Origin of the sequence: Streptomyces tibetensis, assembly GCF_040647715.1 — a bacterium.
In the GTDB taxonomy this organism is placed as follows: domain Bacteria; phylum Actinomycetota; class Actinomycetes; order Streptomycetales; family Streptomycetaceae; genus Streptomyces; species Streptomyces tibetensis_A.
On record NZ_JBEZCR010000006.1, the window covers coordinates 397,721 to 453,801 of the forward strand.

Consider the following 56,081-nt stretch of genomic DNA (forward strand, 5'->3'; position numbering starts at 1 on the left):
CACGACGGGCCGGACACCGGCGGCGACGGCGTCGAAGGCCTCTTCCCAGGTGGCCTCGCACAGCTCCCCGTCGCGGCGCACGAGCGGCGTGCGCAGCCGGTCGGGGTCGGAGTCGACCGCGCCGAAGGAGGCGCCCTTGGGGCAGATGAACCCCCGGCTGAACACGTCGTCGCGGTCCCCGCGGGCATGGGTGACGCGCGTGCCCTCGATGGTGAGTGTCAGGCCGCAGGTGGCCTCGCACAGGGGGCAGATACGCAGGGCGGTGCGGGACAAGGGTCCTCCCGGGGCGGCGGCTACGGTGACGCGCTGACGCGCCCGAGCATACCGACCGGTATGAACGGCGGGGAGGCCCTGAAGAGGTCGGTTTCTGCCGAGGCCCGGTCGCTCGGCTTCAGTTGAAGGCCCGGTCGCTCGGTTTCAGCCGAAGACCCGGACGCTCGGCTTCAGCCGAAGACCCGGGCGCTCGGCTTCAGTCGAGGACCCGGGCGAGATAGGCCCGCAGCATCTCCCGCGCCTCGTGGATGATCCGCTGGTCCCCCTCCGGTGCGACCCGGAACGCCAGGTGCACGAGGGTGTCCGCGGTCTCGACCGCTATGAGGAAGACCCTCCGCAGATCGTCGTCGGGTTCGCGGTCGAGATAGCCGGAGAGGAGGTCGGTGAGGCGGTCGGCGACGCGGTGGTTGGGTTCGGCCTGGCGGGCGCCGACCGGGATCTGGTTGCCGAAGTCGACGAGGGAGAAGCCGGGCGCGGTGCGCTTCATGTCCAGGTACTCGTCGAGCACGGCGTCCATGGCCGTGCGCCAGTCGCCGTCCTCGCCGGCGTCCCGCAGGCGCCGCGTGACCCGCTCGGAGTACCGCTCCAGGTTGCGCTGGGCCAGGGCGTCGGCCATCTGGCGCTTGTTGCCGAAGAAGCGGTAGACCGAGCCGATCGGGACCGAGGCCCGCTGGGCGACGGCACGGGTGCTCAGGGCGTCGTAGCCCACCTCGTCGAGGAGGTCGGCGCAGGCGTCGAGGATCCTGGTCAGGCGTTCGGCACTGCGCCGCTGCACGGGCGCACGTCGGAGCGATGTCGCGTGGGGCACGGGCTTCATCATGCCCCTCGGCCGCGGTCGGGTGAACCTGGACCCCCGGACGCGACCGGGCCGCGGTCCGGTGCACCCCGACCCTCGGACGCGCCTGGGCCACCGTGCGGTGCACCCGGGCCCTCGAACGCACCCCGGCCCGCGTCCGGTGCACCCCGGCCGGTTTCCGGTGCACCCCGGCCGCCGGTGTCCGCGCCCCGGGTCCGGGCCTGGCGCCGGGAGGCGGCGTCCGGCGTCACCCCCGGGCCCGGCTCCGACGCGGTGATGTCGGCCGTGCTCTCCACGGGCTTGCCGTCCACCGCCCACACGGTGCCGTCGTCGGCGTGGAGACGAGCCGTGACGTGGTGCGTGCCGCGCGGCACGAGACGGGGGTCCAGCCGGTAGGTGGAGGTGCGGAGCCGGGTCACGGGGCGACCGTCGACGAAGAGGTGCGCGAGGCCGCGCCCCGCCACCGCTCGGGCTGCCGCACCGGCCGGCGAGAAGCGGAAGTTCCGTACCGTCAGGCGTACGTCCCAGCCGCCGGCGGCGTCGGGCTGCACCTCGACCCCGACGTCGGGGGCGCCCTCGGGCGCCACTTCGCGCAGGGGCTCCCCGTCCCGGTCCCGGTCCTCGAGGATCTTGCCGACCGGTGCGGGCGACGCACCGCCCTCCCGGGCCTCACCGGTGGCGCAACCCGCGGATCCGGCCATGAGGAGGACACAGCCCGCGAGCGCGGCGCAAAGTCTCCGTGTCCACGACATGTTCGGGAGCGTAGAACACACGTCCGCCCCCGCGGATCATTCTCAAGTCGGGTTCCGGTCATCCGTGAAGAGGAGGGCGCGCGCCCCTCTTGCGTCGGTGACATCGCAATCCTACGGTGTTGCATAGGAATCAGACCAAGGGAGCAGCGATCATGGGCGATGGGGGCACCACCCGCGCGAGCGCGTTCGAGCACGGCGGAGCGCGGAAGACCGCCGAAGGGCTGGCCTACCTCTCCGGCTTCGGCAACGAGCACAGCTCGGAGGCCGTCCCGGGCGCACTGCCCGGGGGCCGCAACTCGCCCCAGCGGGCCCCGCTCGGACTGTACGCCGAGCAGCTGAGCGGTACGGCGTTCACCGAGCCGCGGGCCCACAACCGCCGCTCGTGGCTGTACCGGATCCGCCCGTCGGCCGCGCACCCGGCGTTCACCCGGACCCACAACGGCACGCTCCGCACCGCCCCCTTCACCCAGACCGTGCCCGACCCCAACCGGCTGCGCTGGGACCCGCTGCCCGACCCGGCCCCCGAGACCGACTTCCTTGCGGGCCTGTGGACCCTGGGCGGCAACGGCGACGCCGGCCGGCGCACCGGCGTCGCCGTGCACCTGTACGCGGCCAACACCTCCATGGACCGGGTGTTCAGCGACGCCGACGGTGAACTGCTGATCGTCCCGGAGCGCGGCGGCCTGCTGCTGCACACCGAGTTCGGTCTGCTGCACGCGGAGCCGGGCCATGTGGCGCTCGTCCCGCGCGGGGTCCGCTTCCGTGTGGAGCTCCTGGACACGGCGTCCGACGGCGGGCAGAGCCCCGTCTCCCGCGGCTATGTGTGCGAGAACTACGGCGCCCCGTTCCGTCTCCCCGACCTCGGCCCGATCGGCGCCAACGGGCTGGCCAACCCCCGGGACTTCCGCGCGCCCGTCGCCGCCTACGAGGACGTCGAGGGCCCGGTGGAGGTGGTGAACAAGTTCTGCGGCAACCTGTGGACCGCCACCTACGACCACTCCCCCCTCGACGTGGTCGCCTGGCACGGAAACCATGTGCCCTACGTCTACGACCTGCGGCGCTTCAATGTGCTCGGCACCATCTCCTACGACCACCCGGACCCGTCGATCTTCACGGTGCTGACGTCCCCGTCGGACACGCCGGGCCTGGCCGGTGTCGACTTCGTCGTGTTCGCGCCGCGCTGGCTGGTGGGCGAGGACACGTTCCGGCCGCCGTACTTCCACCGGAACGTGATGAGTGAGTACATGGGCCTGATCGAGGGCGCGTACGACGCGAAGACCGCCGGAAAGGGGGGCTTCGTGCCGGGCGGCGGGTCGCTGCACAACATGATGTCGGCGCACGGCCCGGACCGGGAGACCTTCGACCGGGCGAGCGCCGCCGAGTTGAAGCCACAGAAGATCGACGACGGCCTGGCGTTCATGTTCGAGACGCGCTGGCCGCTCACCCTCACCCCGCACGCGGCCCGCGCGGAACACCTCCAGCAGCGCTACGACGACGTCTGGCAGGGCCTGGAGCGGCACTTCCGCCCCTAGGCGGCGCCTGACGGATCTCCGTCAGAAGCCGCCCTTGCACTGATCATTTCCTACCGGTACGGATGGCCCGTGACCTCCTTCGCCCCGGACTCGATCGTCCTGAACCGCAAGCTGCCGCTCTGGTACCAGGTGTCGCAGTCGCTGCGCGCCTCGATCCTCGGCCGCTCGCCCCAGGAGCCGCTGCGGCTGCCCACCGAGGAGCAGCTGGCCGGGCACTACGGCGTGAGCGTGCTGACGATGCGGCAGGCGCTGAAGGAGCTGGAGGACGAGGGGCTGATCACCCGCCACCGCCGGCGGGGGACGTTCATCGAGCCGCACGCGCGCCGGGGTTCTCCGGTGCGCCTGCTCGGCTCGGTGGACGCGATCGTGGCCCAGCAGTCCGGCATGACGACCGAACTGCTGGACCACGGCAGCGTGCCCGTGCCGGGCGAACTCACCGAGTTCTTCCCCGATGTGCGTCAGGTGTCGGCGTACCACCGGCTGCGCAGCGACGAGAAGACCGGCGAGCCGACGAATCACGCCCGTAACTACGTCCGTCCCGAACTGGCCGCCCGGATCGGCCTGGACGACCTGGTCCGGTGGCCCATGACCAAGGTGCTGCGGGACGTGGTGGGGGCGGACATCAGCCGCATCACGGACACGGTGGAGGCACGGCTGGCCGACCCGGAGACCGCGAAGCTGCTCCATGTCCCCCTGCTGAGCCCGATCCTGCACTACACGGGGGTGACCTACGACGCCGCCGGGCGGCCCCTGGACGTGGCCGTCATCCACTACCGCGGGGACCGGTTCTCCTTCACGGTGACCCTGGACGCCACGTGACCGCTGCGCGGGAAGCACCGTGCCGGTCGGTGCGTCGGCGGGGGCCGGTCGCGGCGTTCCCCGCGCCCCTGCGGGGCACCCGATACGTCGTACGATGCCCTGCGTGACGCACGACGACGCTCCGCTGCTGGCGGACCTCATGCCGTGGTCCGTCGCACCGCCGCGGCTCGGCCGCGGCTGGCCGGCGGCGCCGGACGCGGCGTCCCTGAAGGCCCGCTGGGACGCCTTGGTGAAGGCCGAGGGGCCGGACCGCGAGTCCCTCTTCGAGCCGACCCGCTCACGCACCCTGCACACGGCCGTCGGCCAGTTGCCCGGCCGGACCGGCAGCGGCACGGAGAGGCTGCTGCGGGCCTCGGGGCCCTGCCCGGAGCCGGTGCGGGTCCTGCTCGCGCCCTACGACGAGCAGTGGCTCATCCCCGACCAGCGGCTGATCGACGCGGCCCGCCCGGAGCTGTGGCGGGTGGCGGACGAACCGCAGGTCTTCGTGGTGGAGACGCCCGAGGCCGACCCGCCCCTGCTCGTCACCGCGCTGCTCCCGCTGCTGCGCCCCGGCCGGATCCGCCCGCTGTTCCGGCGCCCGGGCGGTCGCGAGCCGAATCTGACCCCGGGCCTGCTGGACCACCTCGGCACCCGCCTGGGCAGCACGCCGGCGCCGCTGGACGTACTCGCCTGGATCACGGCCACGGCACGCCCCGACCTCACCGTCCCGCTCACCGGGGACGCGGGGGCGTGGGAGCAGGGCCTCGAACTGGGGCACCGGCTGCTGTGGCTGATGCGCCGCGACGGCGAACGCCCGAAGCTCCCCGGTGGCCGCCGGCCCTACGTCCGCGCCCCGCTGCCCTCCCGGCCGGTGGCCCTGCGCTACGACCGGGACGAGGAGGCCCTGTTCCTGGACGAGGGCCGTATCTCCCCGGTGCCGCCGGAGGCCTGGGACTTCGAGGTGGGCGGGGTGCGCGTCCTGCAGGAGTGGTTCGCGACGCGTGTCGCCACCCCCGAGCCGGGCACGCTGGCGGCGATCCGCCCCGCCACCTGGCCGCAGACCTGGACGTCGGAGCTGCTGGAGCTGATCACCGTCCTCGCGCTCCTGGCCGAGCTGCGCCCCCTGGAGGAACCGGAGGTCCCCGACCCGGTCACGGCGACGGAGCTGCACGAGGCGGGCGTCCTGCCGGTGCCGAGCCGGGCCCGCCGCCCGGCGTCGGTACTGGAGGGACCCGAGGAGGGCCCCGAAGGACAACTGGCGCTGCTTTAGCACGCGCCGGGGGACGCCGTTCCAACACTCCCCGGGCGGACGCTGCTCCAGCACGCCCGGGGGGACGCTGCTCCAGCCCCCCACCGGCGCCCGCTAGCGCCGCTCCGGGTCGAAGGCGTCCAGGACGCGTTCGAGCGCCCGCCGGAACACCGCCTCCAGATCGACCGGCCCGCTCTGCTCCGTGAAGGCCGCGGTCAGCCGCGGATACGCGCCGGTGGCGATCTGGCTGCCCAGGTAGGCCATGCGGACGGCGTTCTCCTCCTCGGCCGTCCACGGCATGGAGCGGGTGCGTTCGGCGGTCGCGATGTCGTTCCCCGTGTACGTCGTCACGACGCCGTTGAGCAGCGCGACCAGCTCCGTCTTCGTACCGGCCGGCACGTCGAGCGGTTCGAGGCAGGCCAGGCAGTGCTCCAGGTAGCGCAGGGTGTTGGGGCTGAAACCGAACGCCCCCGCCATCAGGCGCGGCACCCAGGTGTGGCGGTGCATGATGGCGCGCGTCTCCTCGGCGTTGCGCAGCATGTCGGCGCGCCAGTCGCCCGTGGGCTCGAACATCTCGTGCTCGGCGCCGACGGCGTCGATCATCAGCTCGTACAGGTCCTCCTTGCGGGGGACGTAGTTGTACAGCGACATCGTGCCGCAACCCAGCTCAGCGGCGACATGCCGCATGGTGACCGCGTCCAGCCCCTGCGCGTCGGCGATCCGCACGGCCGCCGCCGCGATGTCGGCGCGGGTGAACGCCGGTTTTGGCCCACGGCCGGTGCGCTCGGGGCGCGCCCAGATCACTTCGGGTACGGCCGCTCGGCCCGCCATCGATCATCACCTCGGCCACCATCCTAGTTACGTACAGCGTACGTAGTGCGCTATGGTCATGCCATGACTTCTACGTACGCTGTACTTAGTGAGGGTCTGGAGAAGCGCTTCGGGGAGGTGCGTGCCCTGCGCGGGCTGGACCTCGCGGTCCCCGAGGGGACGGTCTGCGGGATCCTCGGGCCGAACGGGGCGGGGAAGACGACGGCGGTACGGCTGTTGACCACCCTGCTGCGGCCGGACGCCGGCTCCGCCCGGGTCGCGGGGCACGACCTCGTCCGCGAGGCCGCCGCCGTACGCGAGAGGATCGGCGTCACCGGGCAGGACACCTCGATCGACGGGGACCTCACCGGACGCCAGAACCTTCAGCTGTTCGGCCGGCTGCACCGGGTGCGCGGACCCGCCCGTCGGACAGCGGAGCTCCTCGACCGCTTCGGCCTGACCGAGGCCGCCGACCGTCCCGCGTCCACCTGGTCCGGCGGCATGCGCCGCCGCCTGGACCTGGCGGCGAGCCTGGTCCGCCGCCCCGACGTGCTGTTCCTCGACGAGCCGACGACCGGACTCGACCCGGTCAGCCGCACCCTCATCTGGGACGCCGTGCGCACCCTGACCGCCGAGGGCACGACCGTGCTGCTCACCACGCAGTACCTGGAGGAGGCCGACCAACTGGCCGACGACATCGCCCTGGTGGACCGGGGCCGGGTCACGCACACCGGGTCTCCGGCGCAGCTCAAGTCGCTGGTCGGGGCGCACGCGGAGGTCGTCGTGCCGGACGCGGACACCCTGACGAAGGCGGCGGCCGTGCTCGACCGGCTGACGGGTGCACAGCCGTCGTTCGACCACGAGCGCAACGCCGTCGGCGCGGTCAGCAAGGACCCGACGCTCACGATCCCGCTGCTGGTGCGCGCCCTCGACACGGCGGGCGTACCGCTGCTCGACGTGAGCCTGCGCCCGCCGACCCTCGACGACGTGTTCCTGCGCCTGACGGAGACCGCGCCGCCAGGGACGACCGACACGACCGACACGACCAAGTCGGCCACGACGACCGACGAGAGGGAGCGTGCCGCATGAGCATGCTGGCGTACGACGGGACCGCGATGCTGGGCCGCCAGCTGCTGCGGCTGCGGAACAACCCGGGGCTGCTGATCCTCACCCAGACCATGCCGATCAGCATGCTGCTCTTCTTCGGCTACGTCTTCGGCAGCGCACTGGCGGTGCCGGGCGAGGAGTACCGGTCGTTCCTCGTGCCGGGCCTGCTGGTGGCGACCGCCTCGGGCGGGATCATGGCCGGCATGTTCCAGGCGGCCCAGGACACACACCGGGGGGTGACGAACCGCTTCCGCACGCTGCCGATGAGCCGGGCGGCCGTACCGCTGGGACAGGCCGCCGCGGATCTGGTGGCCACCGCCCTCGGAACGGTGCCGTTCCTGCTGGTGGGCCTCGCGGTCGGCTGGCGTGTCGAGGGGAGCCCGCTCGAGGCGGTGGGGGCGCTCGCGCTGCTGATGCTGTTCCGCTTCGCCTGCACCTGGGTGGGGATCTACCTCGGCCTGCTCACCCGCAACGAGGAGGCGGCCGGTCAGCTGGGCGGGGCGACGTTCCTGCTGCCGCTGCTGTCCAGCGCGTACATCCCGACCAGCGGACTGCCGGGCTGGCTGCGGACGGTCGCGGAGTGGAATCCGATCAGCGCCCTGGCAACGGCCCTGCGGGACCTCTTCGGCAACGCGCCGGTGCCCGACGGGGCGGCCTGGCCGGTGGCCCATCCCGTCGCGGGGTCGGTCCTGTGGTGCGTCGTGCTGCTCGGGCTGTTCGTGCCGTCGGCCGTGCGCCAGTACGCGCACGGGGAGCGGTGAACGGGCGGCAGTGGCCGCGGGCGTCGCCCCCGGTCACTGCCGGGCGGGGATGAGGCACCGACGGGGGGCGTGCCGCGCTCGGGGACCACACCTGGCGCCGCTGCGTGCCGCGGGGATGACGGACGACGGGTGTCGCAGCGCCGACGCCGGAGGCGGTGTGGCCGCGCGAGCGCGGGACCCTACCTGCTGCCGAACAGGGAGCGGCGCAGTCGGCGCAGCGGCGCGAACAGCGAGACGCGACGCACGCGCGCGCCCCTGCCACTGCGGTCATGCGACTGACGCGCGGTCAGTTCCTGCATCAGCGAGGTCGCCTCGACCGTCTCCCGCTGGGGGACGGCGGGGCCGCCCAGCACCGAGAGGTGGCGGTCGAGGCGCGAACTGGTCGCGCTGCTCCCGCAGGTGATCGCAGGGACCCTGGCCCTGCTGCGCACTGTTATCTGTTCCATGTCACTCCCCACCCGTACGAGTCCACCCGGCCCGGGCAGGTTAACCCTATCGCCCTGTCCGGGCACGCGTGTATCGCGGTCACAGGATTCACCTTCCCCATAAGGGGGTTGACGATGTATCTCCGATTACTCTCCGAATCCAACAGATTTCAGGGCGAGTTGGACGATCGGCTGCGTAGTGGGCTGCGGCGATCCCCCGGCGGGCTCGACGGTCACGGCCAGTGACGTCGCGGAGGTACCCAAACCCGTTGCGACCAGGGGCGTGTCGCCGTCGAAAAGGCCGAGGGAGCGTGGTTGCGCCCCCGGGCGCATGAGCCACAACTGGTGCACGCGGCCGCCCGACGGGGCGCCGTATCCGCCGAGGGTGACCACCGCACTCCCCTCCGTGGCGGAAGCGATCACTCCGAGGGTGCGGCCCCGCACGTCCCGGCCTCTGCCCGCACGGGCGTCCGGAGCCGCCAGAACGTGGGCGATCTCACGTGAGCGATCTTGCTCGGCGGTCAGCCGGTCCTCGGCCCGGTTCGCCTGCACGGCGAACAGCGAGGCGACCACGAGGGCCGCGGCGGCGGTGGCGGTGGCGAAGGGCACGAACAGCGGGATCCGGCGCCGCCGTTGCCGCTGGCGCGGCGGCGGCTGGGCGCCCCAGACGTGCGGGGGCAGCTGCGCCGCCCGCGTCCGGGCCGGCTCCCGCGCCGCCCCCTGCGGTGCCGGGTCCTGCGGGGTGGTCCGCACGGCGAGCATGACCCGGTCACGCAGCGCGGCGGGGGGCGGGGCGGTCGTGGACCAGGCGAGCCGCACGGCGTCCTCGGTCAGGCCGCGCACCTCGGCGGCGCAGCGGTCGCAGTCCCGGAGGTGCCTCTCGAAGCGGACCCGCTCCGGGGGCTCCAGGGCGTCGAGCGCGTAGGGCGCGGCGAGCGAGTGCAGGTCCTCGCGGCGGAAGAGGCTCATGCCACACCTCCGAGGCACTCGCGCATACGGGTCAGTCCGTCCCGCATGCGGGTCTTGACGGTGCCCAGCGGCAGGGAGAGCTGCTCGGCCACCTCACGGTACGTGTAGCCCTCGTAGTAGGCGAGCGTGACCGACTGGCGCTGCAGGACGGTGAGCCGGTCCAGGCAGCGGCGCACCCATTCCCGTTCGAGTCCGGCCTCGACCTCCTCGGTGACCTGGTCGAAGGCGGGCTGGTTCGCGCGCAGCGCCTCGCGCTGCTCGCGTTCACCGGCCGCGCGGGCGCTGCGGACCCGGTCGACGGCGCGGCGGTGGGCGAGGGTGAGGATCCACGACATCGCGCTGCCCCGGCCGGGGTCGAACCTCGCCGCGGACCGCCACAGTTCGAGCAGCACTTCCTGAGCCACCTCCTCCGACTGGGCGGGGTCGCGCACCACACGCCGTACGAGACCGAACACCGGGCCGGACACCAGTCCGTACAAGTCCTCGAAGGCCTTCTGGTCCCCACCTGCCACGAGCAGCAGCAGCTCGTCCGCCTCCACTCGGTCCCCCTCTCCGAGCCCGCACCGGGCCTGTCCTCTCGCACGAGGCACTCGCAACGCACACACCTCCGGACGGGGTTACGGATCAGCGCGCCGAAAACGCGGGTCGCACGGCGATGAAACAACTTTCCCGATCCGCCGTAAGAACGTTTGAGATTCGACCAATCCGCTTCGCCGACCGCTCCGAATGGCGTGTGTCAGGCAAGTTGGCACGGAGGACGGACGGCATGACACCTATCTCCAGGACCGGTGCGGGACGCGCGAGCATCGCGACCGTGATCTGCGGCGCGCTGGCCGCCGGCGGGCTCGCAGCCGCCGGTGTGACCGCGCTGGCACCCGAGGAGGCCTCCGCCTCCAGCCACCGGGAGGCCCCGCTGATCTCGGGGACCCCGCAGTACGACAACACCGACGTGTACGCGTTCGTCAGCCCGGACAAGCCGGACACGACGACCATCATCGCGAACTGGATCCCCTTCGAGGAACCGGCCGGCGGGCCCAACTTCTTCACCTTCGCCGAGGACGCCCAGTACGACCTGCGCATCGACAACAACGGTGACGCGCAGGAGGACCTGCTCTTCCGCTACACGTTCAAGACGCACACGAAGAACGACAAGACGTTCCTCTACAACACCGGTCCGGTCGAGAGCCTCGACGACCCCGACCTCAACATCACGCAGACCTACGACCTCGAACTGATCAAGCTGAAGCACCTGAAGGCCGTGTCGAAGACCAAGGTCGCCGACGACGTGCCGGTGGCGCCGTCCAACGTCGGCAAGGCGTCGATGCCGGACTACAACACGCTGCGCCAGCAGGCCGTCCACAAACTCGCCGGTGGTGCCCAGACGTTCGCCGGGCAGGCCGACGACCCGTTCTTCCTGGACCTGCGCGTCTTCGACCTGCTGTACGGCGGGAACCTCTCCGAGGTCGGCAACGACACCCTCAAGGGCTACAACGTCAACTCGATCGCCCTGCAGGTCCCCAACAGCTTCATCACCGAGTCGCACGAGCAGCCGACCGTCGGTATCTGGTCGACGACGCAGCGCAAGAACGCCAAGGGCTACTTCTCTCAGGTCTCGCGCCTCGGCAACCCGCTGGTCAACGAGGTCGTCAACCCGATCAAGGACAAGGACACGTTCAACGCGTCCACGCCGCGGGACGACGCCCGGTTCCTGAAGAACGTCACCAACCCTGAGCTGCCGAAGCTCATCGAGGCGATCTACAAGATCCCGGCGCCCGCCGAGCCGCGCAACGACCTGGTCGACGTGTTCCTCAAGGGCGTCAAGGACCTCAACCAGCCGCCGCACGTCACGCCGTCGGAGCAGCTGCGGCTCAACACGTCCGTCAAGCCGGCCGCCAAGCCCAAGCGGCTCGGGGTGCTGGACGGTGACAACGCGGGCTTCCCGAACGGCCGTCGCCTCACCGACGACGTGATCGACGCGTCGCTGCAGGTCGTCGAGGGCGAGCTGCTCGGTGCGAAGAACGACCTCGGTGACGCGGTCGACAAGAACGACAAGAAGTTCGAGAAGTACTTCCCCTACGTGGCTCTGCCGACGGAGGGTTCGCGCGGCCCGCTCGCCAAGGGCGTGGACGGCGGCAACGACGTCCGCAGCCAGCTGGGCGACGCGCTCCAGCCGGCCGGTGCGCAGGGCTCGGACGACATGGGTCTGATGGCCGCCTCCGCGGGGGCCGGGGCGGGCGGCATCGTCCTGATCGGCGCGGCGCTGATGTGGTGGCGCCGCATGCGGAACCGGGCGTACTGACCCGCTCCGCTCCCCTGGACCGGCGCGGCCCGTTCCCCGTCCCCCACGGCGCGGGCCGTGCCGCCGACTTCCCCACCAGCACACCCGACCGAGGAGAGGTCATGCCTCCGCGTACGACCGACAGCACACCGGAGAGGCGCGACGGCGACCGCGCCCCGTCGACGGCTCCGGAGCCCGAGATCACCGGGGATCGGGAGGGTGGTGCGGCTGCCGGGACGGAGAGGGCCGGGTCACGGGGCGAGGCGGCCGAGGCCGGCCGGGACCGGCCGCCCGCCGACGGCGGCAGCGGGGGCAGGTCCGACGCTCCCCCCGCCGAGGACCGCTCCGCCCCGGAGGCCGGCGCCGGCCACGAGGCGCACACCCACACTCCGGCCGTCGATCCCGACGCAGGTCGGCGGGTCGCCGCGATGCGGCGGGCCGCCGACGGGGGGCGGCGGTGGCGGGGACTGCATGTCGCGGGGTGTGCGCTGCTGCTGGCGGTCGCGGTGACCGGCGGGGCCGTCGCGGTCGGGGGTGGGCAGGACCGGGGGGCCGGGGTCGACGCCGTGTCGGCGGCCGGGGCCCTGCCGCCCGGCGACCTCGCGCGGGGGGATCTCGACGCGGGGATCGCGTCCCTGCAGAAGCACCTGCGGGCCCAGCCGAGGGACTTCGGAAGCTGGGCCACCCTCGGTGTCGCCTACGTCGAGCAGGCCCGTACCAAGGGCGACCCCTCCCGGTATCCGCAGGCCGAGCGCGCCCTGAAGCGGTCGCTCGGGCTGGAGCCGGGCAACGACCAGGCGCTGGCGGGGCAGGCCGCCCTCGCCGCCGCCCGGCACGACTTCCCCGGCGCCCTGGCCCACGCCGCGCGGGCCCTGAAGCAGAACCCCTACAACGAACGCGCCCTGTGCACCCGTATCGACGCCCTCGTCGAACTCGGCCGCTACGACGACGCCGCGAAGGCCGCCGACACCGCCGACGACAGGCGCCCGGGCATCCCCGTCTTCACGCGGTACGCGTACGTGCACGAGCTGCGCGGCGATGTGCGTACGGCGCGTGAGGTGCTGGAGCGCGCCCTGGGCTCGGCCAACGCGCCCGCCGACGTCGCCTACGTCGCCACCGCCCTCGGGCAGCTCGCCTGGAACCAGGGCGAGTACAGGACGGCCCTCGGCCACTACGCCCGTGCCCTCGCCGCCGACGACGCGTACCTGCCCGCCCTGGAGGGCCGCGCCCGTGCCCAGGCCGCGAGCGGCGACCGGGCGGCGGCGGTGAAGGGGCTGGAGCAGGTCGTCGCCCGGTTCCCGCTGCCGGGCCCGCTCGTCGCCCTCGGCGAGCTGTACGAGGACCGCGGCGCCGACGGCGACCGTGCGAAGGCCGGCGACCAGTACGCCCTCGTCGACGCCTGGACGGCCCTCGCCCGCGCGGGCGGCGCCAACACCGACCTCGAGACGGCCCTGGCCGCAGCCGACCACGGGGACAGGAAGGAGGCCCTGCGCGCCGCCCGCGCCGAGTGGGAGCGCCGGCACAGCGTGCACACCGCCGACGCCCTCGCCTGGGCCCTGCACGTCAACGGCCGCGACGAGGAGGCCCTGCCGTACGCCCGCCGGGCCACCGCCACCGGCTACCGCAACGCCGTCTTCCTCTACCACCGCGGTGTCATCGAGCGGGCCACCGGTGACGACCGCGGGGCCCGGACGCACCTGAAGGCCGCGCTGGACCTGAACCCCGGCTTCTCGCCGCTCGGCGCGCGCGAGGCCCGTACCGCACTCGAGGACCTGGAGGGGAACCGGTGACCCTGCGCCGGCTGTTCGCGTCCGGCGCCGCCGTTCTCACGGCCGCCTGCGCGCTCACCCTGCTGCCCGCCGCCACGGCGAGCGCCCACCCGCTGGGCAACTTCACCGTCAACCGTTACGACGGCCTCGTCGCCGCCCCCGGTGAACTGCGCGTCCACCACGTCGAGGACCTGGCCGAGATCCCGGCGACCCAGGCGGGGCCGGACATCAAGCGGCTCGGCATCGCCATGTGGGCCCGCGAGCGGTGCGCCACGGCCGCCGAGGACAGCCGGGCGACCGTCGACGGCCGCGGCGTCGCCCTGACCGCCGAGCGCAGCACCGCACGCGTGCGGCCCGGGCAGGCGGGACTCGACACCCTCCGGGTGGAGTGCGAGCTGACGGCGCCCCTCCCCTCGGACGACAAGAGCCTGTCCCTCGGTTTCCGCGGCGCCGGTGCCTCCACCGGCCCGGGCTGGCGGGAGATCACGGCGCGGGGCGACCGTATGACACTCGCCGCGTCGGACGTGCCGGAGAAGTCGATCTCGGACGAACTGACCAGCTACCCGGAGGAGTTGCTGTCCTCCCCGGCCGACACCGCGTCGGCCGCCCTGCGGGTGCGCCCCGGCGGCGCCGCCCTGGCCGACGAGGAGTCGGACGCGCCCGCGGCCTCCGTGCTCCCGCGCGGCGCCGACCGCTGGACACGTGCCCTGGACGACCTGGTGGCCCGGCAGGACCTCACCGCCGGCTTCGCCGCGCTGGCCCTCCTCATCGCCGTCGTCCTGGGTGCGATGCACGCGCTCGCCCCGGGTCACGGCAAGACCATCATGGCCGCGACGGCGGCGGCCCGGGGCGGTCAGGCCCGGATGAAGGACGTCCTGCCCATGGCCGCCTCGGTGACCGTCACGCACACCCTCGGCGTGGTCGCCCTGGGCCTGCTGGTCACGGCCGGCTCGGCGGCGGCGCCTTCGGTGATCGCCTGGCTGGGTGTCGCCAGCGGCCTGCTGGTGACCCTGGCGGGCGCGAGCCTGGTCCGCCGCGCCCTGCGCAGCCGCGCGCACACCCACCACCCGCACGGTCACCGGCACGGCCACGAAAGCCACCCCCACGACCACGAGGGCGAACACCACGGTCACGCGCACGACCACAAGGATCACCACGACCACCCGCACGACCACGACCACGACCACCCGCACGATCACGCCCACCCGCACTCCCACCCCCACACGATCGAGCACACCCACGGCGGCGCCACCCATTCCCACCCCGTGGCCCCCACCCTCCGCGGCACGGTCCTCATGGGCTTCGCGGGCGGCCTCGTGCCCAGCCCGTCCGCCGTCGTCGTGCTGGTCGGCGCCGCCGCACTCGGGCAGGCCTGGTTCGGTCTGCTGCTCGTCGTCGCCTACGGCGTCGGGCTGGCCCTCACCCTCACGGCCGCCGGGTACGCGGTCGTCAAGGCGGGCAGCGGCATGACCCGGCTCCTGGACCGGCGCCCGCGCTGGTCGGCGGGCCCGATGGCGGCCCTGGTGCGCCGGACCGCACCGCTCGGTTCGGCCTTCGCCGTACTGGTCCTCGGGGCCGGACTGGTGTTCAAGGGGGCGGCATCCGCACTCGGCTGAGTTACGTTCGTGAGGCTTCGGGCGTCCGGAGAAATGCGGACGCCGTGAGGAATTCCGACCGCATGGGGAAGACACACCCCATGGAGATTCCGCCCGGCTGCGAATGGGGGCGCCGTGTTCGAAGAACCGGGCCATGAGCGTGTGATCGCCGGTCGCTACCGGCTCCTCGCCCCGCTGGGCGAGGGCGGTATGGGGACGGTGTGGCGCGCCCGCGACGAGGTGCTGCACCGCGAGGTCGCCGTCAAGGAGGTCCGCGCCCCGTCCGGACTGGCGGGCGACGACGTACAGCGGATGTACGCGCGGCTGGAGCGGGAGGCGTGGGCGGCGGCCCGGGTCGCCAACCGCAACGTGGTGACGGTGTACGACGTGGCGACGGACGACGGCCGCCCGTGGATCGTCATGGAACTGGTCCGCGGCCTCTCCCTCGCCGAGGTCCTGGACGCCGAGGGCCCGATGACGCCGCAGCGTGCCGCGCACATCGGCGCCGAGGTGCTGGCCGCGCTGCGGTCCGCGCACGAGGCCGGGGTGCTGCACCGCGACGTGAAGCCGGCCAACGTGCTGATCTCGAACGACGGCCGGATCGTGCTCACCGACTTCGGGATCGCCATGGTCGAGGGCAGTGCGGCTCTGACCATGACCGGCGAGGTCATCGGCTCGCCCGAATTCCTCGCCCCGGAGCGGGCGCTGGGGCGCACGCCGGGCCCGGAGTCCGACCTGTGGTCGCTGGGCGTGCTGCTGTACGCGGCGGTCGAGGGCCACTCCCCCTTCCGTCACGACACCCCGCTGAGCACGCTGCGGGCGATCGTCGACGAGGAGCTGCCGCCGCCGTACCGGGCCGGTCCGCTCGCCCCGGTGATCGAGGGGCTGCTGCGCAAGGATCCCGAGCAGCGGCTGCCGCCCGAGCGGGCCGAGGAGGATCTGCGGGTCGTCGCCGCGGGCGGCTCACCGGGTGCGGACACCACGCGAGCGGTTCCGCCGGTCCCGCCGACGGTCGTGGGCCACCCCGAGCCCGCGCCCACACCGCCGCTGCCGTACCCGGGGCGGTCGGCGGCATCCGGTGCGGGTACCACCACGACGGCCACGCACCGGGAGCGGGACCGCCGGGCCGGCCGGGTGCTGGTCGCCGGCGTGATCGCGCTGGCGCTCGCGGTGGGCGGGCTGACGTACGCGCTGCTCAACAACGGGGACGGTTCCGGCGGCAATGACCAGGGGGCCGGGGACGGTACGCCCACCGCGACCAAGGGCCCGCCGCGCAACACCGGGACCGAGAAGTCCAGTCCGTCGCCGACGCCGAGCGAGACGAAGGAGAGCAGTCCGCCGCCGCAGTCGGTGAAGGTCGCCCTGGAGGGACGGCGCACGGACTACTCGGGCCCGTGTCCGCCGCCGAACGCCCAGGCACCCGAGTTCACGGCGACGCTCACGGTGGCGCGGCTCCCGGCCGAGGTCAGCTACCGCTGGGTGACGCAGGACGGCCAGGTGCTCGACGGGGGCTGGAAGACGCTGTCGTTCTCGGAGGGCGGCAACCGTTCGAAGCGGGACACGGTGCGGGTGACGACGCGGGAGGAGACCGGGACGCTGGAGAACGAGATCAGCGTCGAGGTGCGGGAGCCGGTGCGGGAGACGTCCGAGTCGGTGCCGTTCTCGGTGACCTGCGAGACGGAGACCCCGACGGGCGGGGCCTCCCCTTCTCCTTCCGGCACGGATCCGGACGCGCGGTCCGGCTCGAACCCTGGGTCGGGCCCGGACGCGGATTCGGACTCCGGCTGAGCGGTCAGTCGTTGCTGTTGAGCACCGGCAGATAACCGCCCGACTGGCCGGGGGCCTTCGGGTGGTACGACTCGCCGATGTTGAGCCAGCTGACGCTGTGCAGCCAGGAGTCGCCGGAGCAGATCTCGTGGCCGCTGAAGGTGGCGCGGACGTCACCGAAGGCGAAGCCGTGGTTCGCGGCACGCTTGGCGATGGCGGTGTTGAGGTGGTCGGAGGCGTCGTTGATGGCCTTGCGCTTGGTCTCGGACAGACCGAGGCAGGTGGTGCCGAGCTGGTAGAAGCGGGGGTAGCCGAGGACGACGACCTTGGCGGCGGGTGCCTTGGAGCGGATCGCCGAGTACACGCCGTCGAGATTTCCGGGCAGCGTGGAGTCGACGTACGCCCGGGCGGTGTTGATGCGGGAGACGCAGGCGCTGTCGGACTGGGTCACACAGGTCGTCATGACGTCGGCGAATCCGGCGTCGTTGCCTCCGATGCTGATCGAGACGAGGGCGGTGGAGGCGCTGAGCGGAGTGAGCTGGCTCGCCAGAACATCACCCGTTCGGGCACCCGAGCAGGCGGTGAAGGCGAAGGTCGAGGGTGAGTGGGCGGCGGCCCAGAGGTAGGGGTAGGCCTTGGTGCTGCGCTTGCAGTCGCCGCTGGAGCTGATGTAGCTGCCGGCTCCGACTCCGGAGGAGTAGGAGTCACCGAGGGCCACATAGCCGCCTGTTGCGGCGAGTGAGGACGCCTGCGCCGTCGCTGCCCCGGTGAGGGCGGTGCCGACGGCGAGGAGGAGCGAGCTCACGAGGACGACAAGTCGGGAACGTCTCATGGAACCTCCCTTTAGCAGGATCTCTGCCATAACCGTCGTAGCAGCTACGCGTGTTGACAGGAAGTGTCCATGCCAAGTCTTTTCGGCCTCTCCCCGGACGCTTGGCGCGTTCGCCACGGGTCGTGTTACGCGCCGGACCTCTCTTGTTACGTGCCCATGACAGGTTTGTTGACTGATGCTCAACTCTCTTGTTCTACGCCGGTAGTTGGTCGACGCTTTACTCCGTCCGGGAGCGGAACGCGACGCTCCCCGGCCCGTGTGCGCGACCACGCGCACACCCCCACATGACGCGCGTCCCACCCAGGCGCGCGCCGCCTAGAGGAGGACTCCCTCGTAATGGCACCACTGCGCAGCAAGAGACTCGGGTTCGCCGCACTCACCTCGCTGGCGACCGCCGCCCTCGTGGGCGGGCTCACCACCCTTCCCGCCCAGGCCACACCCGCCGAGGGCCGGGTGCTCGCCGCGGACTCCCCGACCGCGATCAAGGACAGCTACCTCGTCACGCTCAAGAAGAGCGCGGGCCTGAAGGCGTCCTCGGCCGCGGGCAAGGGCCTGGTGAAGGAGTACGGCGGCTCGGTCGACAAGACGTTCGGCAAGGCGCTGAACGGCTGGTCCGCCACCCTCTCCGCCACCGAGGCCCGGCGGCTGGCCGCCGACCCGAAGGTGGCCTCCGTCGAGCAGAACCAGCGCGTCACGCTCGCCGCCACCCAGACCAACGCCCCGTGGGGCCTGGACCGCATCGACCAGGCCTCGCTGCCGCTGTCCGGCACCTACACCTACCCGGACAGCGCGGGCAGCGGTGTGACGGTCTATGTGATCGACACCGGTGTGCGCATCACGCACCAGCAGATCAGCGGCCGCGCCTCGCACGGCTACGACGCCGTGGACGGCGACAACGACGCCTCCGACGGCAACGGCCACGGCACCCATGTGGCCACCACGATCGCGGGCTCGACCTACGGCGTGGCCAAGAAGGCGAAGATCGTGGGTGTGCGCGTGCTGAACAACAGCGGCTCCGGCACCACGGCCGGCGTGATCGCGGGCATCGACTGGGTGACGAAGAACCACTCCGGACCCTCGGTCGCCAACATGTCGCTCGGCGGCGGCGCCTCCGCGACCCTGGACACGGCGGTCCGCAACTCGATAGCCGGCGGGGTCACATACGCCGTCGCCGCGGGCAACAGCAGTACCTCCGCCTCCTCGTCCTCCCCGGCCCGGGTCGCGGAGGCGATCACGGTCGGCGCCACCACCAGCACGGACGCCAAGGCGAGCTACTCCAACTACGGCTCCGCCCTGGACATCTTCGCGCCCGGCTCGTCGATCACGGCCGGCTGGCACACCAGCGACACCGCGACCAACACCATCTCCGGCACCTCGATGGCGACCCCGCACGTCGCGGGCGCGGCGGCGGTCTACCTGGCGGGTCACACCTCGTCGACCCCGGCCCAGGTCGCGACGGCCCTGGTGAACGGCGCCGTCACCGGCAAGGTCACCAGCGCGGGGTCCGGTTCGCCGAACCGCCTGCTGCAGATCGTCCCGTGACCGACGCCCGCACACGCGCCTGAACACACGTTCCCCGGAGGCCCTGATCGCTTCCGGGGAACGCATGTTTATACGACCGAAACGTACAACTTGCGTCGCACGAGCGGTCCCTCACAACGTCCAAACCAACAAAAACGTGAGAGGCCGTTCCAGGTCTTGCCATACGGGTTCAATCGTCAATACCGTCATACATCTCACCCGCATCGGTCCGTAGTACGCGGCTCCAGGGGAGGGCTCAAGGACCGCGACGAACCGGCGCGGGGCGCGGTAGGGGGGTGCCGTGCTCGGTGACCGCATCGGTCTCCGGGCCGTGCCGCGCGGTCGGCTGCCGTCTGTGCGGCCGGCCAGCTTTGCCAGCTCACCCGGCGTGCCGGAGCGTCATCCCGGCATGCCTCGCCATCTCGGCGTGCCTCGGGTGAGAACCCCCCTTTCGAACCGGACTGGATCCGGACTGCCCTGGGGGGGCGGTCCACCGGACGAGAGGGACCAGACTCATGAGCTCAGTCCTGCAGCCGGCCGCGACGCAGCAGCGTCCGCCGACCGCCTCCACGTACCGACCCGTCTCCTCTCACCTGGCCATCGCGCCGCCGGTGAGCGTGGTGATCCCGGCCATGAACGAGGCGGAGAACCTGCCCTACGTCTTCAAGACCCTGCCCGACTGGATACACGAAGTGGTTCTGGTCGACGGCAACTCCACCGACAACACCGTCGAGGTGGCCCGCGAGCTGTGGCCCGAGGTGAAGGTCGTCGAGCAGCGCGGCAAGGGCAAGGGCGACGCCCTGATCACCGGGTTCCAGGCCTGCACCGGCGACATCATCGTGATGGTCGACGCGGACGGCTCGGCGGACGGCGGGGAGATCCTCAGCTATGTCTCCGCCCTGGTCTCCGGCGCGGACTTCGCCAAGGGCTCCCGCTTCGCCAACGGCGGCGGCACCGACGACATGACCTTCATCCGCAAGATGGGCAACTGGGCGCTGTGCGCGGCCGTCAACCGCAAGTTCGGCGCCCGCTACACCGACCTGTGCTACGGCTACAACGCGTTCTGGCGGCACTGCCTCGACAAGATCGACCTCGACTGCACCGGCTTCGAGGTGGAGACCCTGATGAACATCCGGGTCGTCAAGGCCGGCCTCAAGGTGCAGGAGATCCCGAGCCACGAGTACCTGCGCATCCACGGCGTGAGCAACCTGCGGGCCGTGCGGGACGGGCTGCGGGTGCTGAGGGTGATCCTGCAGGAGCGCTCCAACCGCCGCGCGCTGCGCCGCCGTTCGCCCCGGTCGTCGACGCCGGCCGCGATGCGGGGAGAGGTGTCTTGAGCGGTCCCGGCATCTCCGTCGTGATCTGCGCGTACACCGAGGACCGCTGGGAGGACATCCTCGCGGCGGTCTCCTCGGTCCGCGCGCAGTCACGGCCGGCCCTGGAGACGCTGCTGGTCGTCGATCACAACGACACGCTGCGGGAGCGCCTGGCCAAGGAGTACAAGGAGCACGAGGAGGGCACGGGGACCGCCGGCGGTGCTGTGGTGCGGGTGCTCGCCAACGCGGGCCCCCGCGGTCTGTCCGCCGGCCGCAACACCGGCATCGCCGCGGCCCGGGGCGAGGTCGTGGCCTTCCTCGACGACGACGCCGTCGCCGAGCGCGACTGGCTGCGGCACTTCGCCGAGGCGTACACCGACCCGCGGGTGATGGCGGTCGGCGGGCGCACGGAGCCGGTCTGGGCGTCCGGGCGGCGGCCCGACTGGTTCCCGGAGGAGTTCGACTGGGTGGTGGGCTGCACCTACCGGGGCCTGCCGCGCGGACGGGTGCGGGTGCGCAACGTGCTCGGCGGCAACGCCTCGTTCCGGCGCAGCGCCTTCGACGCGGCGGGCGGTTTCGCCACCGGCATCGGCCGGGACGGCGACAAGCGCCCGCTGGGCTGCGAGGAGACGGAGCTGTGCATCCGGTTGTCCCGGGCCCGGCCGGACGCGGTGCTGCTGATCGACGACCGGGCGGTGATCCACCACCGGGTGCCGGAGGTCCGCGAGCACTTCCGCTACTTCCGCAGCCGCGCCTGGGCCGAAGGCCTGTCCAAGGCCCTGGTGGCCCGGAGCGTCGGGGCGGAGAAGGGCCTGGAGTCGGAGCGCCGGTACGCCACGCGGGTCCTGCCCGCAGGGGTGGCCCGGGGCCTGCGGGACGCCCTGCTGGCCCGGTCGGGCGGTGCGGGACGGGCCGGCGCGATCGTGGCCGGGGTGCTGACGGCGGCGGGCGGTTACGTCGTCGGCAGCGTCCGGGCACACCGGGGCGGAACCACGTTCCAGGTGCCCGAGGTGGAGGTGACGACCCGTGAGTGACGCCCGCGTCCCGATCCTCATGTACCACGCGGTCTCGACCGAGCCGAACGAGGAGACGCGCGCCCTGTCCGTGACCCCGGAGGCGTTCGCCGAGCAGATGGCGGTGCTCGCCGGCCGGGGGCTCAGTCCGCTCACCACGGCCGCACTGGCGGCGTGCTGGCGCTCCGGCCGCGCGCTGCCCGAGCGGCCGGTCCTGATCACCTTCGACGACGGCTACGAGGGCGTGCACCGGCACGCCCTCCCCGCGCTCGCCAAGCACGGCTTCCCGGCCACCGTCTTCGTCTCGACCGGTTGGCTCAGGGGGCCGTACGACACCGGCGGCGGACTGGACACCATGCTGGACTGGGACCAGGTCCGCGACCTCGCGGCGGCCGGTGTCGAGATCGGCGGGCACAGCCACAGTCACCCGCAGCTCGACCAGGTCTCCGACGCCACCCTGCGGTTCGAGCTGATCCACTGCAAGGAGATCGTCTCGGACCAACTGGGCTCCGTACCCGTCTCGTTCGCCTACCCCTACGGCTACTCCAGCCGCCGGGTCCGGCAGGTCGTGCGCGAGACGGGCTGGGCCCAGGCCCTCGCCGTCGGCAACGCCCTGGCGCGGCGTGCTCAGGGGCCGTACGCGCTGCGCCGGGTGACGGTGCGCCGCAGCACGGACATCGGAGAGTTCGAGCGGCTGATCGAGGGGCGCGCGATCGCCCGTACGTTCGCCGCCGACCGTGCCCTGACCAAGGGGTACGCCGTGGTCCGCAGGGCCCGGCAGACGCGCCGGCTGGTCTCCCGCGCCGGGGGCTGACCTGCACGGAAACGACATGCCGCGGGCACGCGGAAACCGGGTGCACGCGGCGTCCCCGTGCCGGATCATGGCGGCATGTCTGGAAACCCGCACGAGGCGCTGCCGATCCGGCTCAACGTCGACGACTCCGACTCCCCGTCCGATGTCGTCGACGCGCTGTTCCTCGGCCGCTTCGCGACGGGTGAGCAGCCGTACTCCCACGCGGTGAACATCGACCGCGTGCGGTCCGGGGCGACGCTGATGCCGCCGGGCGCCCGGGTGCTGCGGGTCGCCCGGGACGACGACCGCAGCGCGACCCTCGCCGAGGGCGACGGCTGGACACTGCTGGTCTCCCGCTGGAACCGGGGCGCCGACGTCACCGTGACGGCGACCGGTGAGGAGCTCGCGAAGAAGATCCTCGACCAGGCCACGGACGGCGCGGCGGACGAACCCGAACCGCAGCCGGAGAACGTGACGATGGGCTTCTGGTACGTCTCCCCGCGGCGCGGCCCGCATCGCACCACCCGCCAGATCGCCGCGGGCACCTGGGACGAGGTCCGGCCCAACTACACCGCGCCGGTGGCGGACGCCATGGACCGCCTGATGAAGACGACCCCGCAGGACATCGCGGGCCGACTCCTGCTGCTGCACGGCCCGCCGGGCACGGGCAAGACCTCGGCCCTGCGCACCCTGGCCCGGTCCTGGCGCGACTGGTGCCAGGTGGACTGCGTCCTGGACCCCGAGCGGCTCTTCTCCGACGTCGGCTACCTCATGGACATCGCCATCGGCGAGGAGGACGCGACGGGCAAGGGCCGCTGGCGGCTGCTGCTCCTGGAGGACTGCGACGAGCTGATCCGCGGCGAGGCCAAGCACACGGCGGGCCAGGCCCTGTCGAGGCTGCTGAACCTGACGGACGGCCTGCTCGGCCAGGGCCGCAACGTCCTGGTCGGTGTCACCACCAACGAGGACCTGGAGCGCCTGCACCCGGCCGTGGTCCGCCCCGGCCGCTGCCTCGCCCGGATCGAGGTCGGCCCGCTGACCCGGTCGGAGGCGGTGAACTGGCTGGGCCGGGAGGACGGTGTCGGCCGCGAGGGCGCGACACTGGCGGAGCTGTACGCGCTGCGCCGCGGCACGTCCCCGACGGCCCTCCCGGAGCCGCGCGGGGGCGTGGACGCGGGGCTGTATCTGTAGCGGAACCACCCGCCGGTTCCGGTCACAACCGCCTCTCACCTGCCTGTTACCCAGGCCTGCCAAGGTGTGCGGCGGAGCGACGCCGAGCTCCGCATCGACCAGGGAGGCCCCGATGGCGCATCCGGCGCCCACCGTGTTCAGCGAACCCGCCCACCGCTTCGCGCGCTGGGTCCTGCCCGTCGTACTCGGTGTCGTCTACGGCAACTGGGTCGCGGTGAACCGGCGTCACGGCGGTCCCATCACCGGGCCGGACGTGGCGTCGGGTGTGTGGAGCGCGCTCGCCTTCATGGCCCTGTGCATCGCCGTGGTGCAGGCGACCCGGCGCCTCAGGCGCGACCTGCACGCCCTGCACGCGCTGCTCCGGGCCGCGTTCGCCGGCGCCGCACTGGGCTTCCTCTACGGCCAGACCGGCGACGACCTCCGCCCCGTGGTCATCACGTCGGTGCTGGTCACGGCAGCCGTCTTCCTGCTGCTGTTCTACCGCTTCCACACGCGCACCGACGCCTGACCAGGCCTGGAGGGCCAGGCCGCCCTCCGTCCCTCGAAGGCGACTGGTGCTTTGATAGGGGTATGACCCTGTTCGTCGGCACGTCCGGGTGGCAGTACAAGGACTGGCGGGACGTTTTGTACCCGTCCGGGCTGCCGATGCGGCTGTGGCTGGAGGAGTACACGGGTCACTTCGCCACCGTCGAGATCAACAACGCCTTCTACCGGCTGCCGGCCCGGGAGACGTTCGAGGACTGGCGGCGGCGGACGCCCGGCGACTTCGTCGTCGCGGTCAAGGCCAGCCGCTATCTGACCCACATCAAGCGGCTCAAGGAACCACAGGAGCCGGTGCACCGGCTGATGAGCCGGGCGGCGGGCCTCGGCGACCGCCTCGGCCCGGTGCTGCTCCAGCTCCCGCCCACGCTGCGCGCCGACCCGGGCCTGCTCGACGCGTGCCTGGCCTGCTTCCCGGCGTCGACCCGGGTAGCGGTCGAGCCGCGGCACGACTCCTGGTGGACCCCCGAGGTCCGCCGCGTCCTGGAGTCCCGGCGCGCCGCCCTGTGCTGGGCCGACATCCTGGCCCGCCCGGCGACGCCGCTGTGGCGCACCGCCGACTGGGGCTACGTCCGCTTCCACCAGGGCCGCGCCGAGCCCTGGCCACGCTACGGCCGGCGCTCGCTGGCCACCTGGCTCGACCGCATCGCCACGACCTGGACCGCCGGCGAGGACGTCTACGCGTACTTCAACAACGACCCGGGCGGCGCGGCGGTGGAGGACGCGATGGTGTTCGCACGGGCGGGAAGGTCGGCGGGGCTGGACATCACACGAACGCCCGAGCGTCTGGCGCGAGCCGGCTGAACCTCACCTTCCTCCCCGCCACGACGACGCTCGTCACGACGGTGTGCGGCGGAAGGCCGTAAGTCGGCTGCGGCGCCGGTCCGGCCGGTCGCGCAGTTCCCCGCGCCCCTTCAGGGCGTCGCCCTCGGGGCGCGGGGCTGTATCGATGTGCGGCTCCGCCGCGTGAGCGCGAACACCCCCCACCGGCCCGCAGCCGGACGCTCCCCCACCATGCCCACCTGACCAGCGGCCCGACGCCTACTCTCCGTAAGCCGCCCGCAGGGCGTCCCGGACCGCGGCCAGGGCGACCTCCTCGCCCAGCCCGAGCCGCCTGGCCCGCTCCACATAGGCCTGTGCCGCCGCGGCCAGCTCGCGGTCCGCCGCCGAGCCGGCCGCGGCGACGAACGTGCCGTTGCGGCCGCGCGTCTCGATCACCCCGTCCGCCTCCAGCGCCCGGTACGCCTTGGCGACCGTGTTCGCCGCGAGGCCCAGCGACTCGGCCAGCCCCCGCACGGTCGGCAGCCGGTAGCCGACGGGCAGCGCACCGGACCGCGCCTGCTCGGAGATCCGCGCCCGCACCTGCTCGTAGGGCGGGGCGCTGTCGTCGATGTCGATCTTCAAGGTCACAGGCCGATTGTCGCGCACCCGGCGGAAAATGAGAGGCACCCCGGACGGCTCCACGCGTAGCGTGCGCCCTCATGACCGTGATCGTGCGCGACCTGCGTCCCGACGTCCGAGCCGATGCCGAGGGCTTCTCCGACACCCGCCGCCTCGCCCTTCCGTACATGTTGTCCACCCCCGAGTCGGTGGTGCACGCCCTGACGCACGTCCACCCGGACGCCCATTTCGGGCAGCTCATCGCCGAGGAGGACGGCGAGATCATCGGCACCGCCCAGGTCAGCGTCGCCCACGACAGCCCGGAACCCGGCCAGGGGTCGGCCAACATCTACGTACGCCCCGACCGCAGGAACCGCGGCGCCGGTTCGCTCCTGCTGCGGACGGCGGAGGAGCGCCTGAGCCGCCTGGGCGTGACGAAGCTGTTCGCCTGGGTCCTGGACGAGCCGGACAACCGCGCGTTCGCCGAGCGGCACGGCTTCCGGGCCAGCCGCTCCGCCTGGTTCCTGCGCCTGGACCTGGCGGGCGGCACGCTCCCGCCCCGGCAGGAGCCGCCGTCCGGCGTAGAGCTGCGCACGGCCGCCGACTTCGCGGACGACCCGCGCCCCGTGTTCGAACTGGACGCGGCGACGGCGTCGGACGAACCCAGCGACATCGACGTGGAGTTCACGGACTACGAGGCCTGGCTCGAGGAACACTGGAAGCACCCGCTGCTGAACCACGACCTGACCACCGTCGCGCTCGTCGACGGCCGTCCCGCCGCCTTCAGCGTGGCCCACACGGACGGCGACTCCCGCTACGCCACCGCGATGACCGGCACCGCCCGGGAGTTCCGCGGCCGGGGCCTGGCGAAGCTCGCCAAGAACGACTCCTTGCATCGCGCCCGCGAGGCGGGGTGCACGGAGGCGTTCACCGGCAACGACACGGGGAACGAGCCGATGATCGCCATCAACAAGTGGTTCGGCTATGAGATCTGCGCGAAGGAAGTGCGTCATGTCCGCGAACTCGGCTGACCGGGACCCGCAGCCGGCCGACAGGAACCCGCAGCTGTACGTCGTCCTCGTCAAGGCGGGCCGTACGAAGATCCGTTACAGCGGCGAGCTGCTGGCGGACGACGGCACGCGCGTGGCGGTCCGCGCCGCGTGGGCGGGCTCCGGCGTCCGCGACTTCGGGTTCGTCCGCTTCGAGCCCGGCGACGTCTTCACGGAGTACTACTGGCGCGACCGGTGGTACGCGGTGAAGGAGGTCCGCTCCGCCACGGGGGCGCTGAAGGGCTGGTACTGCGACGTCACCCGCCCCGCCCGGCGCTCCGGCCCGGAGCTGGTGGTGGAGGATCTCGACCTCGACCTGTGGCGCTCCGCGGACGGCACGGACGTACGGCGCCTGGACGAGGACGAGTTCGCCGAGAGCGGCCTCGTCGAGTCGGACCCGGAGGCGGCGTCCGCCGCGCTGGCCGCACTCGACGAACTGGAGTCACTGGCCCGCGGCGGCGGCTTCGCGGCCCTCCTGGCCTGAGTCACCGATCTGCGCGACCAGCGCGTACCGCTCGTCCGTCACCGGTCCGCCCCACAGCAGCGGATCGCCCGAGAGCCGCTGCACGCGCACCCGCCCGGCGATCGGGGCGAGCAGGCCGGTGAGCCGCTCGGCGGATATGCCGACCGGTTCGATGCTCCCCCACACGCCCTCGACCAGCACCAGGCGCCCGCCCGGCCGCAGCAGCCCGCGCCAGTGCCCGAGGGCGCGCGCGGGGTCGGGCAGGGCCCACAGGACGTGCCGGACGAGCACGGCGTCGAAGCGCTGCTCCCCGACCGGCGGTGCCGCGGCGTCACCGACGAGGAACACGGCGTCGCGCCCGGCGAGCTTTTCGCGGGCGAGCGTCACCATCGCCGGGGAGAGATCCACACCCGTCACACGGTGCCCCTGTTCGGATGCGAGGAGTGACAGGCTGCCGGTGCCGCAGCCGAGATCGAGTACGTCGCCCGTGCGCCCGGGCAGCCAGTCGCGCAGCCGCCCGGCCCAGGCGCGGCGCACCTCGGGGTCGCGCAGGCCGTGGTCGGGCTCCTCGTCGAAGGAGGCGGCCTCGGCTTCCCAGTCCACGTTCGTCATGGCCCCAGAGTGACACCCGCCACTGACAACCGAATGGTGACTGCCGCCACTGACAGACCAGGAGCGATGAGTCACCCTCCCCCGAAAGGTCTACCTCCGTGAGAACGCGGAACCCGGTAGACCCGAAGGAGGCAGCCATGCGCCGTGTGACCGTGCAGAAGCCGCTGAAGAAGTCGGACGTCCGCCGGGTCCGCGAGGAGGCCGACGAGCGTCCCGCCGGGCGCCCGGAGGTCCGCAAGGACATCGCCCGCACCTGGTGGCCGGACGCCTGAGCAGCTGGTGCCGGTCATGAGACGCACCGCTCAGAGCAGCCGCTTTCGGTAGTGGACGCGGTCGTGGGGCCCGTCCGCGCGGCGCTCCACGAGTTCGTAGCCGTACTTCGGATAGATCCGCTGGTTCTCCCACATCAGCGCGTTCGTGTAGAGCCTGATCTCGGGCAGGCCGAGGTCACGCGTGCGTGCGTCCACGAACCGGAGCAGCCGCCGCCCCACTCCCCTGCCGTGTTCGGTGGGGCGGACGGCGATGGTGTCGAGGAAGAGGTGGTCGTCGAACGCCTCGATCACGACGAGCCCGGTCACCGGATCGCCCGTCACGAACACCTTGCCCGCGGCCACGTTCGCCGCATGGTCCTCCTCCATGGGCTGGGGCACCCGCCCGATGCGCTCGATGTAGGGGCGGAAGGCCGCGGCGATCACCTCCGCGACGACCGGTACGTCGGCGGCGCGGGCCGGTCGGATCTCGTCGTCTGACATGCCGCGACGGTACCTACCTGATGCCCGTCCGAACACTCCCTTAAGCGGGCCATAAGGATCGCCTCCACCCGCCCTCAGCAGGCGATTTCACTGATCTCAGGGGCTAGCTTCGAAGCACCCCACGGGATTCCGGCCCACGTCGGCCCGGACCTGCCCCCTGCACCGTCTCGAGGAGTTCCCGCATGCCCGCACGCCGCAAGGCCGCCTCCGTCGCCGCCCTCGGCGGCCTCCCGCTCGCCCTGACCGCGCTGAGCGCCGCACCGGCCGCCGCGCACGGTGCGATGGGCGACCCGGTCAGCCGGGTCTCGCAGTGCTACGCCGAGGGCCCCGAGAGCCCGAGGTCGGCCGCGTGCAAGGCGGCGGTCGCGGCGGGCGGCACCCAGGCCCTCTACGACTGGAACGGCATCCGCATCGGCGACGCGGGCGGCCGGCACCAGCAGCTCATACCGGACGGCAAGCTGTGCAGTGCGGACAACGCGGAGTTCAAGGGCCTCGACCTGCCCCGCGCCGACTGGCCGGCGACGGCCGTCCGCAGCGGCTCGTACACCTTCAAGTACCGCGTGACGGCCCCGCACAAGGGCACGTTCACGGTGTACCTCACCAAGCCCGGCTACGACCCGGCCAAGCCGCTCGCCTGGAAGGACCTGGATCTCGCGCACCCGGTCGCGACGTCCACCGACCCGGCCGCCACCGGCGGTTTCTACACCTTCTCCGGCAAGCTGCCCCAGCGCTCCGGCAAGCACCTGCTGTACGCGGTCTGGCAGCGGTCGGACAGCCCGGAGGCGTTCTACTCCTGCTCGGACGTCAGCTTCGGCGGCGGTGGCGGCACGGCGGGCGGCGCGGCTCCGGCCCCGTCCGCCTCCGCTCCCAGCGAGAAGCAGATCGAGGACGGCAACGACAAGTCGACCATCGAGCATCACGGGCACGGCGACAACGACCCCCGTACCTCCGCGGCGCCGGCCGCGGCCCCGAAGAAGGAGGCCACCCCGGACCGGCCGAAGGCCGCCGCACCCGCGCCCAACCGGCCGAAGGCGGCCGGTGCCACGGAGAACCTCGCCGAGACCGGCGGTGACGGCACCACCCCGTACGTCGCCATCGGTGGTGCGGCGGCGCTGGCGCTGGGCGCCTCGGCCCTGTTCCTGTCGGCCCGGCGCCGGACGGTGAGCGGCGGCCGGCACGACCGCTGACCCTCACCGCCCCACGATCCGGGGCCTGTCCGGCGGCTCAGGCCGGACAGGCCCCGAAACGTTTCTCTGACACGTGCAACCGCATGACACGTGTGGACCTGCGGCAGGTGTCGACCGATGGCACGTGTCAACGGGTGACACGTGTCATTCGAAGGCGGATGCACAGGTGGTGGGCGTGGCCCGGCCCGGGTCGAGGGCGTTGGCCACCTCGTGGAAGACGACCCGGTCGAGCAGCCCGGCGGCCACGTGCTCGGACAGATCGAGTGGGCACAGGTCCTGGAGCAGGACGTTGTGCACATCCGGTCCGCTCAGGTACTGGCTGCGCCACGGGGTGACCACCTCGTCGTACCGGGTGGCGATGACGGTGTAGCGCACGCCGGGCACGGTGTCGCCGCCCGCGTTGAGCTTGGCGAGGAAGGCGGAGCCGGTGACCTGGTCGGCGAGGGCGGGGGTGTTCTTCGAGAGCAGGTCCGCGGCGCCGGGGAAGTACGGCAGCAGGTGGGTGAAGCCGTTCAGGTCGGTGCCGTGGTTGCTGGGCGCGATGCCGACCAGGGCGTGCACCTCGGCGGCGCCGCCGAGGAACTTGAGGTAGTAGCGGGGCATCATGCCGCCCTGCGAGTGCCCGACGACATCGGTCTCGTCGGCGCCGGTGGCGGCGAGCACCTTGTCCACGAAGTCCTTCAGCTGTCCGGCGGACTTCTCGGCGGGTCCGAGGCCGTGGAAGAAGGGGACTCCGTCCAACTGGCCGTAGTCGAGGGAGAAGACGCAGTAGCCGCGGACCTGCAGATAGGGGGCGAGCCCCAGCCAGTTGTCGACGGAGTTGCCGAGGGTGCCGTGGACGAGGACGACGGGGCGGGGGTGGGATGCGGACGGCTTGCAGGAGTAGTCGTTCCAGCCGGAACTCGGGGCGGCCGAGGCCTGGGCCGTGGTGGCGGGGACGGTGACGGCGGCGGCGGTCAGCAGCAGCGCGGCCAGGGGTCTGAGCGCTCGTTTCCAGGGCAGCATCGGGTGATCTCCTTGCGGCTCAGGGGGAGGTGCGACGGCACGGGGCCCTGTGATCCGGATCACGAGGATGCTGTTCACTCGTCAAGTTACGGGCGAGTAGCCAAACTGGGAAGTTACGCGTCAGTAAAAACTCGCCGCGCAACCGGCGCCGCGGCCTCCGGCCGACCCCCCGTCACCAGGCGGGCCTGATGGGCCCGTGCGGAGCGATGCGCAGCAACTGGTCCCGCAGCGTCCGCACGTCGCGCTCCCCCAGCAGGCCACCCCATTCCCGCACGACTTCCGCGGCCGCCTCCTCGGCCGCCCGCGTGCAGTCCCAGCCCCGCCCGGTCAGCACGACCAGTCGCGCCCGCGCGTCCTCGGGATGCGGCCGCCGCTCGGCGTACCCCTTGCGCACCAGCTCGTCGACGAGCTGACTCGCGGCCTGCTTGGTCACCCCGAGGTGGGCGGCGAGGTCGGTGACCGTGGCCCCGTCGGGAGCGAGCCGGGCGAAGGCGAACCCGTGCGCGGGCCGCACCCCTTCGAAGCCGCGAGCGATCACGCCCTCGTTGATGCGTTGCGTCAGCCCGCCGGCGACGGCGAGCAGGGCGGCGGACAGGGCCATGGCCTCGGAGTTCTGCACGCATGCATTGAAACACCCTTGACCTGACGGTCAAGCAGCTTGACTATATGGTCAAGCTGCTTGACCACTTGGAGGCCTCATGCCCGTCGTCCGATCGTCCGAAGCCGTCACCCATGAGATCCACGGCGCCCGTTTCGTCTCGTACGCCACCCCGGGCAGCGGCAGCAAGGAACTCTGCGCCTGGCGCGGTGAGATTCCGGCCGGTCTCAAGGCACCCGCGCACACGGTCAGCCGGGAGGAGATCTTCCATCTGCTCGACGGTGAGCTGCTGATCACCCTCGACGGCCGCACCGAGCGCATCGTCGCGGGTGACACGGTGATCATCAGTCCTGGCGCCACCCTGACCGTCGAGAACCCGACCGACCGGACCGCGTACTCCTGGGTCACCACCTCGATCGGCCTGGAGGCACGGCTGGCCGACGGCACCCGCATCGTGCCGCCGTGGGCCAACTGACGTCCCACGGCCGACGCCATACGGGGTCTACGTCGTACAGGGCCGACGTCACGCGGAAGGGTCTACGCCGCCCGCCCTCCACGGCGGGCTCCCCCTAGTCCCCCGGGCATCACCGCCCGCGGCCCGAACTTCGCCCGCGCCCGGTCCGCGACCTCCTCGATACGGCGGACCTTCTCGTCCACCGGGTCGAAGGTCAGCTGGTGGGAGGCCTGGTCGGCCGGGTCGAGCCCCTCGGCGCGCAGGGCGATCGCCCGCACCCGCGCCCGCTGCAGCCCGAGCGCCTCGTACATCCCGTAGGCGGCCCTGGTCAGCGCCGGGGAGTGCGCGGTCGGTTCGCCCAGGGTGCGGCTGCGCGTGGTGGCGGACCGGTCGGCGTAGCGCACGGTGAGGGTGAGCGTGCGGCAGACCTTCTCCAGGGCGCGCAGCCGGGCACCGATCTCCTCGGCGGCCGACAGCAGCGCCCTGCGGTGCCGGTCCGGGTCCAGTTCGTCGCGCCCGAAGGGGCGTTCCGCCGCCAGGGACCGGGAGACGGCGTTCGGCACGACCCGGCCGCGGTCGATGCCGTTCGCCTTCTCGCGCAGCTCGCGGCCGGCCTTCGCACCGATCAGCCGCTGCAGTGTGGACAGCGGTGCGGCGGCGACCCGGCCGAGGGTGTCGAGCCCGTAGTCGCCCAGGGTGCGGGCGGTCGCGGCACCCACACCGGGCAGCGCGGCGACGGGCTTGTCCGCGAGGAACTGCGCGACGGCGTCCGGCTCGTCGGGCACCGCGCACGTCACCCCGGGCACGGCCTCGCCCAGTGCCATCCGGGCCAGCATCGGCCCGGGACCGGCTCCGATCACGCAGTCGACGCCGTGGAGTGCGAGCGACCGCACCCGGATCACCGAGGCCAGTTCGACGGCGTCCCGCCCGAAGTACCGCTCGGCACCGCGCAGGTCGGCCAGCGCCCCGTCCGGCGGCAGGGCCTGGACGACGGGGGTGAACTCCTCGAGCATCCCGAGCAGACGGGGCAGGTCCGCCTCGCTCGTCGCAGGCAGCTGGAAACGTACGCAGAGGATGGTCATCCCGCACTCCCCGGACTCTGGTGCCACAACTTCCTTGTGTTCGCGGGCTCTTCGCCCGCGGGACGCAGATCGGCCCAGGGGTGCATCTCGTACCCCGTGGACATGCGGATCTTCCGCTGCTCCATCGGATCCTTGGCCGCGGAACCCGTCGGCGCGGGCGCACCGTCCGACCCGGCGAGCCGCCGCCGCACGGCTCCCTCGCGGTCGTCACCGGAACCGCCGTCACCGGAACCCTCCTCGCCGGAATCACGGGGGTCGGGGCCGGGTCCGGCCAGTCGGGCCGCGACCCCCTCCAGCCCCTCCTCCCGGCGCACTTCCAGCAGGTCCGCGAGGTTCCAGGCGGCGGCTCCCACCACGCTGAGGCTGCGCGGGCCGCGACGCTGCACCACCCCGCGCACCAGCAGCAGCCAGGAGTGGAAGACGGTGTGGGCGCAGGCGTCGTGGGAGTCGTCGAAGAAGGCGAGGTCGACCAGGCCCGTGCCGTCGTCCAGGGTGGAGAAGATGACGCGCCTGCCGGACCTGATCGGCGGCGTCTGGGTGGCCGCCTTGGTGCCCGCGACCAGCACCGTCTCCCCGTGCCTCGCCTCCCGCAGCCGCCGCGCCGACACCACGCCCAGCTCGTCGAGGAACTGCCGGTGATCGTCCATCAGATTGCGGGAGGCGTCCATGGACAGCACGCCCAGCTCGGCGCTGAGCCGTTCCGAGGAGGTGAGGTCGGGCAGCCCGGCCGGCGCCGTCTTCCGCCCCCCGGCCAACGGCAACTGACCACCGCCCCCGCCCCGGGCGCCCCGGTGCAGTTCGGTCAGATGCAGTTGCAGATCACGGCGGTTGGCGCCGAACGCGTCCAGCGCTCCCACCTGCGCGAGCCGCTGGGCCACCGGACGGCTGGGCCTGCCCCGCTCCCAGAAGTCGACCAGCGAGGCGTACGGCTGGCCCTCGGCGATCCGCGCCGCCTCGGCCTCGCTGATGCCGTGCACATCGGAGAGGGCCAGCCGCAACCCCCATTTACCGGACACCAGTTCGATACGGTGTGCGACCCCCGACGCGTTCACGTCCAAGGGCAGCACGGGCACTCCACGGCGCCGCGCGTCCGCCAGCAGCAGCCGCTTGGGATACATCCCGGGATCGTGCGTGAGCAGCCCGGCGTAGAAGGCGGCCGGATGATGCGTTTTCAGCCACGCCGACTGATAGGTCGGCACGGCGAAGGCGACCGCGTGCGCCTTGCAGAAGCCGTAGGACCCGAATGCCTCGACGATCTCCCAGGTCCGCTGAACCGTTTCCGCGTCATACCCCCGGGCCGCCGCGTGCTGCGCGAACCACACCTTGATCCGTGCCTGCGACTCCATGTCCGACAGCCCGCGCCGCACCCGGTCGGCCTCACCGCGCCCGCAACCGGTCATGATGGCGACGATGTCGATGATCTGCTCGTGGAAGACGACCACCCCGTACGTGTCCCGCAGCGGTTCCTCCAGATCCGGGTGCGGATACCGGATCGGCGCCCGCCCGTGCCGCGCCTCGATGAACGGCCGCACCATGTCGGCGGCGACCGGCCCGGGCCGGAACAGCGAGATGTCGACGACGAGGTCGTGGAACGTGGCGGGCTGGAGCCGCCCGACCAGGTCCCGCTGCCCGGGCGACTCGATCTGGAAGCATCCGAGCGTCTCGGTGGACTGAATCAGCCGGTACGTCTCCGGATCCCCCGGCGCCAGGGCGTCCAGGTCCACCCGGACGCCCGACACCCGCCGCACTTCCTCCACCGCGTGCGCCATGGCCGACTGCATCCGCACGCCCAGCACATCGAGCTTCAGCAGCCCGAGGTCCTCGACGTCGTCCTTGTCGAACTGCGACATCGGGAAGCCCTCGCCACTGGTCGGCATGACCGGCGTACGCGCGAGCAGCGAGGCGTCCGACAGCAACACCCCGCACGGGTGCATCGCCACGCCGCGCGGCAGGCCGTCCAGCGCCTCGACCAGCTCCCACAGCCTCCCGTACTTCTCCTTCTCCCCGGCCAGCGCGCGCAGCTCGGGCAACTCCTCCAGTGCCGCTCGGGCATCCCGCGCCCGGATATGGGGAAAGGACTTGGCGACCCGGTCGATCTCGGCCGGGTCCATGGACAGGGCGGCCCCCACGTCACGGATGGCGTGCCGTACGCGATACGTCTCCGGCATCGCCACCGTCGCGACCCGCTCGCTGCCGAACCGGTCGATGATCGCGCGGTAGACCTCCAGCCGGCGCGCGGACTCCACGTCGATGTCGATGTCGGGCAGCACGACCCGCTCCTTCGACAGGAACCGCTCCACCAGCAGCCGGTGCTCGATGGGATCGGCGTGCGCGATACCGAGCAGGTGATTGACGAGCGACCCGGCCCCGGACCCCCGGGCGGTGACCCGGACGCCCATCTTCCGGACGTCGTCCACGACCTGGGCGACGGTCAGGAAGTAGGAGGCGAACCCGTGGTGGGCGATGATGTCCAGCTCGTGGTGCATCCGCTCCCAGTACTCCCGCCGCCGGTCGTACCCGCGCAGCACCATGCCGGCCGCCGCCCGCGAGGCCAGCGTCCGCTGGGCGGTGCGGTGCCCGGCGCCGGCCAGGTGCGGCTCGGGGAAGTGGACGGTACCGATGCCGAGATCGCCCTCGGGGTCGACCAGGCATTCGGCGGCCGTGGCCTGCGTCTGCTCCACCAGCCGGTGAGCGGTCTCCCGCCGGAATCCCGCGGCCTCCACGATCCGCTCCGCCACCCGGGCCATGTCCCCGGCGCCCTTGAGCCAGGCCTCGCCGGAGTCCAGCCCCTGGGCCGGGTCGATGGGCACCAGCCGCCGGGCGGCGTCCAGCACGTCGGCGACCGGCCCGAGACCCGGGTCGGCGTACCGCACGGCGTTGGTGAGCACGGGCCGGATGCGCTGCTCGGCGGCGAACCCGACGGTACGGGCGGCCAGCCGCAGCGAGCCCGGCCCCGTCCCCTCCCGGCCGTGCCAGACGGCCTCCAGCCGCAGGTCGTCGCCGTAGGCGTCCCGCCAGGGTGCGAGCAGCCGCGCCGCCCGGTCGGGCCGCCCCGCGGCCAGGGCACGCCCGACGTCCGACGCGGGCCCGAGCAGCACGGTCACCCCCTGGGCATGATTGCGCTCCCAGGGCAGCAGGGGCGTCCCCTCCTCTTCATGGGCGGCCGAGACGAGCCGGCACAGCTCCCCCCACCCCCGGGCACCGTCCCTGGCGAGAAAGGTCACGCGGGGAGCCGACTCGTCGACAAAGGCACCACCCCGCACCGGGGTCCGCCGCCGCCGCTCGACCCTGGGCTCCGTACCCGCCACCGCCAGATCGACCCCGAACAGCGGCCGGACCCCCGCCTTCCCGCAGGCCTTCGAGAACCGGACCGCGCCGGCGAGCGTGTCGCGATCGGTCAGCGCCAGGGCGTCCATCCCCCGCTCGGAGGCACGCTCGGCCAGCCGCTCCGGGTGCGAGGCTCCATGACGCAACGAGAATCCGGAGACGGTGTGCAGATGCGTGAACCCCGGCACACGCACCTCCCGCACTCGTGAGCCACACCAGCTCTCGAACATCTGTTCCCAGCTACCTCACCCCCACCATACCCCCATCCTCGAATGTATGTGCGACATCCGTTCGGCCCCGCCCCACCTGCGGAAACACCACGAACCCCCCGACCTTTGAGGCATGCCGCACAGCTCGTTCCTCGCCGAGGTGAGAGACGCCGTCACGCCGCGGGCCACCCTGCTCGTCGTCGGCGTGATCGCACTCCAGCTGCTGTTCATCGCTTCGTACGTGGGAGCACTGCACGACCCGAAACCCAAGGACGTGCCCTTCGGTCTCGTCGCCCCACAGGCCGCGGCCGCACAGGCGATCACCCGCCTCGAACGCCTCCCCGGCTCCCCGCTGGACCCCCGCGCACTGCCGAACGCGGCAGCGGCCCGCACCCAGCTCGCCCACCGCGACATCGACGCGGCCCTGATCATCGACCCCAGAGGCAGCACCGACACCCTCCTGGTCGCCTCGGCCGGCGGCAGGATCCTCTCCACCACACTGGCGGCCCTCGTCACCACCCTGGAGAAGTCCGAGCGGCGCACCGTCCGGACGATCGACGTGATCCCGTCCGCACCCCACGACCCCAACGGACTCTCGTCCTTCTATCTGGTGATCGGCTGGTGCGTCGGCGGCTACCTGGGCGCCGCGGCCCTCGCCCTCAGCGCCGGGGCGAAACCCTCCAACCCCACCCGCGCCGCGATCCGCCTCGCGGTCATGGCGCTGGTCGCGATCATCGGCGGTCTCGGCGGAGCCCTCATCACCGGCCCGATCCTGGACGCCCTGCCGGGCGGCACCGCGGCCCTCTGGGGCCTGGGCGCCCTGATCATCTTCGCCGTGGGCGCGGCCACCCTCGCCCTCCAGGGCGTCTTCGGCACGATCGGCATCGGCCTGGTCATCCTGCTGGTGGTCGTCCTCGGCAACCCCAGCGCGGGCGGCGCCCTGCCCCCACCCCTCCTCCCGCCCTTCTGGAAGGCGATCGGCCCGGCCCTGCCCCCCGGCGCCGGCACCTGGTCGACCCGCTCCATCGCCTACTTCGACAACAACGCGATGACCGGCCCCCTCCTCGTACTGGCGGCATGGGCCGTAGCAGGAGCCGCGATCACCATGGCGGCGGCGACCGTACGTAAGCGCGCAAAGGCGACTGCACCGTAACCACACCCCCGCCCGCACCCGCGTACGGCGAGAAGGCGACGCGGCCCCGACCCCCACCCGACGTCACGCGAAAACGCGCACCCACCCGGCGAGAGGGCACGCAAAAGTCCCGCCCCTCGCACAAGGGGCGGGACTTCACACACTCACATGTCAGCCGATCTGCGTCCCGGTGGCCGACAGCGCCTCGGTCACCGGCTGGAAGAACGTCTCCCCGCCCGAGGTGCAGTCACCACTGCCGCCGGACGTGAGCCCGACCGCCTTGTCCCCGGAGAACAGCGACCCACCACTGTCACCCGGCTCCGCGCACACGTCGGTCTGGATCAGCCCGTTCACGATGTCGCCGTTGCCGTAGTTCACGGTGGCGTCCAGCCCGGTGACCTTGCCGTCGTGCACCTTCGTGGTCGACCCGCTCCGGGTGACCGCCATGCCGACGGTCGCGTCCACGGCGCCCGAGATCTTCTGGGCGGACCCGTTGTACAGGTTCACCTCACTCGGGTGGTCGACCTCCGCGGTGTACTTGACCAGCCCGTAGTCGTTGCCAGGGAACTGGGAGTCCGCGTTGGTGCCGATCTCCTTGCCGCTGGAGTCCGACCACGTGGAGATGCCCTCGGTGCAGTGACCCGCCGTCAGGAAGAACGGCTCACCGCCCTTGACCACGTTGAAGCCCAGCGAGCAGCGCCCGCTGCCGCCGGTGATCGCGTCGCCACCGGCGACGAAGGGCTTGTACTCCCCCTTGGACCGCTTGAGTTCGGCCTTCGCCCCGAGCCCGTCCACGACCTTCGTCAGCGTCGCCCACTCGGCCTTGGAGACCGTACGGTCGGCGGTCACGACGACCTTGTTCGTCGTCGGGTCGGTCACCCACGCGGTACCGGGGATCGTCGCGTCCTTCTTCAGCGTGCCGCGGGCGCTCTTGAGTTCGGCGAGGGAGTTCGCCACGACTCTCGCCTTCGCGCCGGCCTTCTCCACGGCCTGCGCGGCGCTCTCGTCGAGCACGTTCACCACGAGGCTCTTGCTCTTGGTGTCGTAGTACGTCCCGGCCGCGTCGCCGCCCAGGTCCTCGGCCAGCGACGAGGCGAGCTTTCCGGCCGCGGTGACCGACAGGGCCCGGGGCGCGGACGCCTCAGGGGTTTCACTGGCGTTCGCGGTCTGGAACGTCACTCCCGCGGCGACCAGCGCGGCGATGCCCGCACCTGCCACGGCTGCACGCCGCTTGGGTATGCGTCGGTGCTTCAACTTTCGTCCTCCTGTGGGGGGTCGGCACGAGAGGTTGTGGGGACCTCACGAGCCGGAAGGCTTCGTTGACGAGCGCCCACTATTCCGAGGACGACGGGGAGCACACAAGGGTGACTTCGAGACGCGCGTAGACAGCGCTTCGCACGCCCCCTTATTTTGACCGTCCACGATCAAATCGGACCAACTCCCGCGCGTTCACAGTGCAAACATTACGCGTGAGTAATGTGTGCCCACTCTGTGACGTCGCCACCTGGCCGAATTCCGCCCCTCCCAAGGCCGGTTCGGAGAAGGTCGAGGGGGCCCGTAGGGCGACCCGAAGGGTCCGCACACACCCCGCACGCAACACGAAGCCCCCGCACGCGATGCGCGCGGGGGCCACGTGAACCACGGCCGAGAGAAATGCCGCGAACTGCCGCGAACTGCCGCCGGTGCCTAGTAGACGCTGACGCCGTAGGCGCTCAGGGCCTCCGTGACGGGCTGGAAGAACGTCGTACCACCGGAGGAGCAGTTGCCGCTGCCGCCCGAGGTGAGACCGTACGCCGTGCCGTTGCTGCCGTAGAGCGAACCGCCGGAGTCACCGGGCTCGGCGCAGACGGTGGTCTGGATCAGGCCGGAGACGATGTCCCCGCCGCCGTAGTTGACGGTGGCGTTGAGGGCGGTGACACGGCCGCTGTGCGTGCCGGTCGTGGAACCGTCGCGGATGACGGTGGTGCCCACGCTCGGGGTGGCCGCACGCGTGATGTCCACGCCGTTCGCGGTGCCGGGGCGGCTGACGGACCCGCTGTAGCGCACCAGGCCGTAGTCGTTGCCCGGGAAGCTGGAGCCGGCGGTCGAGCCGATGACCGTGGTGCGGCCGGAGTTGGAGTACCAGGTGCCCGCGCCGTCGGTGCAGTGACCGGCGGTCAGGAAGAACTGCTGGCCGCTGCTGTTCTGGACGTTGAAGCCGAGGGAGCAGCGCCAGCTACTCGCATAGATGGCGTCGCCACCCTGGATGAGCTTGCTGAACTTGCCCGGGGTGCGCTTGATCGTGAGCGCGTCGGCGTTGCCGCCGGCCTGCTGCTTGATCTTCGCTATCTCCGCCTGCGTGACCGTGCTGTCCACGGTCAGGAGCACGCGGTTGGTCTTGCTGTCGACGGCCCAGGCGGTGCCCGGGATGTCGGCCTTCAGCAGCGAGCCGCTGGCGCTCTTGAGCTCCGCGGCGCTGAAGGTGGTGGGGGCGTCGGAGGCGTTCGCGCTGGGGATCGCGATCGCTGCGGCGGCAACGAGGCCGGTGGAAACGGCGATCAGCCGGGTCCGTCTCGAAATGCCACTGCGGGGGGTGGTGCGCCTGATCCTCACTTTTCGTTCCTCCACAAAGGAAGTCGGGGGCCCTCGTGGGGTTTCGGGCCCGTGAGGCGCAGCCTGGGACCGGCCGTCCGGATTCCGAACACGCCGTGCCCCTGACAAGCGCTGAGGGGGAGTATTCGGCCGAACGGCCGGTCGGCGCAAGAGTGCCTTTCGGACTCCCGCCTTTGATGGATCTTTACGAAGTGCCGCAGCGGCCGCCTTTCACCCCCGCCGCACGTTCACCCCCGGCGCACCCCACGCCAGCATGCGCTCCCCCGCCGCGACCTCGATGAGCGTGTTCCCCGGCGGCGGGAAGGGGCAGACGAGATGGTCGGCGAAGGCGCACGGCGGCAGCAGCGCCCGGTTGAAGTCGACCGTGGTGAGCCCCTCGGCGTCCGGCGCGGCCGGATACGGGAACCGGTAGCGGTAACTGCCGTTCCCGCTGGCGGCGTAGGCGAACACGGCCCACAGCGAGCCGTCGTCCCGGAGCGACGCAGACCGCCGAACGCCCGGCGCGCGGAGGATTTCCGGGTCGAAGTCCCGCACGCCCCACGCCCCCTCGCGCACCAGCACGACCTGGCGCCGCTCGCCGTACGCCACCCTGGCCGCGCTCGCGGGGCCGGGGTCGGGTGCGAGCCGCACCTCGCCACCGAAGGGCCGCCCGTCCACGGTGAGACCGTCCGACTCGGCGGCGGTCAGCACGACCGCCTCGCCGTCGGCCCGCCGGGAGCCGGGCGGGCCGCCGCGCCGGGGGCAGGTCAGCCGTCGCAGGGGCAACAGCAGTCGCACCCGTCGCAGCCGTCGCAGTCCCGGCAGACGCCCTCGCGCTTCTTGCGGGACCACGGCCCCTCGTACTCCTTGGCGCAGCACAGCTTGCAGGTGCAGCACAGCAGCCAGAACATCCCGCAGCCGGCCCAGAACCCACGCCGGCGGGGCGGCTGCGGCACCGGAGCGCCCCCACCGAAACCGCCTCCGCCGAAACCTCCGCCGAATCCGTCCCCGCCACCGTACGCCCCGCCACCACCGGCGTACGGGTTCCCGCCACCGCCCGCGTACGGGTGCTGCGGAGAGCCGTAGGGCCCCGGCGGCTGCTGCGGGGAGCCGTAGGGCCCCGGCGGCTGCTGTCCGTGGGGTCCCTGCGGTCCGTAGGGACCGCCGCCCTGGTGGGAGGCGCACACCGGCACCGTGCCGAACGCCCGGTCCACCGAGCGCTGCAGCTCGTGCACCAGCAGCAGATGGACGAGCTGCCCGTCGGTGAACGCGGCGTCGCGCAGCGCGAGCCGCACCCCGTGCACCGCGTCGTCGGCGAGCCGCCTGGCCTCCGCCAGGGAGGTGCCGGTCGCGGTGATCGGGTTCCAGGCGTCTGACGCGGCGTCAGCGTGCAGGTCCTCCACGGCGTCCAGCAGGTGAGCGAGGCGTCCGAAGAGCCGCCCGGCCTCGGAGAGCGGTCCGGCGTTGCCCGGCCGGCCGGCGAGGACCGCCGTGTGCGCGAAGGCGGCGGCGGTGGCGGTCTCGGTCGGCTCGGTGACCGTCAGGATCGGCGTCCCGGGTCCGGCCAACAGCTCGATCCCGACCTGCCGGTCCACCGCGTCGACCAGGAGCGAGGTGTCGAATCCCACAGCGGTGCCGCTGCGGGCACCGGCCGAGTCCCAGCTCGCGGCGACCCGTCGCGCGGCGCGCGCCACCGGCCTGCGGCCCAACAGCCCGTCACCGTCGGTGACGTGATCGCGTACCTTCGCCGAGGCCAGCACCAGGGAGACGGCCGCCGCGAGCCGGGCTCCCTCGCCGTCCGCGACGGAGGCGGTGCGCATGCCGCGCAACGGGCACGGTCCGGCCGTACGCCGGCCCGCCCCGGCCCCGCTCTCCGCCTGAGCCTCCGTCAGAACCGAGAGAAGCAGCCCGTCATAATTCGTGACTATCCGGGCGAACTGCCCGTGGTCACCGCGCAGAGCGAGGCAAAGCCCGCACAAATGCGCCATCCACTGGTCGGCGAGCCTGTCTCCGAGCCGGTGTCTGCAAGGCCTGACGATTCCGAACACAAGGCTCCCCCGAACTTCGTGACAACGCTGAGCTGCGGCATCGTATCGGCCCCGGCATTCACCCGTACGCCCCGGCCATCACCCGTACGCCGGGAAGAATCATATTTCACTCACAGTCAGCAGCCGTTTGGGAAACGGCCCTTGGGACACACGGACTCTCGACGGAATCGCTGTGCACCAGTACCGTCACAAACCCCCCGTGCGGCGTCTATCCACTTGGCGCGCCATCCGCATCATGGACGACCATAGGGATGCGGAATGCAGAAAGACCGCTGTGAGAGGAGGCGTCCATGGGATCGGTACGCAAGGCAAGTGCCTGGCTTGGCCTCGTCGACGACAACGAAGACGAGCGTTACTACGACGACGACGACTACTCCGACGGGAACGAGCCCGGGGAAGCCTGGGTCACCGATCCGCGTGTCAAGGTGGCCTCGGACGTCGCCGAGGAGAAGGGCCGCCGCATCGGCACGGTGACCCCGGACAGCTTCCGGGACGCACGCGCCATCGGTGAGCTGTTCCGCGAGGGCGTGCCGGTCATCATGAACCTCACGGCCATGGAGGCCTCCGACGCCAAGCGCGTGGTCGATTTCGCGGCCGGCCTGATCTTCGGCCTGCGCGGTTCGATCGAGAGAGTCTCGACCCGTGTGTTCCTGCTGACCCCGGCCCACACGGAGATCGTCAACGGCGATCCGGCCGGACACCGCACGGACGGCTTCTTCAACCAGAGCTGAGGCAGGGCCGCTCACCGGCCCTGCCCCCGCGCAGGGTTACCGGACCGGCCTACCGGAAGGCATCGAGTCCGGTGAGCGCCTTGCCCAGCACGAGCTGGTGCATCTCGACGGTGCCCTCATAGGTGAGCACCGACTCGAGGTTGGTCGCGTGCCGCATCACGGGATATTCGAGGGAGATCCCGTTGGCTCCGAGAATCGTCCGGGCCGTGCGGCAGATCTCGATCGCCTCCCGGACGTTGTTGAGCTTGCCGAAGCTGACCTGCTCGGGACGCAGGCGGCCGGCATCCATACGCCGCCCCAGATGGTGGGCGAGCAGAATCCCCTTGTGCAGTTCGACCGCCATGTCGGCGAGTTTGGCCTGGGTGAGCTGGAAGCCGCCGATGGGCCGCCCGAACTGCTCCCGCGACTTCGCGTAGTCGACCGCTGCCTCGAAACTGGCACGGGCCGCGCCCATGGCGCCCCAGACGATTCCGTACCGGGCGTGCGACAGACAGCTGAGGGGCCCGCGCAGGCCGGTGACCTCCGGAAGGACGGCGTCGGCGGGCAGCCGCACGTCGTCGAGCACGAGCTCGCTGGTGACGGAGGCCCTGAGGGACCACTTGTGCTTGATCTCGGGAGCGGAGAACCCACCGCTGTCGGTGGGCACCGCGAACCCGCGGATCCCCTCCTCGGTCTGCGCCCACACGACGGCGACACCGGCGACCGACCCGTTGGTGATCCACATCTTGCGGCCGTTGAGGATCCAGTCGGAGCCGTCGCGCTTGGCGTACGTCCGCATGGCGGCGGGGTCGGAGCCGTGGTCGGGCTCGGTGAGACCGAAGCAGCCGATGACCTCACCGGCGGCCATACGCGGCAGCCACTGCTGCTTCTGCTCCTCGCTGCCGAAGCGGTGGATCGCGTACATGGCGAGGGAGCCCTGCACGGAGACGAGGGAACGGATGCCGGAGTCGGCGGCCTCCAGCTCCAGGCAGGCGAGCCCGTACTGCACGGCGGACGCGCCGGCACACCCGTACCCCTCCAGGGACATCCCGAGGGCTCCGATGCCTCCGAGTTCCCTGGCCAGCTCCCGGATCCCCGGCAGCTCCCCCTTCTCGTACCACTCGGCGACATACGGCAGGACCCGGTCCGCGGCCCAGGCCCGCACGGTGTCCCTGATCCCGAGGTCCTCGGGCTCCAGCAGATCGTCCAGGCCGAGGGGATCGCCGGGATCGAATGGAGGCAGCTTGGACGAACCGGACATGATCGACACCCTCCGAAGCTCTTTAACTAGCACTGCTAACCAGACGCTACGACGCCGGCCCACACATACACCACCCACAGCTGCCAACTGAGAGAGGAACCTCGCCGACGCCCACCACGCCGCGGACGTCCGAGCCGTAAGCCCTGAGCCGTGGGCCGTGAGCCCTGAGCCGTGAGCCCTGAGCACCGCAAGCCGCCCACGGCGCGGTCCACCCACGGGCGACCTCGGCTTCTCGGCCGACAGTCACGGGCGGCGCCTGGGTGGGCGAAGGGGGATCACACCGAGACGCGTGACTCCGCCGCGTCCCTGGGGGCAGGAATCTCCACCGGCCCCGGCTCACACTGCATCACCCGCGGCAGCCGCAGCGCCATCGCCGCCCCGAGCAGCAACAACCCCGCGCTCACCAGCAACGTCACATGCAGGCCGTGCACGAACGCGTCACGGGCGGCTTGCCGCAGCGCCGCTCCGGCGGCTCCGCCCAGCTGCGCGGCAACCTCGTACGCCTCCCCCAGCGAATGCCCCGCCGACGCGGAGGCCGACGCCGGCACCCCGGGCACACCCGACAGCCCGGGCGCGTACGCCGCGTTCATCACCGTGCCGAGCAGCGCGATGCCGATCCCCGCCCCGAGCTGGTACGACGTCTCCCCGATCGCCGCCGCCCCGCCGGCCTGCTCCTGCGGCGCCTCGCTCAGCATCGACTCGTACGCCCCGAACAGAGTCGTCTCCAGCCCGAAGCCGAGCAGCACGAAACCGCTCAGCATCAGCGCACAGTCGTCCGTCCGCCCCAGCGCGGTCAGCAGCACCACGGCGAACGCCGTGAGGCAGAACCCTGCACACACCATCCGGCGCGGCCCGAACCGCCGCAGCATCCGCGCCCCGGCCAGCCCGGCCGCCATCGCCGCGAGCGTCAGCGGCAGCAACCGCAGCCCGGTCTCCAGCGGCGACAGCCCGAGCACCAACTGCAGATACTGCGCCGCGATCAGTTCCAGACCCACCAGCGCGAGCATCGCCAGCACGATGCACCCCACGGACGTGCTGAACGCCGGCCGCGCGAACATCCTGAGGTCCACCAGCGGATACGTCCGCCGCCGCTGCCGCCGTACGAAGCCGACCAGCAGCGCGGCGCCGAGCACGAGCGGCAGCACGGTGAGCAGGCTGCCCAGCGATCCCCCGCTGCCGAGCCGCTTCACGCCCAGCACGACACCGAACAGTCCGGCCGCCGCCATCAGCGCGCCCACCACGTCCCAGGGACCCTTGCCGTCGCCCTTCGACTCGGGCAGCAGCAGCCGGCCCACCGGGAGGCTGACCAGCATCAGCGGGATGTTGACGAGGAACACCGAGCCCCACCAGAAGTGCTCCAGCAGGAAGCCGCCGAGCAGCGGGCCGACCGCCGCGCCCACCGCGGCCACGGCACTCCATATGCCGATCGCGAGCGCCCGCTCGCGCCGGTCGGGGAAGACCTGGCGCAGGATCGACAGCGTCGCGGGCATGATCATCGCGCCGCCCACGCCGAGCAGCGCCCGCGCCACGATCAGCACCTGAGCGCTGTCGGCCAGGGCCGCCAGGCCGGAGGCGACGCCGAACAGCGCGTAGCCGAGGAGCAGGATTCTCCGGCGGCCGACGCGGTCGCCCAGCGTGCCGAACAGGATCAGCAGCGAGGCGCAGACCAGCGGGTAGACGTCGACGATCCAGAGCAGTTCCATCCCGCCGGGCTTGAGGTCCTCGGTGACGGCGGGAACCGCCACGTGCAGCACGGTGGCGTCGACGGCGACCAGCAGCAGGCTGACGCAGAGGACGACGAGGACCACCCAGCGGTTGGCACCGGCCCCGGCCGTCCGACGGCGCAGCGCAGCGGCGGCCGTGGTCGTCCCGGACATGTACGTACCTCCCAGATGTTCCCTCGCGATCGGCGGGCTCGCGGGGTGGGGGACGCCCCCGCGACTGGGCCGGAGAGGAGCGGCGGTCTCCGGCCGGCGCAAACGAAAAGCGAGTGACACGTCAGCGTACGCGAGTCCCCGGCGCAGGCCAGTGGCGGACCTCTCACACCTCCGGCGGACAGATGTGGCGTACGCCACTTCCCCCCGTGTCGTCGACGCGTCGGCCGACCGGGTGGTTCCGCCCCGGGTCGATAATCGGGCGGGTGACCGATCTCGAGACGCGTGCGGCCCCGTCCCGCGCCGGGGCGCTGCGCCGGGCGGCCCCGGCGCTCGCCGGGTACGCGGCCGTCCGCGCCCTGGGCCTGCTCGCCCTGTTCCTGTGGAGCGAGGCGCGGGACAAGAGCGCGTACACGCTGCTGACCGCCCGCTGGGACGCGCTCTGGTACGTCAGGGTCGCCGAACTCGGTTACGGCTACGAGGTACGGCTGCCGAACGGGGACGTGCACTCGAACCTGGCGTTCTTCCCGCTGCTGCCCTGGCTGGAGCGGCTGGTGGCGGCGGTCTCGCCGCTGTCGTACGCGGACGGGGGGTTCCTCGTCAGCCTGCTCGCCTCGCTCGCCGCGGCCTGGGGGATCTTCGCGGTGGTGGACCACGTGTACGGCCGCCGGGCGGGCGTGTGCACGGTGCTGCTGTGGGCCGTCCTGCCGGTCGGGATCGTGCAGTCGATGGCATACAGCGAGTCCCTGTTCACGGCGCTCGCGGCCTGGTCGCTGTACGCGGTGCTGACCGGCCGCTGGGTGACGGCGGGCACGCTGGCCCTGCTCACGGGACTGACCCGCCCGGTGGGTCTGGCCGTGGTGGCGGCGGTGTGGGTGTCGGCGGCGGCCGCCTTCGCGCGAGAGGGACGCGCGGCCGGTCCGGACGTCACGGACATGCCGGCCGACGGCACGACCCGGACCCGGCGCGTCCTCGCCATGCTCCTGGCCCCCCTGGGCACCGCCGGCTACGTCCTCTGGGTCGGGCACCGCACGGGCAGGGGGCCACTCGGGTACCTGGATGTCCAGGCCGGATGGCGCAACGGCTTCGACGGCGGGTACGCCTTCGCCCGTTTCGTCGCGGAGAAGTTCACGTCGTTCCCGGCGGCCCTGGCGGGTGTGGGGCTGATCCTCGGGGTCGCGTCAGTCGTCTGGCTGTATGTGACCGGAGTACGTCAGCGCCAGCCGCTGCCGCTGCTCGTCTACACCGGGGTCGTGACCGCGCTCGCCCTGTGCGCGTCGAGCTACTTCGGCTCGAAACCGCGGTTGCTGCTGCCCGCCTTCCCCCTGCTGCTGCCCCTCGCCGTGGCCTTGGCAAGGACGCGTACCCGCAGGTCAGTGGCGGTGCTGGTGTGCATGGCGGTGGTCTCCGCGGGGTACGGGGCGTTCTGGCTGAACGGTTCCGGCCCGCCCTGACCCGCTGTGAGCGCCGGGGGAATTCGGGGCCATGCCTGGGTGAACGAATTCAAAAGCGCAATAAAACCCCCATCCGAAATGATCAAAGGAATTGAAGGTCACAGCGCCTGCCGATTGCGGATTCGCTGGAATTAAACCTCCGCCTGAGAGGAATCCCACATCACGTCGTCATCACAAAGCCGTTGATTCGCCCGGGATCTCAGCTCACTCGCTGTAACGTCGATTGGGTGCGTACCGAACCGAAGCTCACCCGTCTGGACCGGGTCTTCGCCCGGCTGGACCGTGAGCCGGAACGACCCGCCCACATCGATGTGCCGAAGATGAGCAGGCACCGCATCGTGCTCTTCGCGGCGACCCTGGCCTTCTACGGCGCGATCGTGTGGGCCGTGGTGATCACGTCCTGGCTGGTCCGGCTCGACTGGCAGGTCATGTTCTTCCGCCCCTACCAGCAGTGGTCGGAGATCCACTGGTTCGTCGACTACTACGTGGTCCTCGGACAGCGCGGCCCGACCGCCGTGATGGTCGCGGCCTGGCTGGGCTGGCGCTCCTGGCGGCAGCACACCCTGCGGCCCCTGCTCGCGCTCGGCGTCTCGCTGCTGCTGCTGAACATCACGGTCGGCGCCGCCAAGTACGGCATGGGCCGCCTGGGACCGCACTACGCGACCATCATCGGCTCGAACGAGATGTGGCTCGGCGGCGATATATTTCCGAGCGGTCACACCGCCAATGCCGTGGTGACCTGGGGAATCCTGGCCTACCTGGCCTCCAGCGCCAGAGCGCAGCGCTGGCTGTCCGCCGTGTCCGCGGTGACCTCGCTCGGCGTCGGGATGGCCACCGTCTACCTCGGCACGCACTGGCTGAGCGATGTGCTCCTCGGCTGGACCGCGGGTCTGCTGATCCTGCTCGGCCTGCCGTGGTTCGAGCCGCTGATCGCCCGCGCCGAGGACGCGATCTTCGACCTGCGCGACCGTCTGCGGGCCCGCAGGCGCGGCACCTCGGCGGTGCCGGTCGGCGCGCCTCCCGTCGTGGTCACGCCCCTGCCCGACCGTGACGACGTCGCGGCCCGCTCGTCCCGGCCCCCGGTTCATCTGGCGCCGGGCCCGCACACGGTCCGCTCGGAGCGTTCGCCGGTCACCCCGGCCGGCAGCCGCCGGCCACCGCACGCCGAGCGCCACCCGCGCGGATCTGCCTCGTCGGCCCGGCCCGTGACGGGCGGCTGACCACCGGCCGGTACGCAACCACGCCGGGCACGGTGAGGGCCCCGGTTCCGGAGCGGATCCGGGGCCCTCACCGGATGTCAGCCCTTCCAGGCCCGCGCCACCCGGCCGCCCTTGACCTCGAAGTTCAGCCGGCCCACGCGGTACTCCATCGTGATGATCGCCCCCGGCGGCAGCGCACGCACCGCCGGCCAGCCGCGCTCACGCGCGAGGCGTTCGGCCCGGTCGGCCTCCAGGCCGACATAGGTGTCCGGGCTGTCGTCGGGTTCGGCGGAGGGTGTCGGAGTCGGTGCCATGCCGCCACGCTATGTCCTGCCCGGCGACCGCGGAAGCCCGGGCGGCGAAGCGCGGGCCCGGGCCGCAGCCGGTCACTGTCCGCCTCCCGTCACGCTTCTGTCACAAGATCACGACAGGCGTTTCGGGAGCCGCCCGTCACCCGGACGAGCGGTTCCGTACGCCTTCCGCAGGCATTCGACCGTAATTCCCGCGTGTCCCGTGAGCTCATGGAAAAGCCCGGCGGAAAGTTCCGGGAGAAGTGCCTTCCGAGCTGCGTTCCTTTCCGCCGCCGGACCGGCCCGGTGAAGTCGGCGTGATACAGGAAATGCATGGCTCCGGCACAGAGAGGCCGGTACGCCCCCTGTCGGAGCACGCGGTGGCGCGAGCATCATGGCGTGAGCTCGCGGGTACGTGAGGCGCGGGCTACGGCGGCCCGGTACGCGATGAGCGAAGGGGCGAGCGAGCGATGGGGACGCAGACCGTACAGGCGGTGACGCCGCCCGAGCCGCGCACCCGGCACGGGCGGGTGGTGGTCGACTGGCTGACGACGACGGACCACAAGAAGATCGGCCATCTCTACCTGGTCACGTCGTTCGTGTTCTTCCTGATCGCCGGGGTGATGGCGCTGCTGATGCGCGCCGAGCTCGCCCGGCCGGGCCTGCAGATCATCGACAACGAACAGTTCAACCAGGCGTTCACGATGCACGGCACGATCATGCTGCTGCTGTTCGCGACGCCGAGCTTCGCGGGCTTCGCGAACGAGCTGATGCCGCTGCAGATCGGGGCGCCCGACGTCGCCTTCCCGCGGCTGAACATGTTCTCGTACTGGCTGTTCCTGTTCGGCGGGCTGATCGTGCTCGGTTCGCTGCTGGTGCCCTCCGGGCCCGCCGACTTCGGCTGGTTCGCCTACGCCCCGCTCAACAGCGCGGAGCGCTCGCCGGGTCTCGGACCCGACCTGTGGATCATGGGGCTGGCCCTGTCCGGCTTCGGCACGATCCTCGGCGCGGTCAACTTCATCACCACGATCATCGGGATGCGCGCCCCGGGCATGACGATGTTCCGGATGCCGATCTTCGTGTGGAACACCCTCTTCACGTCGATCCTGATCCTCATGGCGTTCCCGGTGCTGGCGGCGGCGCTGCTGGTGCTGGAGGCGGACCGGCGGTTCGGCGCGCAGGTCTTCGACGCGGCCAACGGCGGCGCGATCCTGTGGCAGCACCTGTTCTGGTTCTTCGGCCATCCCGAGGTGTACATCATCGCGCTGCCGTTCTTCGGGATCATCACGGAGATCATTCCGGTCTTCAGCCGCAAGCCGCTGTTCGGCTATCTGACGCTGGTCGGCGCGACGATGGCGATCACCGGCCTGTCGATGATCGTGTGGGCGCACCACATGTTCGCCACGGGCGCGGTGCTGCTGCCGTTCTTCTCCTTCATGAGCTTCCTGATCGCGGTGCCGACGGGGGTGAAGTTCTTCAACTGGGCCGGCACCATGCTGCAGGGATCGCTCTCGTTCGAGACCCCGATGCTGTGGGCGACGGGCTTCCTCGTGACGTTCCTGTTCGGCGGGCTGACCGGGGTGATCCTCGCGTCACCGCCGATGGACTTCCACGTGACGGACTCGTACTTCGTGGTCGCGCACTTCCACTACGTCGTCTTCGGCACGGTCGTCTTCGCGATCTTCGCCGGCTTCTACTTCTGGTGGCCCAAGTTCACCGGGAAGATGCTCGACGAACGACTGGGCAAGATCCAGTTCTGGACGTTGTTCGTCGGCTTCCACACCACGTTCCTGGTGCAGCACTGGCTGGGCGCCGAGGGCATGCCCCGCCGGTACGCGGACTACCTCGCGGCGGACGGCTTCACGGCGCTCAACACGGTGTCGACGGTCGGCGCGTTCCTGCTCGGCATGTCGACCCTGCCGTTCCTCTACAACGTGTGGAAGACCGCCAAGTACGGCGAGAAGGTCGAGGCCGACGACCCCTGGGGCTACGGCCGCTCCCTGGAGTGGGCGACCTCGTGTCCGCCACCGCGGCACAACTTCATGACGCTGCCCCGGATCCGTTCCGAGTCCCCGGCGTTCGACCTGCACCATCCCGAGTACGCGGCGGTGACGTCGCAGCCCGAGCCAGAGCGCCATCAAGCCGGTCCCGGCCCTTCCTGATCGCCTCGATCAGCTCGACCGGCTCCAGCACCTCGAACTCGAAGCCCAGCATCATCACGTGGATGACCATCACGTCGAGGCTGCCGGCGCCGCAGCGCAGCAGGCAGCTGTCCGGGCCCTCGGCCTCCAGCACCCCGGCCGAGGGCGAGATGTGCTCGGCGGCCTCCTCCAGGGGCACCAGGAGCCGCACGACGGCGTGGGTGGCGTACACGCGCGTGGAGACGCCCTGGGAGACGTAGGCGGCGAGGTCCTCCGCGGGCGGCCGGCGCGGAGTGAAGCGCGGGCCGTGCGGCGGCCTGGGAGTGACGCGGTCCACGCGGAAGGTGCGCCAGTCGTCCCGGTCGAGGTCCCAGGCGACCAGGTACCAGCGGCGTTCGGTGCACACCAGCCGGTGCGGTTCGACGGTGCGGCGGGAGGGGGTGCCGTCGTGGCCGCGGTACTCGAAGCGCAGCCGCTCGGCGTCCCGGCACAGATGGGCGAGTTCGGTGAGGACGGCCGGGTCGACCGAGGAGGGCAGCGTGCTGCGCAGCATCGGCACGGTGAAGGCGTTCAGGGCTCCCACGCGGCGGCGCAGCCGGTTCGGCAGCACCTGTTCCAGCTTGGCGAGGGCCCGGACCGAGGTCTCCCCGATGCCGTCGATGCCCTGCCCGGCGGCCGTGCGTAGTCCTACCGCCACGGCGACCGCCTCGTCGTCGTCCAGGAGCAGGGGCGGCAGTTCGGCGCCGGCGCCCAGCTGGTAGCCGCCGCCGGTGCCGGGGCTGGCGTTGACCGGGTAGCCGAGTTCGCGCAGCCGGTCGACGTCCCGGCGCAGGGTGCGGGCGCTGACGCCGAGCCGGCCGGCCAGGTCGGCGCCGGACCACTCGCGGTGGGCCTGGAGGAGGGACAGCAGACGCAGCAGACGGGCCGAGGTCTCCAACATGGGGCGAGTCTGCCAGGCCTTGCGGACAGCTGCTGTCCTCAAGGCGTGTAGGCCAGTTGGGGGACGGTGAAGCAGGTGCGGTTCATGTCGCCCTGGCTCACCCAGCCCCTGCCGTCCTGCCAGCGGGCCACCGACAGGCAGGTCCGGCTCGTCCTCGGCGGCTCGGGCAGGCGCGCGAACCGGACGGGGAGCAGCAGCCCTCCGGCGGTGTAGCCCTGGCTGCGGTTCATGTACGAGTCGACGCACACGCGCGTGATGCCCGTCGCCGCGCAGGACTTCGCCGCGTCCGTGAACCACCGCGCGGCCGCCCACCCCTCCAGCTGCCACTGGGAGTGCGTCTTCAGGTCCTTCGTCGCCTCGCGGAACTCCCGTACGGCCGGGTCCCCGGTGTCGTCGAAGTTGCGGCTGGCGCCCGTCGCCCAGAGGGCGTTGCGGCAACGGGGAGCGTCCTTGTAGTCGTCGGGGACGGTGGACGTCCAGTTCTGCACGTTGGTCACCTTGGCGGTGACGTGGGCGCCCGCCTCGTCCATGGCCTGGCAGAGCTGGGCGTTGCCGTGCGCGTCGATGGCGTCGAAGACCAGGTCGGCGCCCTGCTCCTTGAGATCGGCGGCGACGGCGCGGAAGTTGGGCAGGGCGAAGTCGACCTGCTCGGTGACGACCTTGTAGCCCTCGGCGCGCAGGCCCCGTTCGACCAGCCGGGCGTAGGCGGCCGAGGCGGACTGGTTGTAGGAGACGACGGCGGCGGTGCGGGCGCCGTGCTCGCGTTTGAAGTAGCGGTAGACCTCGGTGCCGCCGTAGAGCCTGCCGTCCCAGCCGGGGGTGCCGTGGCGGGGCGCGAGGCTGCCGTAGATGCCGTAGAGGTGCGGGTAGGTGTCGTAGGCGGCGTCGATGGGCTGCCCGCCGATGTCGGGTACGCGCGCGCGTGCGACGCGGGAGGCGCCCGCGTAGTCGAGCGCGGTGGTGGCGACCAGGGCGACGACCTCGTCCTCCTCGACGAGTTTGTGCACGCACTCGTTGTTGCCGACGCCGCTGCCCCCGTCGTCGCAGCGGTGTACCTCGATGCGGCGTCCGTCGATGCCGCCGCGCTCGTCGAGCCGGTCGAAGAAGGCCGTGGCACCGTCACGCGGGCCGGTGAAGGCACTGCCGCCGACGGGGCTGGTGGCGCTGGTGATGACGCCGACCCGCAGGGGCGCGGACTCGTGGGGCGGCGGGGTGCGGTCGTCGTGCCGGAAGTCGCTCTCCGGGAGGCGGCTGCCGCAGGCCGCGCTCAGGGAGAGCAACAGGACCGCGGCGAGGATCTCAGCAACCCGGGACCGGCGACCCATTACCGCTCATCTGCACCAGCGAGCACAGCGTCTTGACGGACACCTTCCACACGCCGCCCTGTTCGACGGCCGTACCGGAGGCGTCCGGCAGGGCGGTGGCGCCCTTGAGAGTGAGCGTGTACGTCACGTCCGCGCCGGTCGCCGACGTGAACTGGACCTTGGTGACCTTCGCCTCGACCTGCCCGCCACGGGCGTCACCGCTGAAGGCCTTGAGGACGGGTGCCATCCGTTCGCCGTTCTCCAGGACGGCCAGCTTGTCCTCGGGGAGGGTCTTCGGGTCGAAGAACTTCTGCCAGTTCTGCCTGATCTCCTGCTCGGCCGCGGCCCGGTCCGCCGGCGCGCTCGCCGGCGCGCTCGTGGTGCGCTCCGCGGTCGGTGTGGACGGGGTGCTCGCGCTGCCGCCGCCGTAGTCGTCGCTGCATGCCGCGAGGGCCGGGGCGAGGGCCAGAACCAGGGCGGCCGCGATGGCCGTGCCCCGTCCCGCGGTGCGTGAACCCCCCGTCGCGTTCCCCCGCCTGAGGTCGCTGCCGAGAACCATCTGGCTCACCACCGGGTGTCGGTCCGGGCCATGTGCGCCCGGTGCTTTCAGGGTCAGCTTCCACAGGGCATAGTGCAAGCGATCGGCGGACTTGAACAGGCAGCCCGACGCACGCACAGCCGAATCCGACGTGTGGGAGCCAGCGATGCGGACCAGCCGACTGCGGACCGTGCATCCCGTCCTGTGGGCCGGCTGGGCCGCCCTGGCCGCCGGCGCGGTGCTGTGCGCCGTGGGCTGGTACGGAGTCTCCGGCGAGCGTTACGCCGAACGGCAACTGCCCTACCTTGCCTCCTGCACCGTCCCCGGGGCCGCGCTGATCATCGCCGGGGCGGTGCTGCTGGCCCAGGGCAGGGGCTCGGTCGCCGCCGCACGCGTGGAGGAGCTGTACGGCCTGCTGGTGGAGGCCGGTCCTGCCGAGCCGGAGGCGACCGCGCGGGCGGTGCTCGGGCCCCTCGCGGTCAGCGGCGAGCTGCTGATGGTGCCGGGCGGCACGCTGTGGCACCGCGCCGACTGCCCGCTGGTCGCCGGCCGGGCGGAGGCGGTGCCGGTGGACTCCGAGCTGGTGGCGAGCAGCGAGCTGGCCCCCTGCCCGATCTGCGAGCCGGCCGAAGAAACCGACTGATGTCGTCGCTGACGTACGACCTCACGCTCGCCGGGCTCTCGGTCGGCAGCGCGGCGGCGCTCACCGGGATCGGCCTGATCGTGACGTACCGCGCGACCGGGGTGCTGAATTTCGCGCACGGCGCGATCGCCATGGTGTGCGCGTACGTGCTGCGGCAGTGCGTGGTCGAGTGGGGCTGGCCGCTGTGGCTCGGGGCCGCGGTGACGCTGCTGGTGCTGGCACCGGGGCTGGGGGTGGCCCTCGAACGGTTCGTCTTCCGGCCTCTGGCGGCCCTGGGCGGCGATCCCGCGCAGACGCTGGTGGCGTCCATCGGGGTGTTCGTCCTGCTGGTGGGCGCAGCGGCGCTGCTGTGGGGGCAGGGGGCACGGGACGACGCCCCGGTGCTGGTGCCGGACGAGCCGTGGGGGCAGCTGGCCGTGGTGCTGCTGCTGGCCGCCTTGGTCGCGGTGGTGGTCCGCCGGACGCGGTTCGGGCGGGAGCTGCGGGCGGTGGTGGACGACCGGCGGCTCGCGGTGCTGGGCGGCATCGACGCGGACCGGGTCGCCGCCACCGGCTGGGCGTTCGGTTCGTTCACGGCCGGCCTGACGGGCGTGCTGCTGGCGCCGTACGTGCGGCTCGACCCGTACGGTCTCTCGCTGCTCGTGATGGAGGTCGTGGCGGTCGCGGTGGCGGCCCGGATGCGCAGCCTCACCGTCGCGGTGGTGGTGGCGCTGGGCATCGGGGTGGCGCAGAGCCAGCTGACGCGGCTGCATCCGTCGGGCTGGGCCGAGCAGCTGCTCCAGGCGGTCGGCACGAACCTGTTCGTCGTCACGCTGCTGGTGGCGGCGCTGGTCCTGCCGGGCGTCGGGGAGCGGGACGCGCTGCCGCGCACGGCCACGGCGCGCGCGGCGACCCCGGGCGCCTGGATCGTGGTGCTGGTGCTGTTCCTGCTACCGCTGGGGCTCGCGGGACGGGATCTGCACACCTCGGTCCAGGTGCCGGCGTTGGCCGTGATCCTGCTGTCCCTGGTGGTGGTCACCGGACGCGGCGGCCAGATCTCCCTGGGGCAGGCCGCGTACGCGGGGCTGGGCGCCCTGTTCACGGCGCTGCTGGCGTCGGGCCGCTTCCCGGGCCTGCCCCGTCTGCCGGAGCTGGCGGCCCTCGCGGTGGCGGTCGTGCTGGTGGCACCGCTCGGCCTGCTGACGGGCTGGCCGGCGATCGGCCGCCGGGGGCTGGCCCTGGCGCTGGCGACGTTCGCGGTCGGGGTGGGGGTGAGCCGCTTCGTCTTCGCCCAGCCGTACGCCACGGCGGGGCTCACCCTCGGCCGCCCGGCGGGCTTCGACGGGGACCGGGCGTACTACGTCCTGGAGCTGATCCTGCTGGCGGTCGCGCTCCTGGCGACGCACGCGCTGCGCCGGGGGCGGACGGGCAGGGCCCTCGCCGCCATGCGGGACCACGAGCGGGGCGCGCAGGCGGCGGGTGTCCGGGTGCCGTCGCTGAAGCTGCTGGCGTTCGTCGCGGGCGCCGCGCTGGCCGCGCTGGGCGGCGCCATGCTCGGCATGGGGCTGCGGGCCTTCGACGCGGGCGCCTACGACCCGGTGCGGGGCCTGCTGTGGTTCGCGGCGGTGGTGGTGCTGGGCGCCGACAGCACGCTCGGCGCCCTCGCCGCAGCGGCTCTCCTGGTCGGGCTGGACGCGGGCACCCGCGGCGGGGTCGCGGCGGCCCTCGTCGGCATCCTGGCGATCCTGGTGGGCCGCTTCCCGGGCGGCCCGTACGAGGCCCTGCGCACGAC

52 protein-coding genes and 1 pseudogene (2 of these 53 running past the window's edge) are annotated in these 56,081 nt (G+C 72.1%); 28 read left to right on the forward strand and 25 right to left on the reverse strand.

All coding sequences use genetic code 11. The features are described 5' to 3' along the window. From AB0B29_RS18940 to AB0B29_RS18950, 3 genes are all read right to left on the reverse strand, one after another. Window positions 1–273: the beginning of a molybdopterin oxidoreductase family protein gene (locus AB0B29_RS18940; protein WP_362240799.1), read on the reverse strand. It extends 1,995 nt beyond the left edge of the window; only the first 273 of its 2,268 coding nucleotides appear in the window; the start codon lies at window positions 271–273; the stop codon falls past the left edge of the window. Between the two features lie 196 nt (window positions 274–469). Next, window positions 470–1,090, reverse strand: a complete 621-nt coding sequence (locus AB0B29_RS18945) for a TetR/AcrR family transcriptional regulator (RefSeq protein ID WP_362241031.1) — start codon at window positions 1,088–1,090, stop codon at window positions 470–472. Next, on the reverse strand, window positions 1,090–1,821 hold the full coding sequence (locus AB0B29_RS18950; protein ID WP_362240801.1) for a hypothetical protein: 732 nt from the start codon (window positions 1,819–1,821) through the stop codon (window positions 1,090–1,092). The genes AB0B29_RS18945 and AB0B29_RS18950 overlap by 1 nt, the downstream gene beginning before the upstream one ends. A 152-nt stretch (window positions 1,822–1,973) precedes the next feature. Here AB0B29_RS18950 and hmgA point away from each other — a divergent pair, with 152 nt between their 5' ends. From hmgA to AB0B29_RS18965, 3 genes are all read left to right on the forward strand, one after another. After that, window positions 1,974–3,353: a homogentisate 1,2-dioxygenase gene (gene hmgA / locus AB0B29_RS18955; protein ID WP_362240804.1), complete on the forward strand. Its 1,380-nt coding sequence runs from the start codon at window positions 1,974–1,976 to the stop codon at window positions 3,351–3,353. Between the two features lie 69 nt (window positions 3,354–3,422). Beyond that, complete coding sequence (locus AB0B29_RS18960) at window positions 3,423–4,172, forward strand: GntR family transcriptional regulator (RefSeq protein WP_362240807.1); 750 nt, start codon at window positions 3,423–3,425, stop codon at window positions 4,170–4,172. 94 nt (window positions 4,173–4,266) lie between these two features. Continuing rightward, entirely contained in the window at window positions 4,267–5,421 is a 1,155-nt protein-coding gene (locus AB0B29_RS18965) for a type ISP restriction/modification enzyme (RefSeq protein WP_362240810.1), read from the forward strand. Window positions 5,422–5,514: 93 nt separating this feature from the next. Here AB0B29_RS18965 and AB0B29_RS18970 read toward each other — a convergent pair whose 3' ends face one another. Further along, complete coding sequence (locus AB0B29_RS18970; RefSeq protein WP_362240813.1) at window positions 5,515–6,231, reverse strand: TetR/AcrR family transcriptional regulator; 717 nt, start codon at window positions 6,229–6,231, stop codon at window positions 5,515–5,517. 63 nt (window positions 6,232–6,294) lie between these two features. Between AB0B29_RS18970 and AB0B29_RS18975 the strand changes: the two genes are divergently transcribed. Together AB0B29_RS18975 and AB0B29_RS18980 are read left to right on the forward strand one after the other, a co-directional pair. Further along, the gene (locus AB0B29_RS18975) at window positions 6,295–7,299 is read left to right on the forward strand and encodes an ATP-binding cassette domain-containing protein (RefSeq protein ID WP_362240815.1); all 1,005 of its coding nucleotides are present in this window, start codon (window positions 6,295–6,297) and stop codon (window positions 7,297–7,299) included. After that, window positions 7,296–8,078 (forward strand): ABC transporter permease, encoded by a 783-nt coding sequence (locus AB0B29_RS18980; RefSeq protein ID WP_362240818.1) that lies wholly within the window; start codon window positions 7,296–7,298, stop codon window positions 8,076–8,078. The genes AB0B29_RS18975 and AB0B29_RS18980 overlap by 4 nt, the downstream gene beginning before the upstream one ends. Window positions 8,079–8,257: 179 nt before the next feature. Here AB0B29_RS18980 and AB0B29_RS18985 read toward each other — a convergent pair whose 3' ends face one another. From AB0B29_RS18985 to AB0B29_RS18995, 3 genes are all read right to left on the reverse strand, one after another. After that, on the reverse strand, window positions 8,258–8,524 hold the full coding sequence (locus AB0B29_RS18985) for a hypothetical protein (protein WP_362048603.1): 267 nt from the start codon (window positions 8,522–8,524) through the stop codon (window positions 8,258–8,260). Window positions 8,525–8,650: 126 nt separating this feature from the next. Next, window positions 8,651–9,472, reverse strand: coding sequence for an anti-sigma factor (locus AB0B29_RS18990; RefSeq protein WP_362240820.1), 822 nt, complete (start codon window positions 9,470–9,472; stop codon window positions 8,651–8,653). Then, a complete protein-coding gene (locus AB0B29_RS18995) occupies window positions 9,469–10,011 on the reverse strand; it encodes a sigma-70 family RNA polymerase sigma factor (RefSeq protein ID WP_104778577.1) in 543 nt (180 codons plus the stop codon). The genes AB0B29_RS18990 and AB0B29_RS18995 overlap by 4 nt, the downstream gene beginning before the upstream one ends. Before the next feature lie 227 nt (window positions 10,012–10,238). Here AB0B29_RS18995 and AB0B29_RS19000 point away from each other — a divergent pair, with 227 nt between their 5' ends. From AB0B29_RS19000 to AB0B29_RS19015, 4 genes are all read left to right on the forward strand, one after another. After that, the gene (locus tag AB0B29_RS19000; RefSeq protein WP_362240823.1) at window positions 10,239–11,771 is read left to right on the forward strand and encodes a DUF4331 domain-containing protein; all 1,533 of its coding nucleotides are present in this window, start codon (window positions 10,239–10,241) and stop codon (window positions 11,769–11,771) included. A gap of 101 nt (window positions 11,772–11,872) precedes the next feature. Further along, window positions 11,873–13,540: a tetratricopeptide repeat protein gene (locus tag AB0B29_RS19005; RefSeq protein WP_362240826.1), complete on the forward strand. Its 1,668-nt coding sequence runs from the start codon at window positions 11,873–11,875 to the stop codon at window positions 13,538–13,540. Then, window positions 13,537–15,135 carry a nickel transporter gene (locus tag AB0B29_RS19010; RefSeq protein ID WP_362240829.1) on the forward strand — a complete coding sequence of 533 codons (1,599 nt, stop codon included), beginning with the start codon at window positions 13,537–13,539 and terminating at the stop codon, window positions 15,133–15,135. The genes AB0B29_RS19005 and AB0B29_RS19010 overlap by 4 nt, the downstream gene beginning before the upstream one ends. A gap of 114 nt (window positions 15,136–15,249) precedes the next feature. Beyond that, window positions 15,250–16,902 (forward strand): serine/threonine-protein kinase, encoded by a 1,653-nt coding sequence (locus tag AB0B29_RS19015; protein WP_362240832.1) that lies wholly within the window; start codon window positions 15,250–15,252, stop codon window positions 16,900–16,902. 4 nt (window positions 16,903–16,906) lie between these two features. On the opposite strand, the gene AB0B29_RS19020 is transcribed toward AB0B29_RS19015, so the two are convergent. Then, window positions 16,907–17,713 (reverse strand): SGNH/GDSL hydrolase family protein, encoded by an 807-nt coding sequence (locus AB0B29_RS19020; RefSeq protein ID WP_362240835.1) that lies wholly within the window; start codon window positions 17,711–17,713, stop codon window positions 16,907–16,909. Between the two features lie 336 nt (window positions 17,714–18,049). Here AB0B29_RS19020 and AB0B29_RS19025 point away from each other — a divergent pair, with 336 nt between their 5' ends. The 7 genes from AB0B29_RS19025 to AB0B29_RS19055 all read left to right on the forward strand — a co-directional run bounded on the left by AB0B29_RS19025 (window position 18,050) and on the right by AB0B29_RS19055 (window position 24,891). Beyond that, window positions 18,050–19,255 (forward strand): S8 family peptidase, encoded by a 1,206-nt coding sequence (locus AB0B29_RS19025; protein WP_362240838.1) that lies wholly within the window; start codon window positions 18,050–18,052, stop codon window positions 19,253–19,255. 494 nt (window positions 19,256–19,749) lie between these two features. Further along, window positions 19,750–20,571 (forward strand): glycosyltransferase family 2 protein, encoded by an 822-nt coding sequence (locus tag AB0B29_RS19030; protein WP_362240841.1) that lies wholly within the window; start codon window positions 19,750–19,752, stop codon window positions 20,569–20,571. Next, a complete protein-coding gene (locus tag AB0B29_RS19035; protein WP_362240844.1) occupies window positions 20,568–21,584 on the forward strand; it encodes a glycosyltransferase family 2 protein in 1,017 nt (338 codons plus the stop codon). Before AB0B29_RS19030 ends, AB0B29_RS19035 begins: the two co-directional genes overlap by 4 nt. Continuing rightward, window positions 21,577–22,377, forward strand: coding sequence for a polysaccharide deacetylase family protein (locus tag AB0B29_RS19040; protein ID WP_362240846.1), 801 nt, complete (start codon window positions 21,577–21,579; stop codon window positions 22,375–22,377). Before AB0B29_RS19035 ends, AB0B29_RS19040 begins: the two co-directional genes overlap by 8 nt. 75 nt (window positions 22,378–22,452) lie before the next feature. Then, window positions 22,453–23,547, forward strand: coding sequence for a DUF5925 domain-containing protein (locus AB0B29_RS19045; RefSeq protein ID WP_362240849.1), 1,095 nt, complete (start codon window positions 22,453–22,455; stop codon window positions 23,545–23,547). A gap of 112 nt (window positions 23,548–23,659) precedes the next feature. Beyond that, on the forward strand, window positions 23,660–24,055 hold the full coding sequence (locus tag AB0B29_RS19050; RefSeq protein WP_362240852.1) for a hypothetical protein: 396 nt from the start codon (window positions 23,660–23,662) through the stop codon (window positions 24,053–24,055). A gap of 62 nt (window positions 24,056–24,117) precedes the next feature. Further along, window positions 24,118–24,891, forward strand: a complete 774-nt coding sequence (locus tag AB0B29_RS19055) for a DUF72 domain-containing protein (RefSeq protein ID WP_362240855.1) — start codon at window positions 24,118–24,120, stop codon at window positions 24,889–24,891. 237 nt (window positions 24,892–25,128) lie between these two features. Here AB0B29_RS19055 and AB0B29_RS19060 read toward each other — a convergent pair whose 3' ends face one another. After that, the gene (locus tag AB0B29_RS19060; RefSeq protein ID WP_362240858.1) at window positions 25,129–25,497 is read right to left on the reverse strand and encodes a GntR family transcriptional regulator; all 369 of its coding nucleotides are present in this window, start codon (window positions 25,495–25,497) and stop codon (window positions 25,129–25,131) included. A 71-nt stretch (window positions 25,498–25,568) separates the two neighbouring features. On the opposite strand from AB0B29_RS19060, the gene AB0B29_RS19065 reads away from it, so the two are divergent. Both AB0B29_RS19065 and AB0B29_RS19070 read left to right on the forward strand, forming a co-directional pair. Further along, window positions 25,569–26,498, forward strand: coding sequence for a GNAT family N-acetyltransferase (locus AB0B29_RS19065; RefSeq protein ID WP_362240861.1), 930 nt, complete (start codon window positions 25,569–25,571; stop codon window positions 26,496–26,498). After that, the gene (locus tag AB0B29_RS19070) at window positions 26,479–27,000 is read left to right on the forward strand and encodes a DUF402 domain-containing protein (protein ID WP_362240864.1); all 522 of its coding nucleotides are present in this window, start codon (window positions 26,479–26,481) and stop codon (window positions 26,998–27,000) included. Before AB0B29_RS19065 ends, AB0B29_RS19070 begins: the two co-directional genes overlap by 20 nt. Here the strand turns inward: AB0B29_RS19070 and AB0B29_RS19075 are convergent. Beyond that, window positions 26,959–27,591, reverse strand: coding sequence for a class I SAM-dependent methyltransferase (locus tag AB0B29_RS19075; protein ID WP_362240867.1), 633 nt, complete (start codon window positions 27,589–27,591; stop codon window positions 26,959–26,961). The two genes, AB0B29_RS19070 and AB0B29_RS19075, sit on opposite strands and share 42 nt — an antisense overlap. Window positions 27,592–27,728: 137 nt before the next feature. Between AB0B29_RS19075 and AB0B29_RS19080 the strand changes: the two genes are divergently transcribed. Next, window positions 27,729–27,863, forward strand: a complete 135-nt coding sequence (locus tag AB0B29_RS19080) for a hypothetical protein (protein WP_104778565.1) — start codon at window positions 27,729–27,731, stop codon at window positions 27,861–27,863. A gap of 30 nt (window positions 27,864–27,893) precedes the next feature. Here the strand turns inward: AB0B29_RS19080 and AB0B29_RS19085 are convergent, their stop codons facing one another. Then, entirely contained in the window at window positions 27,894–28,343 is a 450-nt protein-coding gene (locus AB0B29_RS19085; protein WP_362240870.1) for a GNAT family N-acetyltransferase, read from the reverse strand. Between the two features lie 182 nt (window positions 28,344–28,525). Here AB0B29_RS19085 and AB0B29_RS19090 point away from each other — a divergent pair, with 182 nt between their 5' ends. Beyond that, window positions 28,526–29,530, forward strand: a complete 1,005-nt coding sequence (locus AB0B29_RS19090; RefSeq protein WP_362240872.1) for a lytic polysaccharide monooxygenase auxiliary activity family 9 protein — start codon at window positions 28,526–28,528, stop codon at window positions 29,528–29,530. Window positions 29,531–29,674: 144 nt separating this feature from the next. Here AB0B29_RS19090 and AB0B29_RS19095 read toward each other — a convergent pair whose 3' ends face one another. After that, window positions 29,675–30,535, reverse strand: a complete 861-nt coding sequence (locus AB0B29_RS19095) for an esterase/lipase family protein (protein WP_362240874.1) — start codon at window positions 30,533–30,535, stop codon at window positions 29,675–29,677. A 172-nt stretch (window positions 30,536–30,707) separates the two neighbouring features. Beyond that, window positions 30,708–31,154 carry a MarR family winged helix-turn-helix transcriptional regulator gene (locus tag AB0B29_RS19100; RefSeq protein WP_362240876.1) on the reverse strand — a complete coding sequence of 149 codons (447 nt, stop codon included), beginning with the start codon at window positions 31,152–31,154 and terminating at the stop codon, window positions 30,708–30,710. A 79-nt stretch (window positions 31,155–31,233) separates the two neighbouring features. On the opposite strand from AB0B29_RS19100, the gene AB0B29_RS19105 reads away from it, so the two are divergent. Further along, window positions 31,234–31,608, forward strand: coding sequence for a cupin domain-containing protein (locus AB0B29_RS19105; protein WP_362240879.1), 375 nt, complete (start codon window positions 31,234–31,236; stop codon window positions 31,606–31,608). Window positions 31,609–31,670: 62 nt separating this feature from the next. On the opposite strand, the gene AB0B29_RS19110 is transcribed toward AB0B29_RS19105, so the two are convergent. Both AB0B29_RS19110 and AB0B29_RS19115 read right to left on the reverse strand, forming a co-directional pair. Next, on the reverse strand, window positions 31,671–32,669 hold the full coding sequence (locus AB0B29_RS19110) for a DNA polymerase Y family protein (protein WP_362240881.1): 999 nt from the start codon (window positions 32,667–32,669) through the stop codon (window positions 31,671–31,673). Further along, window positions 32,666–36,184, reverse strand: a complete 3,519-nt coding sequence (locus tag AB0B29_RS19115) for a DNA polymerase III subunit alpha (protein ID WP_362240883.1) — start codon at window positions 36,182–36,184, stop codon at window positions 32,666–32,668. The genes AB0B29_RS19110 and AB0B29_RS19115 overlap by 4 nt, the downstream gene beginning before the upstream one ends. 154 nt (window positions 36,185–36,338) lie before the next feature. Between AB0B29_RS19115 and AB0B29_RS19120 the strand changes: the two genes are divergently transcribed. Continuing rightward, complete coding sequence (locus AB0B29_RS19120; RefSeq protein WP_362240886.1) at window positions 36,339–37,358, forward strand: DUF3533 domain-containing protein; 1,020 nt, start codon at window positions 36,339–36,341, stop codon at window positions 37,356–37,358. A 150-nt stretch (window positions 37,359–37,508) separates the two neighbouring features. Here the strand turns inward: AB0B29_RS19120 and AB0B29_RS19125 are convergent, their stop codons facing one another. The 4 genes from AB0B29_RS19125 to AB0B29_RS19140 form a co-directional block, all read right to left on the reverse strand. Beyond that, window positions 37,509–38,591 carry a S1 family peptidase gene (locus tag AB0B29_RS19125; RefSeq protein WP_362240889.1) on the reverse strand — a complete coding sequence of 361 codons (1,083 nt, stop codon included), beginning with the start codon at window positions 38,589–38,591 and terminating at the stop codon, window positions 37,509–37,511. Between the two features lie 432 nt (window positions 38,592–39,023). Continuing rightward, complete coding sequence (locus AB0B29_RS19130) at window positions 39,024–39,929, reverse strand: S1 family peptidase (RefSeq protein WP_362240892.1); 906 nt, start codon at window positions 39,927–39,929, stop codon at window positions 39,024–39,026. Window positions 39,930–40,139: 210 nt separating this feature from the next. Further along, window positions 40,140–40,706 carry a DUF1684 domain-containing protein gene (locus AB0B29_RS19135; protein ID WP_436845860.1) on the reverse strand — a complete coding sequence of 189 codons (567 nt, stop codon included), beginning with the start codon at window positions 40,704–40,706 and terminating at the stop codon, window positions 40,140–40,142. Continuing rightward, complete coding sequence (locus AB0B29_RS19140; protein ID WP_362240894.1) at window positions 40,676–41,956, reverse strand: DUF5685 family protein; 1,281 nt, start codon at window positions 41,954–41,956, stop codon at window positions 40,676–40,678. The genes AB0B29_RS19135 and AB0B29_RS19140 overlap by 31 nt, the downstream gene beginning before the upstream one ends. A gap of 290 nt (window positions 41,957–42,246) precedes the next feature. Between AB0B29_RS19140 and AB0B29_RS19145 the strand changes: the two genes are divergently transcribed. Beyond that, window positions 42,247–42,687, forward strand: a complete 441-nt coding sequence (locus AB0B29_RS19145) for a cell division protein SepF (RefSeq protein ID WP_053672325.1) — start codon at window positions 42,247–42,249, stop codon at window positions 42,685–42,687. A gap of 49 nt (window positions 42,688–42,736) precedes the next feature. On the opposite strand, the gene AB0B29_RS19150 is transcribed toward AB0B29_RS19145, so the two are convergent. Together AB0B29_RS19150 and AB0B29_RS19155 are read right to left on the reverse strand one after the other, a co-directional pair. Beyond that, window positions 42,737–43,927, reverse strand: a complete 1,191-nt coding sequence (locus AB0B29_RS19150) for an acyl-CoA dehydrogenase family protein (RefSeq protein ID WP_362240896.1) — start codon at window positions 43,925–43,927, stop codon at window positions 42,737–42,739. Window positions 43,928–44,202: 275 nt separating this feature from the next. Then, a complete protein-coding gene (locus AB0B29_RS19155; protein ID WP_362240899.1) occupies window positions 44,203–45,804 on the reverse strand; it encodes an MFS transporter in 1,602 nt (533 codons plus the stop codon). Between the two features lie 263 nt (window positions 45,805–46,067). Between AB0B29_RS19155 and AB0B29_RS19160 the strand changes: the two genes are divergently transcribed. Beyond that, window positions 46,068–47,255 (forward strand): hypothetical protein, encoded by a 1,188-nt coding sequence (locus AB0B29_RS19160; RefSeq protein ID WP_362240902.1) that lies wholly within the window; start codon window positions 46,068–46,070, stop codon window positions 47,253–47,255. Between the two features lie 227 nt (window positions 47,256–47,482). Next, entirely contained in the window at window positions 47,483–48,475 is a 993-nt protein-coding gene (locus tag AB0B29_RS19165) for a phosphatase PAP2 family protein (protein ID WP_362240905.1), read from the forward strand. Between the two features lie 77 nt (window positions 48,476–48,552). Here the strand turns inward: AB0B29_RS19165 and AB0B29_RS19170 are convergent, their stop codons facing one another. Next, window positions 48,553–48,768, reverse strand: coding sequence for an I78 family peptidase inhibitor (locus AB0B29_RS19170; RefSeq protein ID WP_362240908.1), 216 nt, complete (start codon window positions 48,766–48,768; stop codon window positions 48,553–48,555). Between the two features lie 446 nt (window positions 48,769–49,214). Between AB0B29_RS19170 and ctaD the strand changes: the two are divergent. Beyond that, window positions 49,215–50,786, forward strand: a pseudogene (gene ctaD / locus AB0B29_RS19175) (aa3-type cytochrome oxidase subunit I); the annotation flags it as partial. On the opposite strand, the gene AB0B29_RS19180 reads toward ctaD, so the two are convergent. From AB0B29_RS19180 to AB0B29_RS19190, 3 genes are read right to left on the reverse strand one after another with little or no spacing between them, the layout of a single operon-like run. Then, entirely contained in the window at window positions 50,785–51,825 is a 1,041-nt protein-coding gene (locus tag AB0B29_RS19180; RefSeq protein WP_362240910.1) for a helix-turn-helix transcriptional regulator, read from the reverse strand. The pseudogene ctaD and the gene AB0B29_RS19180 overlap by 2 nt on opposite strands. A gap of 38 nt (window positions 51,826–51,863) precedes the next feature. Beyond that, window positions 51,864–53,150 carry an ABC transporter substrate-binding protein gene (locus AB0B29_RS19185; protein ID WP_362240912.1) on the reverse strand — a complete coding sequence of 429 codons (1,287 nt, stop codon included), beginning with the start codon at window positions 53,148–53,150 and terminating at the stop codon, window positions 51,864–51,866. Continuing rightward, window positions 53,125–53,688: a hypothetical protein gene (locus tag AB0B29_RS19190; RefSeq protein WP_362240915.1), complete on the reverse strand. Its 564-nt coding sequence runs from the start codon at window positions 53,686–53,688 to the stop codon at window positions 53,125–53,127. The genes AB0B29_RS19185 and AB0B29_RS19190 overlap by 26 nt, the downstream gene beginning before the upstream one ends. 145 nt (window positions 53,689–53,833) lie before the next feature. On the opposite strand from AB0B29_RS19190, the gene AB0B29_RS19195 reads away from it, so the two are divergent. Continuing rightward, the gene (locus AB0B29_RS19195) at window positions 53,834–54,310 is read left to right on the forward strand and encodes a hypothetical protein (protein WP_362240918.1); all 477 of its coding nucleotides are present in this window, start codon (window positions 53,834–53,836) and stop codon (window positions 54,308–54,310) included. Then, a protein-coding gene (locus tag AB0B29_RS19200; RefSeq protein ID WP_362240921.1) for an ABC transporter permease subunit crosses the window boundary here: on the forward strand, window positions 54,310–56,081 show its 5' portion. It continues 1,162 nt past the right edge of the window; 1,772 of the gene's 2,934 nt are visible here — the first part of the coding sequence; the start codon lies at window positions 54,310–54,312; the stop codon falls past the right edge of the window. Before AB0B29_RS19195 ends, AB0B29_RS19200 begins: the two co-directional genes overlap by 1 nt.

Coding starts and splice junctions, on each gene's coding strand:
- AB0B29_RS19055 (WP_362240855.1), top strand. CDS start 24,118: ATGACCCTGTTCGTCGGCACGTCCGGGTGGCAGTACAAGGACTGGCGG.
- AB0B29_RS19185 (WP_362240912.1), bottom strand. CDS start 53,150: ATGGGTCGCCGGTCCCGGGTTGCTGAGATCCTCGCCGCGGTCCTGTTG.
- AB0B29_RS18945 (WP_362241031.1), bottom strand. CDS start 1,090: ATGAAGCCCGTGCCCCACGCGACATCGCTCCGACGTGCGCCCGTGCAG.
- hmgA (WP_362240804.1), top strand. CDS start 1,974: ATGGGCGATGGGGGCACCACCCGCGCGAGCGCGTTCGAGCACGGCGGA.
- AB0B29_RS19105 (WP_362240879.1), top strand. CDS start 31,234: ATGCCCGTCGTCCGATCGTCCGAAGCCGTCACCCATGAGATCCACGGC.
- AB0B29_RS19190 (WP_362240915.1), bottom strand. CDS start 53,688: ATGGTTCTCGGCAGCGACCTCAGGCGGGGGAACGCGACGGGGGGTTCA.
- AB0B29_RS19170 (WP_362240908.1), bottom strand. CDS start 48,768: ATGGCACCGACTCCGACACCCTCCGCCGAACCCGACGACAGCCCGGAC.
- AB0B29_RS19195 (WP_362240918.1), top strand. CDS start 53,834: ATGCGGACCAGCCGACTGCGGACCGTGCATCCCGTCCTGTGGGCCGGC.
- AB0B29_RS19030 (WP_362240841.1), top strand. CDS start 19,750: ATGAGCTCAGTCCTGCAGCCGGCCGCGACGCAGCAGCGTCCGCCGACC.
- AB0B29_RS19085 (WP_362240870.1), bottom strand. CDS start 28,343: ATGTCAGACGACGAGATCCGACCGGCCCGCGCCGCCGACGTACCGGTC.
- AB0B29_RS19110 (WP_362240881.1), bottom strand. CDS start 32,669: ATGACCATCCTCTGCGTACGTTTCCAGCTGCCTGCGACGAGCGAGGCG.
- AB0B29_RS18980 (WP_362240818.1), top strand. CDS start 7,296: ATGAGCATGCTGGCGTACGACGGGACCGCGATGCTGGGCCGCCAGCTG.
- AB0B29_RS18990 (WP_362240820.1), bottom strand. CDS start 9,472: ATGAGCCTCTTCCGCCGCGAGGACCTGCACTCGCTCGCCGCGCCCTAC.
- AB0B29_RS19145 (WP_053672325.1), top strand. CDS start 42,247: ATGGGATCGGTACGCAAGGCAAGTGCCTGGCTTGGCCTCGTCGACGAC.
- AB0B29_RS19120 (WP_362240886.1), top strand. CDS start 36,339: ATGCCGCACAGCTCGTTCCTCGCCGAGGTGAGAGACGCCGTCACGCCG.
- AB0B29_RS19000 (WP_362240823.1), top strand. CDS start 10,239: ATGACACCTATCTCCAGGACCGGTGCGGGACGCGCGAGCATCGCGACC.
- AB0B29_RS19150 (WP_362240896.1), bottom strand. CDS start 43,927: ATGTCCGGTTCGTCCAAGCTGCCTCCATTCGATCCCGGCGATCCCCTC.
- AB0B29_RS18985 (WP_362048603.1), bottom strand. CDS start 8,524: ATGGAACAGATAACAGTGCGCAGCAGGGCCAGGGTCCCTGCGATCACC.
- AB0B29_RS19075 (WP_362240867.1), bottom strand. CDS start 27,591: ATGACGAACGTGGACTGGGAAGCCGAGGCCGCCTCCTTCGACGAGGAG.
- AB0B29_RS19005 (WP_362240826.1), top strand. CDS start 11,873: ATGCCTCCGCGTACGACCGACAGCACACCGGAGAGGCGCGACGGCGAC.
- AB0B29_RS19020 (WP_362240835.1), bottom strand. CDS start 17,713: ATGAGACGTTCCCGACTTGTCGTCCTCGTGAGCTCGCTCCTCCTCGCC.
- AB0B29_RS19155 (WP_362240899.1), bottom strand. CDS start 45,804: ATGTCCGGGACGACCACGGCCGCCGCTGCGCTGCGCCGTCGGACGGCC.
- AB0B29_RS18975 (WP_362240815.1), top strand. CDS start 6,295: ATGACTTCTACGTACGCTGTACTTAGTGAGGGTCTGGAGAAGCGCTTC.
- AB0B29_RS18965 (WP_362240810.1), top strand. CDS start 4,267: ATGCCCTGCGTGACGCACGACGACGCTCCGCTGCTGGCGGACCTCATG.
- AB0B29_RS19025 (WP_362240838.1), top strand. CDS start 18,050: ATGGCACCACTGCGCAGCAAGAGACTCGGGTTCGCCGCACTCACCTCG.
- AB0B29_RS19050 (WP_362240852.1), top strand. CDS start 23,660: ATGGCGCATCCGGCGCCCACCGTGTTCAGCGAACCCGCCCACCGCTTC.
- AB0B29_RS19070 (WP_362240864.1), top strand. CDS start 26,479: ATGTCCGCGAACTCGGCTGACCGGGACCCGCAGCCGGCCGACAGGAAC.
- AB0B29_RS19080 (WP_104778565.1), top strand. CDS start 27,729: ATGCGCCGTGTGACCGTGCAGAAGCCGCTGAAGAAGTCGGACGTCCGC.
- AB0B29_RS19045 (WP_362240849.1), top strand. CDS start 22,453: ATGTCTGGAAACCCGCACGAGGCGCTGCCGATCCGGCTCAACGTCGAC.
- AB0B29_RS18970 (WP_362240813.1), bottom strand. CDS start 6,231: ATGGCGGGCCGAGCGGCCGTACCCGAAGTGATCTGGGCGCGCCCCGAG.
- AB0B29_RS19090 (WP_362240872.1), top strand. CDS start 28,526: ATGCCCGCACGCCGCAAGGCCGCCTCCGTCGCCGCCCTCGGCGGCCTC.
- AB0B29_RS19180 (WP_362240910.1), bottom strand. CDS start 51,825: ATGTTGGAGACCTCGGCCCGTCTGCTGCGTCTGCTGTCCCTCCTCCAG.
- AB0B29_RS19095 (WP_362240874.1), bottom strand. CDS start 30,535: ATGCTGCCCTGGAAACGAGCGCTCAGACCCCTGGCCGCGCTGCTGCTG.
- AB0B29_RS18950 (WP_362240801.1), bottom strand. CDS start 1,821: ATGTCGTGGACACGGAGACTTTGCGCCGCGCTCGCGGGCTGTGTCCTC.
- AB0B29_RS19065 (WP_362240861.1), top strand. CDS start 25,569: ATGACCGTGATCGTGCGCGACCTGCGTCCCGACGTCCGAGCCGATGCC.